The organism is Selenomonas sputigena, assembly GCF_026015965.1.
Classification (GTDB): domain Bacteria; phylum Bacillota; class Negativicutes; order Selenomonadales; family Selenomonadaceae; genus Selenomonas.
Map to the genome: position 1 here is coordinate 170,863 of NZ_CP110383.1, position 57,671 is coordinate 228,533.

The 57,671-nt window shown below is 55.3% G+C and carries 49 protein-coding genes (3 of these 49 cut by a window edge); 45 read left to right on the top strand and 4 right to left on the bottom strand.

Annotation, left to right across the window (positions count from 1 at the left end; genetic code table 11):
* Position 1 carries a 1-nt sliver of a UDP-3-O-(3-hydroxymyristoyl)glucosamine N-acyltransferase gene (lpxD, locus tag OL236_RS00825; protein WP_413777381.1) on the top strand. 1,028 nt of this gene lie to the left of the window's left edge, so only 1 of the gene's 1,029 nt is visible here; its start codon lies beyond the left edge, outside the window; its stop codon straddles the left edge of the window (only 1 of its three bases is visible, at position 1).
* On the top strand, positions 1-864 hold the 3' portion of the coding sequence (locus tag OL236_RS00830; protein WP_265070989.1) for a lysophospholipid acyltransferase family protein. Its footprint begins 3 nt before the window's first position; only the last 864 of its 867 coding nucleotides appear in the window; its start codon lies beyond the left edge, outside the window; the stop codon is at positions 862-864. The genes lpxD and OL236_RS00830 overlap by 4 nt, the downstream gene beginning before the upstream one ends.
* Before the next feature lie 83 nt (positions 865-947).
* Positions 948-1,400 (top strand): YaaR family protein, encoded by a 453-nt coding sequence (locus OL236_RS00835; protein WP_006191119.1) that lies wholly within the window; start codon positions 948-950, stop codon positions 1,398-1,400.
* Positions 1,400-2,410 (top strand): DNA polymerase III subunit delta', encoded by a 1,011-nt coding sequence (holB, locus tag OL236_RS00840; RefSeq protein WP_265071756.1) that lies wholly within the window; start codon positions 1,400-1,402, stop codon positions 2,408-2,410. Before OL236_RS00835 ends, holB begins: the two co-directional genes overlap by 1 nt.
* Positions 2,411-2,458: 48 nt before the next feature.
* Positions 2,459-3,283 carry a stage 0 sporulation family protein gene (locus OL236_RS00845; RefSeq protein ID WP_265070990.1) on the top strand — a complete coding sequence of 275 codons (825 nt, stop codon included), beginning with the start codon at positions 2,459-2,461 and terminating at the stop codon, positions 3,281-3,283.
* Between the two features lies 1 nt (position 3,284).
* Positions 3,285-4,169, top strand: coding sequence for a 16S rRNA (cytidine(1402)-2'-O)-methyltransferase (gene rsmI / locus OL236_RS00850; protein WP_265070991.1), 885 nt, complete (start codon positions 3,285-3,287; stop codon positions 4,167-4,169).
* A 57-nt stretch (positions 4,170-4,226) separates the two neighbouring features.
* Here rsmI and OL236_RS00855 read toward each other — a convergent pair whose 3' ends face one another.
* Entirely contained in the window at positions 4,227-4,481 is a 255-nt protein-coding gene (locus tag OL236_RS00855; protein WP_009645428.1) for an AbrB/MazE/SpoVT family DNA-binding domain-containing protein, read from the bottom strand.
* 577 nt (positions 4,482-5,058) lie between these two features.
* Here OL236_RS00855 and metG point away from each other — a divergent pair.
* From metG to OL236_RS00870, 3 genes are all read left to right on the top strand, one after another.
* Complete coding sequence (gene metG / locus OL236_RS00860) at positions 5,059-7,023, top strand: methionine--tRNA ligase (RefSeq protein WP_265070992.1); 1,965 nt, start codon at positions 5,059-5,061, stop codon at positions 7,021-7,023.
* Positions 7,023-7,793 (top strand): TatD family hydrolase, encoded by a 771-nt coding sequence (locus OL236_RS00865; protein ID WP_265070993.1) that lies wholly within the window; start codon positions 7,023-7,025, stop codon positions 7,791-7,793. Before metG ends, OL236_RS00865 begins: the two co-directional genes overlap by 1 nt.
* Positions 7,794-8,002: 209 nt before the next feature.
* A complete protein-coding gene (locus OL236_RS00870; protein ID WP_009645475.1) occupies positions 8,003-8,737 on the top strand; it encodes a G5 and 3D domain-containing protein in 735 nt (244 codons plus the stop codon).
* A 91-nt stretch (positions 8,738-8,828) separates the two neighbouring features.
* Here OL236_RS00870 and OL236_RS00875 read toward each other — a convergent pair whose 3' ends face one another.
* Complete coding sequence (locus tag OL236_RS00875; RefSeq protein ID WP_265070994.1) at positions 8,829-9,245, bottom strand: hypothetical protein; 417 nt, start codon at positions 9,243-9,245, stop codon at positions 8,829-8,831.
* A 224-nt stretch (positions 9,246-9,469) separates the two neighbouring features.
* Between OL236_RS00875 and OL236_RS00880 the strand changes: the two genes are divergently transcribed.
* The 3 genes from OL236_RS00880 to OL236_RS12450 all read left to right on the top strand — a co-directional run bounded on the left by OL236_RS00880 (position 9,470) and on the right by OL236_RS12450 (position 15,450).
* Positions 9,470-10,816 carry an amino acid permease gene (locus OL236_RS00880; protein WP_265070995.1) on the top strand — a complete coding sequence of 449 codons (1,347 nt, stop codon included), beginning with the start codon at positions 9,470-9,472 and terminating at the stop codon, positions 10,814-10,816.
* Between the two features lie 61 nt (positions 10,817-10,877).
* The gene (locus tag OL236_RS00885) at positions 10,878-13,478 is read left to right on the top strand and encodes a glycosyltransferase (RefSeq protein ID WP_265070996.1); all 2,601 of its coding nucleotides are present in this window, start codon (positions 10,878-10,880) and stop codon (positions 13,476-13,478) included.
* Positions 13,479-13,569: 91 nt separating this feature from the next.
* Positions 13,570-15,450 carry a glycosyltransferase gene (locus OL236_RS12450; RefSeq protein ID WP_320109802.1) on the top strand — a complete coding sequence of 627 codons (1,881 nt, stop codon included), beginning with the start codon at positions 13,570-13,572 and terminating at the stop codon, positions 15,448-15,450.
* A 138-nt stretch (positions 15,451-15,588) separates the two neighbouring features.
* Here OL236_RS12450 and OL236_RS00900 read toward each other — a convergent pair whose 3' ends face one another.
* Positions 15,589-16,800 (bottom strand): IS110 family transposase, encoded by a 1,212-nt coding sequence (locus OL236_RS00900; RefSeq protein WP_265070997.1) that lies wholly within the window; start codon positions 16,798-16,800, stop codon positions 15,589-15,591.
* 468 nt (positions 16,801-17,268) lie between these two features.
* Here OL236_RS00900 and OL236_RS00905 point away from each other — a divergent pair, with 468 nt between their 5' ends.
* The 21 genes from OL236_RS00905 (at position 17,269) to OL236_RS01005 (ending at position 47,534) form a co-directional block, all read left to right on the top strand.
* Positions 17,269-20,232: a glycosyltransferase gene (locus OL236_RS00905; protein WP_265070998.1), complete on the top strand. Its 2,964-nt coding sequence runs from the start codon at positions 17,269-17,271 to the stop codon at positions 20,230-20,232.
* A gap of 125 nt (positions 20,233-20,357) precedes the next feature.
* Positions 20,358-21,131, top strand: coding sequence for a glucose-1-phosphate cytidylyltransferase (gene rfbF / locus OL236_RS00910; protein WP_265070999.1), 774 nt, complete (start codon positions 20,358-20,360; stop codon positions 21,129-21,131).
* 35 nt (positions 21,132-21,166) lie between these two features.
* Positions 21,167-23,311 carry a glycosyltransferase gene (locus OL236_RS00915; RefSeq protein ID WP_265071000.1) on the top strand — a complete coding sequence of 715 codons (2,145 nt, stop codon included), beginning with the start codon at positions 21,167-21,169 and terminating at the stop codon, positions 23,309-23,311.
* A gap of 17 nt (positions 23,312-23,328) precedes the next feature.
* The gene (locus tag OL236_RS00920; protein ID WP_265071001.1) at positions 23,329-25,461 is read left to right on the top strand and encodes a glycosyltransferase; all 2,133 of its coding nucleotides are present in this window, start codon (positions 23,329-23,331) and stop codon (positions 25,459-25,461) included.
* Positions 25,462-25,645: 184 nt separating this feature from the next.
* Positions 25,646-28,624: a glycosyltransferase gene (locus tag OL236_RS00925; protein WP_265071002.1), complete on the top strand. Its 2,979-nt coding sequence runs from the start codon at positions 25,646-25,648 to the stop codon at positions 28,622-28,624.
* A 257-nt stretch (positions 28,625-28,881) separates the two neighbouring features.
* Entirely contained in the window at positions 28,882-29,841 is a 960-nt protein-coding gene (locus OL236_RS00930; RefSeq protein ID WP_265071003.1) for an FkbM family methyltransferase, read from the top strand.
* 98 nt (positions 29,842-29,939) lie between these two features.
* The gene (locus OL236_RS00935; protein WP_265071004.1) at positions 29,940-30,959 is read left to right on the top strand and encodes an FkbM family methyltransferase; all 1,020 of its coding nucleotides are present in this window, start codon (positions 29,940-29,942) and stop codon (positions 30,957-30,959) included.
* A gap of 113 nt (positions 30,960-31,072) precedes the next feature.
* Positions 31,073-32,689: an aldolase catalytic domain-containing protein gene (locus OL236_RS00940; RefSeq protein WP_265071005.1), complete on the top strand. Its 1,617-nt coding sequence runs from the start codon at positions 31,073-31,075 to the stop codon at positions 32,687-32,689.
* Positions 32,689-33,429 (top strand): SDR family NAD(P)-dependent oxidoreductase, encoded by a 741-nt coding sequence (locus OL236_RS00945; protein ID WP_265071758.1) that lies wholly within the window; start codon positions 32,689-32,691, stop codon positions 33,427-33,429. Before OL236_RS00940 ends, OL236_RS00945 begins: the two co-directional genes overlap by 1 nt.
* 12 nt (positions 33,430-33,441) lie before the next feature.
* Complete coding sequence (locus OL236_RS00950) at positions 33,442-35,256, top strand: thiamine pyrophosphate-binding protein (RefSeq protein WP_265071006.1); 1,815 nt, start codon at positions 33,442-33,444, stop codon at positions 35,254-35,256.
* Positions 35,253-35,729: a VOC family protein gene (locus OL236_RS00955; protein ID WP_265071007.1), complete on the top strand. Its 477-nt coding sequence runs from the start codon at positions 35,253-35,255 to the stop codon at positions 35,727-35,729. The genes OL236_RS00950 and OL236_RS00955 overlap by 4 nt, the downstream gene beginning before the upstream one ends.
* Positions 35,730-35,772: 43 nt before the next feature.
* Positions 35,773-36,846, top strand: a complete 1,074-nt coding sequence (locus OL236_RS00960; RefSeq protein ID WP_009645486.1) for an AroB-related putative sugar phosphate phospholyase (cyclizing) — start codon at positions 35,773-35,775, stop codon at positions 36,844-36,846.
* Entirely contained in the window at positions 36,836-37,921 is a 1,086-nt protein-coding gene (locus OL236_RS00965; RefSeq protein WP_265071008.1) for a radical SAM/SPASM domain-containing protein, read from the top strand. The genes OL236_RS00960 and OL236_RS00965 overlap by 11 nt, the downstream gene beginning before the upstream one ends.
* Positions 37,896-39,008 carry an NAD-dependent epimerase/dehydratase family protein gene (locus OL236_RS00970; protein WP_265071009.1) on the top strand — a complete coding sequence of 371 codons (1,113 nt, stop codon included), beginning with the start codon at positions 37,896-37,898 and terminating at the stop codon, positions 39,006-39,008. Before OL236_RS00965 ends, OL236_RS00970 begins: the two co-directional genes overlap by 26 nt.
* A 29-nt stretch (positions 39,009-39,037) precedes the next feature.
* Positions 39,038-39,187 (top strand): six-cysteine ranthipeptide SCIFF, encoded by a 150-nt coding sequence (gene scfA / locus OL236_RS00975; RefSeq protein ID WP_006193459.1) that lies wholly within the window; start codon positions 39,038-39,040, stop codon positions 39,185-39,187.
* Between the two features lie 263 nt (positions 39,188-39,450).
* Positions 39,451-40,854: a thioether cross-link-forming SCIFF peptide maturase gene (gene scfB, locus OL236_RS00980; RefSeq protein WP_265071010.1), complete on the top strand. Its 1,404-nt coding sequence runs from the start codon at positions 39,451-39,453 to the stop codon at positions 40,852-40,854.
* A 96-nt stretch (positions 40,855-40,950) separates the two neighbouring features.
* Entirely contained in the window at positions 40,951-42,780 is a 1,830-nt protein-coding gene (locus tag OL236_RS00985) for a glycosyltransferase family 2 protein (protein WP_265071011.1), read from the top strand.
* Between the two features lie 222 nt (positions 42,781-43,002).
* On the top strand, positions 43,003-43,767 hold the full coding sequence (locus tag OL236_RS00990) for a DeoR/GlpR family DNA-binding transcription regulator (RefSeq protein ID WP_009645501.1): 765 nt from the start codon (positions 43,003-43,005) through the stop codon (positions 43,765-43,767).
* 27 nt (positions 43,768-43,794) lie between these two features.
* A complete protein-coding gene (locus OL236_RS00995) occupies positions 43,795-45,072 on the top strand; it encodes a four-carbon acid sugar kinase family protein (RefSeq protein ID WP_265071012.1) in 1,278 nt (425 codons plus the stop codon).
* 31 nt (positions 45,073-45,103) lie between these two features.
* Complete coding sequence (gene pdxA, locus OL236_RS01000) at positions 45,104-46,117, top strand: 4-hydroxythreonine-4-phosphate dehydrogenase PdxA (protein WP_009645515.1); 1,014 nt, start codon at positions 45,104-45,106, stop codon at positions 46,115-46,117.
* Positions 46,118-46,169: 52 nt separating this feature from the next.
* Positions 46,170-47,534 (top strand): GntP family permease, encoded by a 1,365-nt coding sequence (locus OL236_RS01005; RefSeq protein WP_265071013.1) that lies wholly within the window; start codon positions 46,170-46,172, stop codon positions 47,532-47,534.
* Positions 47,535-47,976: 442 nt separating this feature from the next.
* On the opposite strand, the gene OL236_RS01010 is transcribed toward OL236_RS01005, so the two are convergent.
* On the bottom strand, positions 47,977-48,525 hold the full coding sequence (locus tag OL236_RS01010) for an NADH peroxidase (protein ID WP_006193450.1): 549 nt from the start codon (positions 48,523-48,525) through the stop codon (positions 47,977-47,979).
* Between the two features lie 305 nt (positions 48,526-48,830).
* On the opposite strand from OL236_RS01010, the gene tsaE reads away from it, so the two are divergent.
* The 12 genes from tsaE to OL236_RS01070 form a co-directional block, all read left to right on the top strand.
* The gene (gene tsaE, locus OL236_RS01015) at positions 48,831-49,433 is read left to right on the top strand and encodes a tRNA (adenosine(37)-N6)-threonylcarbamoyltransferase complex ATPase subunit type 1 TsaE (RefSeq protein ID WP_265071014.1); all 603 of its coding nucleotides are present in this window, start codon (positions 48,831-48,833) and stop codon (positions 49,431-49,433) included.
* On the top strand, positions 49,414-50,139 hold the full coding sequence (tsaB, locus tag OL236_RS01020; RefSeq protein WP_265071015.1) for a tRNA (adenosine(37)-N6)-threonylcarbamoyltransferase complex dimerization subunit type 1 TsaB: 726 nt from the start codon (positions 49,414-49,416) through the stop codon (positions 50,137-50,139). The genes tsaE and tsaB overlap by 20 nt, the downstream gene beginning before the upstream one ends.
* Complete coding sequence (gene rimI, locus OL236_RS01025; protein ID WP_265071016.1) at positions 50,133-50,630, top strand: ribosomal protein S18-alanine N-acetyltransferase; 498 nt, start codon at positions 50,133-50,135, stop codon at positions 50,628-50,630. The genes tsaB and rimI overlap by 7 nt, the downstream gene beginning before the upstream one ends.
* Positions 50,623-51,654, top strand: coding sequence for a tRNA (adenosine(37)-N6)-threonylcarbamoyltransferase complex transferase subunit TsaD (gene tsaD / locus OL236_RS01030; RefSeq protein WP_265071017.1), 1,032 nt, complete (start codon positions 50,623-50,625; stop codon positions 51,652-51,654). The genes rimI and tsaD overlap by 8 nt, the downstream gene beginning before the upstream one ends.
* A 231-nt stretch (positions 51,655-51,885) precedes the next feature.
* Positions 51,886-52,173, top strand: a complete 288-nt coding sequence (locus OL236_RS01035) for a zinc-ribbon domain containing protein (protein ID WP_264918494.1) — start codon at positions 51,886-51,888, stop codon at positions 52,171-52,173.
* Positions 52,174-52,330: 157 nt separating this feature from the next.
* The gene (locus tag OL236_RS01040) at positions 52,331-52,876 is read left to right on the top strand and encodes a flavodoxin family protein (RefSeq protein WP_265071018.1); all 546 of its coding nucleotides are present in this window, start codon (positions 52,331-52,333) and stop codon (positions 52,874-52,876) included.
* 97 nt (positions 52,877-52,973) lie between these two features.
* A complete protein-coding gene (locus OL236_RS01045) occupies positions 52,974-54,089 on the top strand; it encodes a 2-aminoethylphosphonate aminotransferase (protein WP_265071019.1) in 1,116 nt (371 codons plus the stop codon).
* A gap of 36 nt (positions 54,090-54,125) precedes the next feature.
* Positions 54,126-54,854 (top strand): class I SAM-dependent methyltransferase, encoded by a 729-nt coding sequence (locus OL236_RS01050; protein ID WP_265071020.1) that lies wholly within the window; start codon positions 54,126-54,128, stop codon positions 54,852-54,854.
* Between the two features lie 24 nt (positions 54,855-54,878).
* The gene (gene aepY, locus OL236_RS01055) at positions 54,879-55,997 is read left to right on the top strand and encodes a phosphonopyruvate decarboxylase (RefSeq protein ID WP_265071021.1); all 1,119 of its coding nucleotides are present in this window, start codon (positions 54,879-54,881) and stop codon (positions 55,995-55,997) included.
* Between the two features lie 148 nt (positions 55,998-56,145).
* Entirely contained in the window at positions 56,146-56,355 is a 210-nt protein-coding gene (locus OL236_RS01060; protein WP_037367891.1) for a 50S ribosomal protein L9, read from the top strand.
* A 113-nt stretch (positions 56,356-56,468) separates the two neighbouring features.
* Positions 56,469-56,993, top strand: a complete 525-nt coding sequence (locus OL236_RS01065) for an HMA2 domain-containing protein (protein WP_265071022.1) — start codon at positions 56,469-56,471, stop codon at positions 56,991-56,993.
* Between the two features lie 6 nt (positions 56,994-56,999).
* Positions 57,000-57,671, top strand: the 5' portion of a protein-coding gene (locus OL236_RS01070; RefSeq protein WP_009645437.1) for an HMA2 domain-containing protein. The gene runs 165 nt beyond the window's last position; only the first 672 of its 837 coding nucleotides appear in the window; its start codon is at positions 57,000-57,002; the stop codon falls past the right edge of the window.

A 57,671-nucleotide genomic window follows, 5' to 3' on the forward strand; every position in this document is an offset into this window, starting at 1 on the left:
ACGTACTACCTCGTGCGCTTTTTGAGCCGCGTCGCCTGTCTTCTGCCCGGGCGCTTCTGCGATCGTCTGGGACGCGCCCTGGCGCTCGCCCTCTGGCCTTTTCTGCCCGCGCGCAGAAAGAAGCTCGCGGCCTCGCAGGTCGCCATGTGCCTGGGGACGGATGAGCGGGAGTCAGAGCGCATCGCCAAGGAGAGCGCCGTGCGTTTCGGCCCCATGCTCTTCGAGGTTCTGCGCTTTCCCGTCATCGTGCGCCGCATGGCAGACTACGTCGAGATCGAGGGAAGAGAGCATCTCGAAGGAGTCCTCGCCCAGGGCAAGGGAGCGGTCATCGCCACGGGACATGCGGGCAACTGGGAACTTATGGGCGGAGCGCTGTCACAGGCGGGATTTCCACTCATCGGCGTCGCCATGCGCCAGAAGGATGCGGCGATGGATCGCTTCATCAACGAGTATCGGCGGCTCGTCGGTATGCACATCATCTACAAGAACGACGTGCGCGAGATGTTCCGCATGATGAAGGAAGGCTGGGTCGTCGGACTTCTTGCCGATCAGGATACGAACCGGCACGACGGCATCGTGCTCGATTTCTTCGGCAAGCCGACGAATTGTGTGCCCGGCCCCGCTGCGATGGCACGTTCGGCAGGGATCGGCGTCATCCCCGGATTCATCACGCGCAAGGCGGACGGCACGCATAAGATCATCCTTTACGCGCCCGTCGAGGTGCCTCGCACGAAGGACAAACGCGCCGACATCCGCACGGCCGAGCAGGCGGTCAACTGCGTCTTGGAGCAGCATATTCGCGAGCATCCCGAGGAGTGGTTCTGGCTGCACGATCGCTGGAAGTCGATGCGTGAGGAGTTTTAGGGCTTCTGCTTGCGCGAAAATGAAAAAACCTTTATAATTCAAGGAGAGTCAAAAATTGCAGGCGGAAGGTGGCTTGTGAATTTATGAAGATAGATGCCTTAAGCTCGCAGCGCTCTGCGCTGCAGACACTTGAGCGCGATGTAGCTGTGCAGGAACCCGTGCGCAGCGATGCGGACTTCGGAACGGAACTCGCCGATCAGCATGCGGCGTTTTCCGATCGCCAGCTGCAGGAAATCCTGAAGAAAATTGACGAGCAGGGCGCACGCCTTACGAATACGCCGACGTACGATGAGCTCAAGGCGTATCGCGATCTCGTCAAGGATTTCGTCGACGAGGCGGTCGGGCGCATGTATCAGCTTCATGTGCAGGCAGGTTGGGATCGCATGGGACGGCAGAAGGTCTACACGACGGTGCGCAAGATCGATCGGAAGCTCGAAGAGCTTGCGGAAAAGATTCGCACGGGTCAGACGGACGCCTTGGACATCGTGGCGAGTCACGATGCGATTCGCGGAATGCTCGTCGACCTCTATATGTGATGGAGGAGGCGCTTTCCTGGAAGGACGTCCTCGGGCACGAAGGGAATATCCATAGGCTGCGGACCATGCTGCGTGACGGTCGCCTGCCCCATGCGCTCCTCTTTTCGGGGATCTCCGGCGTGGGCAAGAAGAAGGTGGCGCGCCTCTTGGCCGCAGCTTTGCTGTGCGGCGGGGAGGATGCGCCTTGCGGCGTTTGTCCTTCGTGCCGCGCCTTCCTCGCAGGTACACATTCCGACTACGTTGAGGCGGCGCCCGAGAGCCGCGGCAAGGGCGTGCGCGTCCTGCGCATCGACGCTGTGCGCGAGATTGAGAAGAAGGCCGCGCGAAAGCCACTGCTCTCGGGACGCTTCGTCGTCCTTGTGGACGATGCCGACGCGATGAATGAGGCGGCGGCGAACAGCCTTTTGAAGACTTTGGAAGAGCCGCAGGGCGCAGTCTTCTTCCTGCTCGTGACGGCGAAGCGCACAGCGATTCTGCCGACGATCCTCTCGCGCGTGCGCGACATGCACTTCGGTGCGCTCTCTCCCGAGGGAATTGAAGAGGCACTCCTTGCGCGCGGCGTGGAAAGCCGGAAGGCACATTCTCTCGCCATGGCGGCGGACGGCAGTCTCGGTCACGCACTGCTCCTGTTCGAAAGGGGCGGGCTGCAGCTCATGGAGGATGCGGCGCAGACGCTCTTTTCACTTTCCGCGCTCAATATGTTCAGTCTTTGGGCGAAAGCGGAAGAGCTCGGCAAATTGCCGCGCGATCGTGCCGAGGAATGGCTGCTCGCGCTCTCTCGCCTTCTTCGTGACATGCTCGCGCTCCTTTCGGGGCGTGGTACGCTCTACCATGAGGAAAAGCGCGGGGCTTTGGCTCATGCTCTCGCGGATTTTCCCGAGACGCGCATCTTCGCCTGTCTCGCTCTCGTGCGCGAGACGCTCGGGAGGCTTCGGAGCAACGCAAGCGTTCAGCTCCTCTTTGAAGGGCTTCTGATGCGCCTGCGGGATGCACAGGAGTCGGAACGGTGACGCCGGGCGCGAAAAGCCGCGCTCTCAATAGATGAAGGAGGCAAGGGGTTGCAGACGATTGTGGGCGTCCGCTTCAAGAAAGCGGGCAAGATCTATTATTTCAGCCCGGGAAAATACGAACTCGTACTCGGCGACGATGTCATCGTTGAGACGGTGCGTGGCATGGAGTGCGGTCGCGTCGTCCTGGGGGTGCGAGAGGTGGAGGAAAACGGCTCTCAAGTCTTGAAGACCGTACAGCGCAAGGCGACGGAGCAGGATCTTCGCAAGGTCGAGGAAAACCATCGCAAGGAAAAAGAGGCGTTCAAGGTTTGTGAGAAGAAGATCAAGCTGCATGGTCTGCCGATGAAACTCGTCGATGTCGAGTGCACGTTCGACTTGAATAAGATCATCTTCTACTTCACGGCGGACGGGCGCATTGACTTTCGCGAGCTCGTCAAAGATCTGGCCTCCGTGTTCCGCACGCGCATCGAGCTGCGGCAGATCGGTGTGCGCGACGAGGCGAAGCTCATGGGCGGCATGGGCTGCTGCGGCAGGCCTTTGTGCTGCTCGATGTTCCTCGGCGACTTCGAGCCGGTGTCCATCCGCATGGCGAAGGAGCAGAACCTCTCTTTGAATCCGACGAAGATCTCGGGCATCTGCGGCAGGCTCATGTGCTGCCTCAAATATGAGTGCTCGGATTACAAAAAGAGCTGCCCCAAGCGCCGTCCGAAGCCGCCGAAGCAGGGAAGCCGCGTCGCGTCGGCGGAAGGAGAGGGAAAGGTCATCTCCATCAATGCGCAGCGACGCACGGCGACGATCCTGCTCGACTCGCACAAGACACTCGTGACAGCGTGGGAGGACGTCATTGCCGTAGAAAAGGGAGACAAGGCGTAAGATGGAGCGCACGGAAGGGGCGCAGGGATCGCCGCCAAAGGAAGCTCGGCATGCAAAGGGCACGCTCTACCTCGCGGCGACGCCCATCGGCAATCTTGAGGACATGACGCTGCGTGCCGTGCGGATTCTCAAGGAAGTGCCGTTGATTGCGGCCGAAGATACGCGCCACACGCGCAAGCTTCTCGCACGTTACGACATCCACACGCGCCTCCTTAGCTACCATGAGCACAACAAGTTTGAGAAGGGACCGCGCCTCGTGGAATTCCTGCTCGCAGGAAACGATCTCGTCTGTGTCAGTGATGCGGGACTTCCCGGCATCGCTGATCCCGGCAGCCACCTCGCTGCTCTGGCCATAGACGCAGGAGTCACCGTATCGCCCCTGCCCGGTGCGAACGCCGCACTCTCGGCACTCATCTGTTCGGGGCTAGACACGCGGCGCTTCACCTTTGTGGGCTTTTTGCCGCGCACGACGGCGAAGCGCGGCGATCTTCTCACCGAAGTCGCCGCGCGAAGGGAAACGCTCATCTTCTACGAAGCGCCACACCATCTGAAGGATACGCTCAAGGCGCTCGTTGCTGTTTTCGGCGGAGCGCGGCCTGCGGCAGCTGCGCGTGAGCTTACGAAGCGCTACGAAGAGTTTCGGCGCGGTACGCTCGCCGATTTGCTCGCGCACTACAGCGCAGAAGAGCCGCGCGGCGAGTTTGTCCTCATCGTCGCGGGTACGGCAGATGGAGAGGTACAGGAGGCGACACCGCAGGAGACGCCGCAGGAACTCGTCGCACGCTTTATGCGAGAGGGCAGGTCGAAAAAGGAAGCCATGCGCGAAGCAGCGAAGCGACTGAACTTAAGTCGTCGCGACGTTTATCAGACCTTGCTGGAAGAATGAAAAGCCCGCCCACTCCCTTTGCGGGAATGGGCGGGTTTCTGGATGTTTGCGCAAAATCTATACGGCTTCCTTCTGCAGATCTCTCGCGCACTTTTTGCAGACGTTGCGCCCCTTGAAGAGCGACACGTCGTCTACACTGCCGCAGAAGATGCACGTGCAGGTCGGTTCGTACTTTCGCAGCACGATGCGATCCTCATCGGTGTAGATCTCCAAGGCATCGCGCTCTGCGATGCCGAGCGTGCGGCGCAGCTCGATCGGTATGACGACACGACCGAGTTCGTCGACTTTTCTGACGATTCCTGTGGCTTTCATAGCTATCTCCTCCTTAGAAGCAGGCCAGCCAACTGCGGGGAAATAGTCATTCAACGTGCAAAAGCAGGGTTGAGTGATTATTACATGTTTACAAGAAGCCTCGAGAAGTCAAGCCGAAGGCGCAGACTGATCGGTTAGACTCCTGTAAAGCGTGAGAACATATGTACAACGTGCCTCTTTGATGATGCCATGCAGGAAACGGGAGAAAAAGCAATGCATGCCGCTTCGTGCGACGGCTGAATATATGTCCTGAAAGTTTACAACATTTACATGAAGAAACATTTTTTGACTAAAAATGTATACTTTTTCCTTTGCTTACAGTATAGCATTTCCAAGGAAATGTTTCAAGTGAAATAATTAAGAAGAAATAATAAATCTATACAAGAAGGACATTGTGCTTTTGATGAAGGACATAGCGAGAGAGAAAGTATTTTGCTGCCAAATCTTCAAGCAATGATTGAAATGATCGGCACTTTCTCGATGTGCGGAACTTGAAAATCTTGCATAGGAGGACAAATTTATTCTATAATAGTGAGGATATATAAATGCGGCATCATGCCGTTGAGGAGGCTTTTTGATGACAAGGAAATCATTCTACATAACGACGCCGATCTACTACCCGAGCGCGAAGCTGCATATTGGACACGCGTACTGCACGACGATTGCCGACGCTGTCGCACGTTTCAAGCGGCTGACCGATCACGATGTGTTCTTTCTCACGGGAAGCGACGAGCACGGGCAGAAGATCCAGCAGAAGGCAGAGGAGGAGGGCGTGACGCCCCTTGCCTACGTCGACAAGATCGTTGCGGGATTTCAGGGGCTTTGGCAGAAGCTCCACATCTCGAACGACGATTTCATCCGCACGACTGAGGAGCGCCACCAGCGCGTTGTGCAGGAGGTCTTCCGCCGCATCTACGAGAAGGGTGACATCTACAAGGGCAAGTACAAGGGGCTTTACTGCACGCCGTGCGAGAGCTATTGGACGGAGCGTCAGCTCATAGATGGCAAGTGCCCCGACTGCGGGCGCGAGGTGGCGGAGGTCGAAGAGGACGCCTACTTCTTCAAGATGTCGCACTATGCCGACCGCGTCCTCGCGTACATTGAGGAACATCCCGACTTCATACAGCCCGTCTCGAGGCGCAACGAGATGATCAACTTCATCAAGCAGGGGCTTGAAGATCTGTGCATCTCGCGCACGTCGTTCGACTGGGGCATCCCCGTGCCGATCGCACCCGATCATGTCATCTACGTCTGGTTCGACGCCCTGACGAATTACCTGACGCCGATCGGCTTCTTGGACGATCCCGAGAAATTTGAGAAGTATTGGCCGGCCGACATCCATCTCGTCGGCAAGGAGATCGTGCGCTTCCATTCGATCATCTGGCCGTGCATCCTCATGGCGCTCGATCTGCCGCTGCCGAAGATGGTCTACGGCCACGGCTGGCTGATCGTCGACGGGGACAAGATGTCGAAGTCGAAGGGCAACGTCATCGATCCCGTGCAGCTCATCGACGAGTTTGGCGCCGACGCCATCCGCTACTTCCTGCTGCGCGAGATCAACCTCGGACAGGACGGCAACTTCTCGCGCGACGCTCTCATTACGCGCATCAACGCTGACCTTGCGAATGACCTTGGCAACCTCCTGCACCGCACGCTGAACATGATCGGCAAGTTCCAGGACGGCGTCGTGGAAGAGGCGCAGGGAGAGAGCGAGATCGACCGCGCCTTCCTTGCGGACGCGGAAAGTGCAATCGCCGCCTACGAGCGCGAGATGGAAGAGATGAAGCTGCAGAGCGCCATCAAGACGACGTGGGCGTTCATCAGCCGTGCGAACAAGTACATCGACGAGACGATGCCGTGGGCGCTCGCCAAGGATGCGGCGAAGAAGCAGGAACTGACGAATACGCTTTACAATCTCGCCGAGAGTCTGCGCCGCATCAGCGTCCTCATCGAGCCGTTCATGCCGGAGACGGCGGCGAAGATCTGGCATCAGCTCGGCCTTGAGGGAGACTTCTCTCGCGTGCGCTTTGTTGACGTGCGCACGTGGGGCGGCTTCCTAGCGGGAACGCATGTGGGAAGCCCCGAGCAGCTTTTCCCGCGCATCGAGGTCGAGGCAGAGGAAAAGCCTACGATGCAGGGGAGGAAAGGCTCTGCCGCAAAGTCCCAGGAGGCGCAGAAAAAGCAGGGGAAAGCGGAAAAGACGAACGCTGCTGCGCCTGCGGACGACGTCATCACGATCGACGATTTCAATCGCGTCGATCTGCGCGTCGCCGAGATTCAAAAGGCGGAGCGCGTGCCCGATACGGCGAAGCTTATGCGCCTTACCGTGAGCCTCGGCACGGAGGAGCGCGAGGTCGTCTCGGGCATCGCTGAGTTCTACGCGGCAGACGAGCTTGTCGGCAGGAAGGTCGTCCTCGTCGCGAACTTGAAGCCCGCGAAGATTCGTGGTATTCGCTCGCACGGCATGATCCTGTGCACGGCGGACGAGAGCGGACTGCGCCTCGTCGAGCCTGCCGCATCCGCAGGGAGCAAGGTGAAGTGATGGAGCTGATCGATTCTCATGCGCATCTCGACGGCGAGAAGTTCGCGGACGACTGCGCCGCTGTCGTTGAGCGTGCACTGGCAGCCGGCGTCGTGAAGATCATCACGATGGGCGACAGCCTCGAGTCCTCGGCGCGGAGCGTCGCGCTCACGGAGGAGTTCGAGTCCGTCTATGCGGCAGTCGGCATCCATCCCGAGGAGGTGCAGCCGATGACGGCGGCGACGGACGACCAGCTTGCCGCCTGGGCGGCGCAGGAAAAGGTCGTCGCCATCGGCGAGATCGGGCTCGACTATTATTGGGAGAAGGACGAGGAAAAGCGTGCGCTGCAGCGTGCGATCTTCGTGCGCCAGCTCGATCTCGCGCGTCAGCTCAAGCTGCCCGTCTGCATCCACGACCGCGAGGCGCACGGCGACATGATGAAGATTCTCAAGACGGAGGGCAGAGGGCTTCGCGGCGTGCTGCACTGCTACTCGGGAAGCTGGGAGATGGCGGCGGAACTCTTGAAGGGCGACTGGTACTTCGGCATCGACGGGCCTTTGACGTACAAGAACGCCGCGAAGCTGCCCGAAATCGTGCAGCGCCTGCCGGCGGAGCGCATTCTCGTTGAGACAGATTCCCCCTACCTTTCTCCCATGCCGTTTCGCGGCAAACGCAACGAGCCTGCTCATGTACTCTACGTCGCCAAGAAGGCGGCGGAACTGCGCGGCGAGAGCCTTGAAGCCTTCGCACGGGCGACGCGCGAGAATACGCGCGATCTGTACGGGATTTGAGAGAAAATTTAATTTAATATGGCACAAAGAAAGAAGTGGTGAAAGCCTGTCGTAAAAGGGCTTTCACCACTTCTCTTTTCCCTAAATATGGTGGTTAATTCTGTCAAAGTGGGGCATATCTTGACAAAGGGGGAAAAAGGTGCTAGAATAAGCCTGTCGTTAGATTTCTAAGGGGGGATTGAATGACTTTAAGGAAACTAGCACTTTGCATGGTGTTGATCCTCGGAGTCGTATTCACGACAGGTTTTACGGACGCGATGCGCAATGTCAGCATCGACGTCGATGGCAAGACTTTGGAGGTAAGCACCCGATACTCGAGCCCGGAGCTGATCTTGCATCAGGCAGGCGTCGAGATTAGGCACAAGGATGAGTTTCAGTTAAAGAAATCGGACAAAGAAGAAAAAATTATTGTGCAACGTGCCGTGCCGGTCGTCATTGAGTTCGAGGGCGACAGGCAGAAGGTTTATACGACTCGCAGCAATGTGGGCGAGGTACTCAAGGACTACGGATACGTCGGCGACCGCTTCTCGGCGGAGCTGGACGGGGCAACACGACTTGAAAAAAATCTCAACATCAAGATACACGATTTGGTCGCAGAAAAAGAAAGAGAAGAAGAAGCAAGACGTGCCCAGTCTGTAGAAACATCGCGCGGCGCTATGCGCTATGTGCGTGAGTACGATATGGAAGCGACGGCTTACCTGCCGACCGACGGCGGCGGCAGTGGCATCACGGCTTCTGGTATGCTCGCAGAGCGGGGCGTCGTAGCTGTGGATACGGATGTGATTCCCTTGGGAACGCGCCTCTACATCCCGGGCTACGGTGTGGCCATCGCAGGGGATACGGGCGGCGCCATCAATGGCGAGCGCATCGACCTGTGTATGGAATCCTACGGTGAGGCGATGGAATTCGGCCGCCGTTGGGTCAAGGTTTATGTCTTGGAATAACGACATAAAAAGAGGACTGTACGCGAAAGCGGCAGTCCTCTTTTCGTATGTGCATTACTTGCGAAAACGTATGACGTGTGCCTTCGCGCGGTCAGATCTTTTCGATATACGGCTCTTCGTGGAAGGCTTCGGCATGCTGTATGAGGCCCTTGAGGCGTTCGATGTTCTTCTTGTGCAGCACGATGGCGAACTCGATGCGCGTCCTCTCCTCGTCCGTGAAGTCGCCCGTTTCGTGCGATTCCTCGATGCGCTTCAAACGTTCCTCGACGTCGGCAAGTTCGTCGGCGAGGAGCTTTCGGTCGTGCATGGCAAGTCCGTAGACGGAGCGCAGCCCCTGGCGCACCTCGTGCGCATAGCCCGCCTCGTGCGTGACGGCTTCCAGCTCCTTGGCAATCTCGTAGATGATGTCATAGGGACTGGCGGCGCTGTTGATCATGCCGAGCATCTTCATCTTGATGTTCTCAAAGAGCGTGTAGTCGATATTCTCGTGGTGGATTTCTTCTGCCATAGTTGCCTCTCCTTCCTCACTTCGGACTTCCCTAGTATAGCATCATTCCGTTTTTGTTTACAGAGTAGGATGCACAGTCTATAATAAAAAGAGTAATTTTCTATAAAAGTCCAAGAAGTCAAGCCGAAGGCGCAGACGGATTGGGTAACTTTTGTTGAGAGCGGCGCACTTTTGTCCACAAAGTGGACGTTTGTGCGTGTAATTTTTTGAGGTGATATGATACCATGCAGAAACAAAAAGAAATGCGGCGCGGTCTGCAGAATCGCCATTTGCAGATGATCGCGCTCGGCGGTGCCATCGGCACGGGGCTTTTCTATGGCTCGGCGTCGACCATTAAGCTCGCGGGACCTTCCGTCATGCTCGCCTATTTGACGGGCGGCGTCGTCATCTTTCTCATCATGCGCATGCTCGGCGAGATGGCGGTCGAAGAGCCGGTGTCCGGCTCCTTCAGTCACTACGCCGCGAAGTATTGGGGCGCTTTTCCGGGTTTCCTCTCGGGCTGGAACTACTGGTTCAACTACGTCATCGTCAGCATGGCGGAGCTTTCCGTCATTGGCATCTACATGAACTACTGGCTGCCCGACCTGCCGCAGTGGCTCTCGGCGCTCGTCACGCTCGTCGTCATCACGGCGCTGAACCTCGCGGCTGTCAAGGCTTACGGCGAGATGGAATTTTGGCTTGCCATCGTCAAGGTCGCCGCCATCGTCTCGATGATCGTCCTCGGGCTGTATCTCGTCTTTTCACGCCCCGAGGCGTTCCCGCTGAACTTCGCCAACCTCTGGGTGCATGACGGCTTCTTTCCGAATGGCGTTTGGGGCATGCTGCTCTCGATCACCGTCGTCATGTTTTCTTTCGGCGGCATCGAGCTGATCGGTATCACGGCGGGAGAAGCCGCCGACCCTGATCGTTCGATTCCGCGCGCCATCAATCAGGTCATCTGGCGCATCCTCATCTTTTACGTCGGCGCCATGGCGGTGCTCATGGCGCTTTGGCCGTGGGACGAGGTCGGCATGGAGGCAAGCCCCTTCGTGCAGATCTTCTCGAACGTCGGCATCCCTGCCGCCGCGCACATCCTGAACTTCGTCGTCCTGACCGCTGCGGTATCCGTCTACAACTCGGCGATCTACAGCAACTCGCGCATGCTCTACGGACTCGCTGCAGGCGGCGATGCGCCGAAAATTCTCGCGAGTCTGTCGCGTCAGGGCGTGCCCGTCGTCGGCATCCTCATCTCCTCGGGCGTGACGCTTCTCGCCGTACTCCTCAACTACCTGTTCCCCAGACAGGTATTCATGCTCTTTCTCTCCATCGCCATGGCGTCCGTCATCATCAGCTGGGGCACGATCGTCATCACGCATTTGAAATTCCGTCGCCTCTATGAGAGAGAAGGACGCAGGGCGAAGTTCCGTGCCCCCTTCTTTCCCGTTGTCAACTACATCTGCCTAGCGTTCCTCGTCATGATGTACGCTCTCATGACGCAGATACCCGACATGCAGTTCGCCGTCCTCGTCCTGCCCGTTTGGCTCTTTGTTCTGTGGCTCGGCTATCGCAGGAAGAAGCGCGGTATTTCCTAGAAAAAATTGGTTTTTATCGCGTGTTTATGATATGATGAGAAAAAGCGTTGGGGAGGAAGACATGCACCGTAAGACGAGCATCATCATCTTGAGCTGCAATACGTTGGAACTGCTGCAGCTTTGCATCGCGAGCATCCATGAGTACACGGAGGCGGGGACGTATGAGATCATCGTCGTCGATAATGCATCGGAGGATGGCTCTGCTGAGTGGTTGAAGGAGCAGAAGGATCTTCGCTGCATCTATAACGAAGAGAATCTAGGGTTTCCCAAGGGCTGCAATCAAGGCTTGGAGATCGCGACGGGAACGGAGCTTCTGCTTTTGAACAGTGATACCGTTGTCACAAAGAGCTGGCTCAAGAATCTCCGATGCGCTCTCTACAGCAGTCCGAAGGTTGGCGCCGTGAGCTGCGTGGCAAACTGCTGCCCGCACAATCAAATGATTGCTACGCACTATGAAAACCTTGAGGACATGCAGGATTTTGCTGCAGATTACAATAAGTCTAATCCTGAACTTTGGGAGAAGAGAACGACGCTGATTGGCTTTTGCCATCTTTTCAAGCGCGAGGTGCTTGAAAAGGTTGGATTTCTTGATGATCGGTTTAGTCCGGGCAATTACGAAGATGACGACTACTCGCTGCGTATCCTGCAGGCGGGATACGATCTGCTTCTTTGCCAGGATACGTTCATCCATCATTTCGGGAAGGCAGCATTCAAGAAGAATCTCAGTACGCAGGACGCCGATGAAATGGCTCAGCGTTACAATTCCCTTTTGGAGAGAAACGGAAAACTCTTTGAAGAAAAGTGGCATGTGTCGAGGGATTGCTGGAAGATGGCTCCCGAGGAACTGTTGCCTTACCTGCGACAGCAGGTGGTGGAGAAAGAAGAGGGAAGTTCTGGCGCAGGGCTTGTGGCGCAGAAGATTGCCGTCCTTGTGCGTAAGACGCAGGAGAAGCGTTACGGCCTCTGCGTGGAGTCTTTACGCGCATCAAGGCTGCCCGCAGGATATGCGTTGGAAATCTTCTCGTTGGCTGCGAACAAGCCCTATGCGGCACAGGTGAACGAGATACTTTCCCAAACGGATGCGAAGATTAAGATTTTCATCAATGATGAGATCTGCCTTGTCTCGCCGTTGGCAATTGAGCAGATGCTGGAAATCTTCCGCAAGGAAAATATTGGCATGGTCGGCTTCATGGGCAGTCGCTCGCTGCCCGTGAGTGGCAATTTCTTGGAGGCGCCCGATGTATGGGGCAGTGTCCATATGCCGATGAAGGGAAGCCTTGAGGAAATCCGCTTCGGCAAGGCAGCCACTCACGAATTCACGACGGGCGTGCGATTCCTCTGCCCGTCCTTTTTTGCGACGCAGGTTGATATTCCTTGGAATGAAGACTATGAGAAGCAGTATTATGCCGTCCTTGCGCATTGCCGTGCTATGGAGGAGGGCGGACAGAAGATGGTCGTGCCGCTGCCGCGCGAGATTTGGTGCGCCTATCAGATGGAAAATATATCGTTTGACTCTGCCGAGGGAGATCGTCGGCGCTACTTTGCAGCCTATCATTCCAGACTGGATGATGTGCTGTCATCTGGGGCGCGATTGGCTCTCTATGCGTGCGGCAAGGATGCACAAGTCGAAGGCTGGCAGAGTTTTTCTCATCCTGGGGGAATCGCCGTCGGCGCTCGGACGAGGATACATGAGACGGCGCTTTGCCGGCTGCTCTCGGACAACTTCGTGGGCGAGCCGCGCATCTCTGTCGGCGACGACTGTGCGATTGACGCTTACAGCACTCTGACGGCACACAATCGCATCGTTCTTGAAAACCTTGTGACTGTGGGTGCGAACGTTCAGATTAAGGACTACACTCGCGCAGAAGAGGATCTTGGCCTTGCCGCCGAGGATCGCGAGCTTCTCGGGCATGCATGCGGCATCCGGATTGGCTGTGCGGCAGAGATCGGAGCGAACGTCGTCATCGAGGGTGCTGTGCAGATCGGCTGCGGCGCCCGCGTTCGTGCGGGAAGCGTCGTGAAGTGCGACGTTCCCGCCTACTGCATCGCCGAGGGCAATCCCGCGCGTATCGTCAAGGCCTTTTCATCGCGTGAAGGGAAATGGCTTGCGACACCCGATGAAGAGGTGCTCATGGGCCTCTTGGAAGAGCGGGAGAAGACGAATCCGCTCCTTACCTATGCTTTCATTACATATAATCGCAGCCGGTATCTGAGGAAGTCGCTCAGGAGTGTGCTGCAGCAGGTCGGAAATGATCCGCTTGTCGAGGTTCTCGTCTCGGACAACGCCTCGACGGATGAGACGCGAAGCCTTGTAGAGGAACAACAAAAAAGGTTCAAGAACCTGCGCTATCACTGCAACGAGACGAATGTTGGTGCAGAGGGAAACATTCATTGCGCCATGCGGGCGAGCCGTGGTGAATATGTGATTGTAGCGGGTGACGATGACTACATCCTCGATGGCGTCCTGCGTTCTGTGCTTTCCGCCATCGTCAAGCACCGTGGCGTCGCGCTGTTTTGCTTGAAAAAGGAGGCCGTGCCACGCTGGGTACGGCGAGGCACGGGAATATTGGAATATATCTCGTATGTAGGCTTCTTGATGACATGGATCAGCGGCATCATTACGGTGAGGAGCCTTACTACGAAGAAGTCGTGGCGAAGATGAAGGGAATATTAGAGGAAGCGGGAGATGCAGGAGATCAAGCGGACGCAGAAAAGAAAGATGCGGTGAACCAAAAATGATAGAGAGACTCAGTATGACGGATTTCGCTCTTGCGGAGCAAAATATCTTCGAGGATGAGGAGAAGACGAAAAGGCTTGCTACATTGGGACGGCGTTCGTACCTGGTGGATGGCAGCATGGAATACGGCAACTACGACTGTCACATTTTGATCGGTAAATACTGTGCTTTGGGACATCGGATCGTTTTTGAGATGGGACTCAATCATGACTATCATTGTGTCACGACGTATCCTTTTGAAGATGTGCTGCAAATCGATGAGGACACTTTGAATCATGCCAAGGGAGTCAATCACAATCAGATCATCATCGGCAACGACGTTTGGATCGGCTGTGATGTGACGTTGATGGGCGGCGTGCGTATCGGTAACGGTGCTGTCATCGGGGCGAGAACTGTTGTGGCGAAGGATGTGCCTCCGTATGCCGTCGTTGTGGGGAATCCGGCGCGCGTCATCAAGTATCGATTTCCAAAAGAAATCATTGAAAAGCTGCAGAAGATCAAGTGGTGGAACTGGCCCGAAGAAAAAATTCTGTCCTTATTGTCGGAACTGAAGGATGTGCGGCGCTTTGTCGATACATTTAGCGAAGACGTGAAAGAAGATGACGAGGATGCGGAACTGACAGCTTCGATGAAGGAACTGCAGTCGCAAGGCTATACGATCTGCTATTGCATCGCCGACTTTGATGTGCAGGATCGGGTCTGGCAAAGGGTGTTTGAAAATTATCTGAAAGCGTATTGTTCGGCAGACAAGACGGCTTTGTTGTTTGGTATACGGCAAGAACCGGAAACGGCAGCTGCTTTATCGTACATGGAGGAGCGATTGGAAGCGATGGGAGAGGCGGCGCCGCTTGTCTTGACGCATCCTATGGGGACGAGGCTTTCCGTTCCCGTGCTGCGACAGGTGGATTGTCTCATTACGACGAAGTCGGATATTTCTTCCGAGGCCGTCGATTATGCGAGTGACGCAGGGCTTCGAATCGTCTATGGTTTGGATGAGAGGGATAAGGTCTTTCCGCCCAAAATTCGTTTGACGATCGCCTTCATCACCTACAACCGCAGACAGTACCTTGCGGAGTCCCTGCCACGCGTATTGGCGCAGGTCGGAGATGATGCGGCGGTCGATGTCCTCATCTCGGACAACGCTTCGACCGATGATACGCGCGTCTTCGTCGAAGAGTGGCAGGCGCGTTACAAGAATCTTCGCTATCATTGCAATGAGGAGAATGTCGGTGCGGAAGGAAACATCCATCGAGCCATGCAGGCGAGTCGCGGCGAATATGTTCTCATCGCGGGCGATGATGATTATTTCTGCGACGGAGTGCTTCATATTCTGCTCGATACGATCGAAAAAAATCGTGGAGACGCCCTCTTCTATATGGCGCAAAATCCTGCGCCGATGCATGTGTATCGCGGAGCGGGCGCCCTCGACTACATCGCGAAACTCGGTCATACCATGACGTGGCTGACGGCCATTACCATGAGGCGAGACCTCTACCTTGGCATAAAAGAGCCGCAAAAGTATGATGATACGCATATGCCGCAGGTCTACCTCCAACTGGAAATACTCAAACAGAAGGCAGATTTCACGATTATCGAGGGGCCTTTTTTTGCCGATGGAACGGGAAATCATGATCCTGCCGGCTACAACTTCGCCGAGGTTTTTATCAAAAACTATCTCGATATCCTGACGGCATGCGTCGAGATTCCACCGGAGCAGATGACGATGGAAAAGAAGCGGCTGATGGAGCAGATGATTTTTCCTTGGTGCGAGAAGATCAAGAGGGAAAAACTCGATCTTTCCCTGGAAGGAATCTTCGACATCGTGCGTGATTATTACGGGAATGAATCATACTATGCACAGGTCGTTTCGATACTCAGAGACAATATATTGAAATGATCCGAACATGTGATTTAAGCCTGCAAATAAAAAGTCAAGCCCTTAGATGAAAAAAGATGAGGAGTTGTGGCAAGTGGAATTTGAGCAACACAAATAGGTCGCCGCAGGAGCGCCGACCAAAGGGACGGTAGTGAAATGCTATTCTTGTTCTTTGGAAAGGCTTGCCAAATACTCATTTACGCGCCCGTAGTAGATGCGCAGGAACTTATTCGCTCCTGCCGTCATATAGACGTAGTAAGGCTTTCCCTCGGAGCGTTTCTTGTCCATGAAGTTGTAGACTGCATCATCGGGAGAACGCATCAAGAGTCCTGAAACAATCTGAAACAGTGCCTTTCGAAGATGCGGAGAACCTGCCTTGGATGTCTTGTTGCTCTTTAACTGCATTGTCCCTGACTGTTTTGCCCCGGGATCAACGCCCGCGAAAGCAGTCAACGAGCCGCGCCGAGGAAAACGGGTGATGTCGCCGATCTCTGCGATCAGCTGGCTTGCAAGTGTCGGACCGACACCGTTCATGTCAATCACAACGGGGTATTCCGGCAGCTGCTCGGCAAGAGCGACCATCTGCGTGCGCAAGGCTTCTACTGTCTTAGACAGTACATTGAGCTGGGCGATGGAGGTCTGCACCAACATCTTCGTCGTCTTGTCCATCGGGAGCATCGCAATGAGATCCTTTGCCTTTTCCATGAGCAGCCTCGGTTTGTCCGGCTGGAAGTTGTAGCCGTGGCGATGACACCATTTGCGGTAACGCTCTGTAAAGGTACTGAGGCTCATAGAGCAGACATAATCGACGTGCCAAAACGCACGTACATAATCCACCCATTTCTGCGAGCCATCCGCTCTGGCAGGGCTTTCAAAATAGGTGTTGGCACCGGGATAGACCTGATCGATGAGCGCGATGAGATTGTTCTTGCAGGCAGTCTTCTGCTTCATGCAGAAGGCAAACTGTCGATTCAAGGTTTTGAGTTGTGTACGTGTGGTATCCATGCCTGTATGCTGACGCAAATCGCACCAATTGTCAAGGGCATACCGCGCAATCTTCTTGGCATCGGCTTTATCCGTCTTGACCTTGCGCAGCGTGTTATTCCCAAAGTCCTTGATGAGCTTAGGATTGACGGCGGTGACGAAAAGATCGGAGGCGGCAAGCCGTTGGAGCAGCGGCTCGTAGTAACGTCCTGTGTGCTCCATGACGATGCGCGTATCTCCACCAAGAGTGTGGGCAAAGGAGATGAGTTCCTTAATGCCGCTCTTGGTGTGGAGCACCTCGAAGGGGCGAGCAAGGAGCTTTCCACCGGGCTGGAGTGCAGCGACCATGCTTTTGCCCTTGGAGACATCAATACCGACAGCGTTCATGTGAATCCCTCCAAAACAATAGATTTGTAGCAATGGTAAACCAAACTCCTCATTGCCGATTCGATCTATTGAGGGTTGACACGAACGTGCAGAAGCGCAGTTCTACCTGCATAAAACGAACTGCTGGGAATGGGAGGATGGATGACGGACTTAATTGCGGACGTAACGTTCCAGGAATCGCGCGTCAGACCAATGCACTCTCATTCTACAGCTTAGGTAATGAGGTAGACAAGGGGCGGTCGCGTACCGCTTCCCTGGTCTATAAATCTATTGTAATAGGAATCGAATACTCCCCGTACATCCTTTTTCGGCAGCGTATGGATGCGTTGCGCGGGATTTCCTGCCTGGGAAAGCGCGGCAGAAGGAAAAGGCGTTGCAGAAGAATCTTCGGATCAATGCGCTGTCGCCGCAGTAGTCATTTGGATGACGGCATGGAATCAGTGAGAGATTTGTTTAGGAGAGAGAAGAATGAGCCATAAGACGAGCATCATTATTCTGAGTTACAACACATTGGACCTTCTGCAGCTCTGCATCAAAAGCATACGCGAATATACTGAGGAAGGAACGTACGAAATCGTTGTCATCGAGAATGGCTCGAAGGACGGATCGGCCGAGTGGCTCAAGGAACAGGATGATATTAAAGGCGTTTACAACGAGGAGAATCAAGGTTTCCCCAAGGGGTGCAATCAAGGGCTTGAGATTGCGACGGGAACGGATTTGCTGCTTCTTAAGAGCGATACCGTAGTCACGAAGAACTGGTTGAAGAATTTGCGCTGCGCCCTTTACAGCAGCCCAAAGGTCGGTGCTGTGAGCTGCGTTACGAACTGCTGCTCCAACGGCCAACAGATTGAGACAAGCTATAAAAGCATAGAGGATATGCAGGCGTTCGCCGCAGACTACAATAAGTCGAATCCCATGCTTTGGGAGAAAAAAACAACGCTTGTGGGCTTTTGCTATCTCTTCAAGAGAGAAATTTTCCATAAGATAGGCTTCCTCGATGAACAGTTCAGCCCCGGTAACTTCGAGGATGATGATTACTCTTTGCGTATCTTGCAGCAGGGCTATGATCTGCTCGTCTGCCGCGATACTTTCATCCATCATTTTGGTCATGCGAGTTTCTCCCAAGGATACGACGATCAAGATGAGGCAGAAAAAGCCAAACGCTTTCAAGCTTTGAATGAACGAAACGCAGCCTTGTTTTTAAAAAAATGGCATGTATCTGAGATGTATAAGGTTATGGATGTGGAAGAACTTCGCCGCTGCCTGCAGAATCAAGAAGGTGCAGGGAAACCGGTTTATGAGCACTATCCCTCAAAAGAAAAAAAGATCGCCGTAATCATCCGCAAAAGTCACGCGGGACGCTATGAAGTTTGCATGGAAACCCTAAAAAATGTGAAGTGGCCGCAAGGATATGATGTGCAGGCGTTCACTCTGGATGCGGCAAAGCCTTATGCAGCGCAGGTCAACGAAATTTTGACGGAAACGGATGCCAAGTACAAAGTCTACATCAATGACGAGATGTGCGTCGTTCATCCGCAAGTGATCGAGGAGATGCTGGCGATTTTTCAAGATGAAAGCATCGGCATGGTTGGCATTCTCGGCAGTCAATCATTGCCCGTGAGCGGCAATCTCATGGATTCACCGTATAAGCGTGGCACCGTCTATGTACCGTCGGAAGACGACTTCTCCGAGCTGCGTTTTGGAGATGCGACAGGAGAAGCTGCGGACGTTCGCGGCCTCCTGCCGTCGTTCTTTGCGACGCAGCGGGACGTTCCTTGGGACGAAGCCTACGAAAAGCAGTATTACGCCGTGCTGGATCATTGCTGCGCGATGGAGGACGTTGGTGTGCGCGTCGTCGTTCCCTTGCCCGAAAACATCTGGTGTGCCTGCCAGATGAAAAGCATTTCCTTTGATGCTGATGAAGTTGATCGGAAAAAGTTTTTGGGAAAATACCATGCATACCTCGACGGCACAGAGCCGAAGGAAATCAGCATGCTCTATGCATGTGGCGAAGGAAGCGAGGTCTGCTCCTGGCAGGATTTTTCCCATCCAGAAGGAATTGCCGTCGGCAAGGAGACGCATATCCACAAGACGGCTTTGTGCCGTCTTGCCATATCCAACTTCGCGGGAAAGCCGCGCATCATCGTCGGTGATTGTTGTGAGATCGGAGATTGCAGCACGCTCGCGGCGGCGCAGTGCATCGAGATTGAAAACGCTGTGAGCGTGGCGGAGAATGTCCATATCAAGGATTTTGCGTACGATGACAGCGGCATCGGACTATCGCTCAAAGACTGCGAGATCATCGCAAAAGAGAGAGGCGTCCATATTGAGCGCGGCGTGTGCATTGAGGAGAACGTGTTGATCAAGGGCGCTGTGCGCATCGGGCGCGGCAGCGTCGTGCGCGCGGGAAGCTGTGTGCAGCAGGATATCCCTGCTTACTGTATTGCCGAAGGGAGCCCCGCGCGCGTCACTTTCGCTTTTTCGCCGAAATCAGGCAAGTGGTTGCCGACAGCGGGGACGAAGATGCTGAAGAGGCTGCTCGCAGAAAGAGAAAAGACGCCGCCGCTTCTCACCGTTTCCTTCATCACCTACAATCGCAGCAAATACTTGAGGCGGTCGCTGCCATGCGTATTGAACCAGCTCGGCAACGACCCGCTGGCGGAAATCCTCGTCTCGGACAATGCCTCGACGGATGATACGCATCTCTTTGTCGAAGAGATGCAGAAGACGTACAGGAATCTTCGCTACCACTGCAACGAGAAGAATATCGGCACAGAGGCGAACCTTCATCGGGCGATTTTGGAAAGCAAGGGCGAGTACGTGCTCGTCGCAGGGGATGACGATTACTTTGTCGACGGTTCTTTGCTGATGCTCCTGAGTAGCATCGTCCGCTATCGTGAGAGCGCTCTCTTTTATCTGGGACAAGGCGATGGCCCTCTGCACATATATAAGGATGCGGGGTGCTTGGCCTATATCGCAAGGGTGAGCTATCAGATGACATGGGACACTGCGATCGTCATGCGCCGCGAGCTGTACGCACGGATTCCGGAGCCGCACAAGTATGATGCCACACGTCTGCCGCAAGTCTATCTGCAGTTGGAAATGCTGAAGCAAAAGCCGGAATTCACCATACTTCATGGGAATTTCTTCCTGGAGGAAACAGGGAACTGCCAGCCGGACGGCTACGATTTCGCTGAGATATTCATCAAGAATTATTTCGACATCCTGCAGGATGTTGTCGATCTGCCGCCCGATCGGCTTTCCAATGATAAGAAATGGGTCATGGAGCGGCTGATCATCCCCCGTTGCAGGAAGATCAGAGAAAAGCATATAAATTTGTCCTTGGAGGGTATTCTTCCGCTCATCCGAGAGTACTACGGCAAAGAGCCGTACTACGCGCAGCTCGTCGAATTGTTCAAGAGCATGTTGTAGGAACAGAAGCGTTGAGCGATAATCGTGCATTGACGATAAATATACGGCGGAGTATGCTACTAGATGTCAGCGGCAGGTAGTAATGAGATTTTCGGCGATATGCGATCAACAAAGGAGATGAAGATTTGAAAACAGTGCTTTTGGCGGGCGGATTCGGTACGCGAATCACCGAGGAGTCGGAAAGACGACCCAAGCCCATGGTGGAGATCGGCGGCATGCCGATCCTCTGGCACATCATGAAGGGATACAGCTATTTTGGCTTCAACGATTTCATTATATGCGCGGGCTACAAACAGCATATGATCAAGGAATGGTTCGCTGACTACTTCCTGCATACGTCCGACATCACGTTCGATTTCACGCAGGAAAACCGCATGATCGTGCACAACCAGCATACGGAGCCGTGGAAGGTTACGATCGTCGATACGGGACTCGATACCTTGACGGGCGGGCGCATCCGCCGCATTCGCAAGTATGTGGGGGATGAGACGTTCATGATGACATACGGCGACGGCGTGGCGGATGTCGATATCGGTGAACTTGTGCGCTTTCACAAGGCGCACGGCAAGGCAGCGACCTTGACGGCGATCATGCAAAAACAGCAGAAGGGCATCCTGGACATCGGCTTTGATAATTCCGTGCATGCTTTTCGTGAGAAGGCTATGGAGGACAGCGCGCCGATCAACGCGGGCTACATGGTGCTTGAGCCTTCCGTTTTTGAATTGATCGAGGATGATTCTACGGTGTTCGAACAGAGGCCGTTGGAGGAGTTGGCGAAGAAAAGCGAGCTCAAGTGCTATCTGCACAGCGGTTTCTGGCAGTGCATGGATACGCTGCGCGAAAAGATTTTGCTCGAGCGCTTGTGGCAAAGCGGCAAAGCGCCTTGGAAGCTCTGGTGACTTTCAGTGATGGATGTTTGCAGGAAGGGAATGATATGAAAAAAGAAAAGAAAGTTGCATTTTTCGTACGTAAGTCGAATGAGGCGCTTTACCGCACCTGTTTGGAATCGCTGCAGGCGCTTCATCTGCCTGCGGGATATGAGGCGGAACTTTTTACGTTGACAGCGGGAAAGCCGTATGCTGTGCAGGCGAACAAAGCATTGGCTCTTTCCGATGCCAAATACAAGATCTATATCAATGATGATATGTGTCTTGTTCAGCCCCGGTTCTTTGGAGAATTGCTGGCAATCTTCAAGAACGCCGCCGTCGGTATGATTGGAGCATGGGGCAGTCAGTCCTTGCCTGTGGACGGCAATGTGCTGTCTTCTGTCTATAAGCGCGGCGCTGTCTATGTGCCGGCGGAAGATGGCTTCTCCGAGCTGCGCTTTGGAGAAGCGACGGGAAAGGCCGCAGACGTTCGCTGCATTCTGCCGTCCTTCTTTGCGACACAATGGGACATCTCTTGGGATGAATCTTATGAAAAGCAGTATTACGCTGTGCTGGCACATTGCCGCGCCTTTGAGGAAGAGGGGGGCAGGATTGTCGTTCCTCTGACTAAGAATATCTGGTGCGCCTATCAAGTGAAGGACATCTCCTTCGATGGATCTGAAGCTGATCGGAAAAAGTTTTTTACGAGGTATCATTCCTATATCGACGGCACGGAGCCGAAGGGAATCAGCACACTCTATGCGTGCGGCGAGGGAAGCGAGATTCCTTCATGGAAGGAATTTTCCCATCCCGAGGGGATCGCCGTCGGCAGGGAGACGCACATCCACAAGACGGCTATGTGCCGCTTTGTCATGCCCAATTTCACGGGAAAGCCCCGCATCATCGTTGGCGATCGGTGTGAAATTGGAGCTTGCAGTACCCTTGCGGCGGTGAACCGCATCGTGCTGGAAAACACTGTGCGTGTAGCGGAGAATGTCCATATCAAGGATTATGTGCATGATGACAGAGACATAGGACTTTCATTCAAAGATCGTGCAATCATCGCGGCAGAGAGCGGCATCCAGATCGAGCGCGGCGTGCGCATCGAAGAGAACGTGCTGATCAGGGGTGCTGTGCACATCGGCCGCGGCAGCATCGTGCGAGCGGGAAGTACCGTAGAATCGGACATTCCTGCCTATTGTATCGCCGAAGGGAGCCCTGCGCGCGTTGTCGCAGCCTTTTCTCCGAAGGCTGGGAAGTGGCTGCCTACAGCGGGGGAAAAGGCTCTGGAAAGGGTACGCGCAGAACGGGAGAAGACGCCGCCGCTTCTTACCGTTGCCTTCATTACCTATAACCGCAGTGAATATTTGAAGAAGTCCCTGCGATGTGTTCTGCAGCAGCTTGGAAACGACGAGCTGGTGGAAGTCCTCGTTTCGGACAATGTCTCGACGGATGACACAAAGGCGTTTGTCCAAAAGATGCAGAAAACGTACAAAAATTTGCGCTACCACTGTAACGAGGAGAATATCGGTGCGGAGGGGAATATCCATCGAGCGATTCAAGAAAGCAGGGGCGAGTATGTACTCGTTGCGGGCGATGATGATTACTTTGCCGACGGCGCACTGCTTTTCCTGCTCAGCAACATTGTCCGATATAGGGGATCGGCGCTCTTCTTTTTGGGAAACAACTTCGATTCCTACGAAGTGCAGCGAGGTTCGGGCTGCGCGGAATATATCGCAAGTGTGGGCTTCTTCGTGACGTGGATCAGCGGTATCGTCCTGCAGCGCACATTGTACGATCTCATAGAGAATCCGCAAAAATACGATGATACGCATATACCGCAGGTATATCTGCAAATAGAGATATTGAAGCGAAATCCGAAGTTTGTTGTATTGTATGGAACTTTCATCCTTAAAGCGTCGGGGGATAGAGCGCCGGCCGGCGTGAACTTCGCCGAGGTGTTCATCAAGCATTACCTTGATATGCTGCAGTTTGAGGCAAAAATCCCGCAGGAATTGCTGTCTGCGGAAAAAAAGCGCTTGATGGAGAACCATGTGTATCTGTGGCTCGCTAGAATAAGGGGAGAGCACATAGATGTCTCCCTCGACGGATTTTTTGATATTGTTGAGACGTATTATAAGGATGAGCCATACTATGAAGATGTTCTTGCGACATTAAATGGAATCGTGCAAATCACCGGCAGTGAAATGTAATTTTGGGGGCAGACCATATGAGGGAAAAGAAACTTGCGTTCTTCGTACGCAAGTCGGATGAAGTGTGCTATAGCGCCTGCTTGGAATCGCTGCAGGCGCTTCATCTGCCCGCAGGATATGAGGCGGAACTTTTCACGTTGGCAGCGGAAAGTCCGTATGCTGCGCAGGCGAACAAAGCGTTGACGCTTTCGGATGCCAAGTACAAGATCTATATCAACGATGATGTGCGTCTTGTCCGATCGCAGTTGATCGAGGAATTGCTGACAGTTTTCAAGGATGCCTCCATCGGTATGGTCGGAGTGTTGGGAAGTCAGTCCCTGCCTCGCGATGGCAATGTGCTGGAATCGGACTACAAGCGGGGCGTTGTCTATGTGCCGACGGGACGAGAACTATCCGAGATGCGATTCGGAGAAGTTTCGGAAGAAGAGACAGCGGATGTCCGCTTCGTTCTGCCCTCATTCTTTGCGACGCAGATGGATTTGCCGTGGGATGAAGAGTATGAAACACAATATTATGCCTTGCTGGCACAGTGCCGAAGCTTTGAGGAAATCGGAAGTCGGATTGTGACGTCCTTGGCAAAGGAGGCTTGGTGCGCCTATCAGTCACGAGATATCTCCTTCGATGCCGAAGAAGCGGATCACGCGAAATTTTTTGCAAGATATCATCCTTATCTGGATCTTGCGGAGACGGAGGGAACGCAGGCTGTTTTGTATGCGTGCGGCGAGGGAACGACGCTTCCATCTTGGCGAGATTTTTCCCATCCTGAGGGCATTGTTGTCGGACGCGATACACATGTGCATCGGACGGCGAGCTGCGGCTTTGCCCTGTCGAATTTTGCCGGTCGCCCCAAGCTCCTTCTTGGTGATCATTGTACAATTGGTGCCGGCAGCACGATCACGGCGCTCTATGGCATCCGATTGGAAAACAATGTGACAGTGGCGGAGAATGTCCACATCAAGGACTATGCTTACGATGAGACGGTGATTGGCCTTTCCCTCGAAGCGCAGATGGATTCGAGCGAGGGAGGCGGCATTCGGATTGAAAGCGGCGTGCGGATCGAGGAAGGGGTTCGGATCAAGGGCGCCGTGCAGATCGGACGCGGCAGTTTCATACGGGCGGGCAGCACCGTGTGTGGGAATATCCCTGCTTATTGCATAGTAGCGGGGAGTCCTGCACGCGTCGTCAAAGCATTTTCCTTGAAAGAACGGAAATGGCTTCCTGTGGCGAATGAACAAGTATTGGCACGACTGCTCGCAGAACGTAAGGTAGCAGCGCCGCTTCTGACGTTTGCCATTATTACGTACAACCGCTGTGAATACTTGCGGAAATCTCTGGACTGTGTTTTACGACAGTTGGGAAACGATGATCTGGTGGAAATCCTTGTTTCGGACAATGCATCGACAGATGATACGAAAGATTTTGTCGAAGAGATGCAAAAGACGTACAGGAATCTGCGTTACCATCGCAACGAAATGAATGTCGGTGCGGAAGCAAATATTCACGTGGCTATCAGAAAGAGCCGCGGCGAGTATGTGCTTGTTGCAGGAGATGACGATTATTTCACCGATGGGTCTTTGCTTGCCGTGCTCGGAAGGCTTCTCCAACACCGAGGGAGAGCGATCTTTCATCTGAGAAGGGCGCATGAGCCGTATCGCGTGCATACAGGAAGCGGAATCACGGAGTACGTTCATATGGTTGGCTATCATATGACGTGGATTACGAGCACCATCATGCGGCGAGACATTTATGCGCGGATCAAAGAGCCGCAGAAGTATGATGCTACGCGCATCCCTCAGGTATACTTGCAAATGGAGATGCTGAAGCAGGAGCCGGACTTCGCTGTCATTGCGGCGCCTTTCATGCGTTTGGGGTCGGGTGAGCATACGACGTCGGGGTTCAACTTTGTCGAAGTGTTCATCAAGAATTATTTTGATCTGCTCAAAACGGCGGGGGAGATTCCGCCGACGGTTCTGTCAGAAGAAAAAAAGAGGCTGATGGAAGAATGCATATATTTTCAATGCGAAAGAATCAAGGCGCAGCAGCTGCAGATTTCCTTGGATGGACTTTTTGATATCGTTCGAGAGTATTATGGCAGCGAATCGTTCTATCCGCAAGTTGCTGCAAATCTCAGACGTATCCTGCAGAAATAAAAGGTCTGTTTTATATGGAGTTATGTGCTGCCGCTGCAACAGCCTTGCAGATAGGGTGTGTTTTTAGAACAAGAAACAGATGCAGAGCGAACGACGGCCTTGAGGGGAATCGCTGCAGGGCTGCAGGAATGTACCTTGGGCATCGGCATGTGTTTGGAAGAAGATTCGGCGGGGAGGAGAAAACATGTGTCATAAGACGAGCATCATTATTTTGAGTTACAATACGTTGGAGATGCTGCAGCTTTGCATCGCGAGTATACGTGAGTATACGGAAGCCGGAACATATGAGATCATTGTCGTCGAAAATGCCTCAAAGGACGGCTCGGCCGAGTGGCTCAAAGAGCAGGGGGATCTTCGATGCATCTACAACGAGGAAAATCAGGGCTTCCCCAGGGGCTGCAATCAAGGCTTGAAAATTGCGGAAGGAACGGAGATCCTGCTCCTCAATAGCGACACCATCGTCACGAAGGATTGGCTGTCGAATCTGCGCCGTGCGCTTTACAGTGATCCTGTGGTCGGCGCTGTGAGCTGTGTCACGAATTATTGCTCCAATAATCAGCAGATTGAGGTTTCTTACCGGGGCATGGAGGAAATGCAGGCATTTGCTGCGGACTACAACAAATCGAATCCTGCATCTTGGGAGAAGAAGACGACACTTGTGGGATTTTGCTATCTCTTCAAGCGGGAAGTGTTCGACAAGGTAGGGTTTCTTGATGAACAGTTCAGCCCCGGCAACTTCGAGGATGACGACTACTCTCTGCGCATCTTGCAGCAGGGATGGGATCTTCTCCTCTGCCATGACACATTTATTCATCATTTCGGGCATGCAAGTTTCTCGAAAGGATATGGCGACCAAAAGGCGGCGGAAAAAGCTCGGCGCTCCAATGCATTGATTGAACGAAATGCGGCTTTGTTCCTGAAAAAATGGCATGTGCCTGAGAGGTATAAGTTCATGGCGGCGGAGGAGGTTCGCCGTTTGCTGCAGAGCCGTGCAGGGGCAGACGAGGCGGTGCATGAGCGTCACCTGCCGAGTGAAAAGAAGATCGCGGTGCTCCTGCGGGACAGCCATACAGGGCAGCACGAAGTTTGCCTCGAAGCTCTCAAGAATGTGAAGTGGCCCGACGGCTATGAAGTGGAAGTATTTACAATCGATGCTCAAAAGCCCTATGCGGCACAGGTCAACGAAGTCTTGGCGGACACCGATGCCAAGGTTAAAATCTATATCAATGACGATCTTTTCCTCGTCCATGCGCAGGCGATCGAAGAGCTGCTGAAGATTTTCCAAGACGAGAGCATTGGCATGGTCAGTTTCCTTGGCAGTGCGTCGCTCCCCGTGAGCGGCAGTCTTATGGATTCTCCCTATAAATACGGCGCTGTCTATGTGCCGACAGAAGAAGATTTTTCCGAGATGCGCTTCGGCACGGCAGTGCAAGCAGCGGCTGATGTCCGTTATATCCTGCCGTCCTTCTTTGCGACACAATGGGATATCCCTTGGGATGAATCTTATGAAAAGCAGTATTATGCCGTGCTGGCATATTGTCGAGCATTTGAGGAAGAAGGGCACAGGATTGTCGTTCCCTTGCCTGAGAACATTTGGTGCGCCTATCAGGTGAAAAATATTTCCTTTGATGCATCGGAAGCTGATCAGAAAAAGTTTTTCACCCGTTACTATACATATCTCCACGGTACGGAGTCGAAGGAAAGCAGCACGCTTTATGCGTGCGGCGAAGGGAGCAAAATTCCTTCATGGCAGGAATTTTCTTTTCCAGAAGGAATCGCTGTCGGCAGAGAGACGCACATCTGCAAGACGGCGCTCTGCCGACTCGTCCGGCCCAATTTCGCAGGAAAGCCGCGCATCATCGTCGGCGATTATTGTGAGATCGGTATCGGCAGCACGCTTGCGGCGGTAAATTGCATCGAATTGGAAAATGCCGTAAGTGTGGCGGAGAATGTACATATCAAAGATTACGTCCTCGATGAAAGCGGTGTCGGAATATCCACTGCTGATCGTGAGCTCCTCACGGAGAAAGGCGGCATTCATGTCGAGCGCGGCGTGCGCATCGAGGAGAACGTTCTCATCAGGGGGGCCGTGCGCATAGGCCGCGGCAGTATCGTGCGTGCAGGAAGCTGCGTGCAGCAGGATATTCCCGCTTACTGCATCGCTGAGGGAAGCCCTGCGCACATCGTCAAAGCCTTTTCACCGCGAGCGGGGAAGTGGCTGCCCGTCACAGGTGACAAGGCACTGAGAAAGCTGCTATCGGAAAGGGAAAAAACGCCGCCCCTGCTGACATACGCTTTCATCACCTATAATCGCAGTCGGTATTTGAAAAGGTCGCTTCGATGCGTGCTGCAGCAACTTGGCAACGACGAACTCGTGGAAATTCTTGTTTCAGACAATGCTTCGACGGATGATACACGGGCATTTGTCCAAGAGATGCAAAAGACGTACGGGAATCTGCGCTACCGCTGCAACGAGAAAAATATCGGTACGGAAGCGAATATTCATACTGCCATACAGGAGAGTCGAGGCGAATATGTGCTCGTCGCGGGTGATGACGATTATTTTGTCGACGGTGCTTTGCTCGTCCTGCTCACGAAGCTCGTACAGCATCGCGGAGCGGCGTTGTTTTATCTGAGACAAGGAGAAGATGCCCTTCGCGTATATGAAGGGCATGGTCCATTGGAATATCTCAGACAAGTGAGCTTCTTCATGACATGGATCACCGCCGTTGTTATGCGTCGCGATCTGTATGCTCGTATATCGGATCCACAGAAATATGATTATACACATATTCCTCAGGTATATGTGCAAATGGAGATATTGAAGCGAAGAGGGGATTTTGTCGTACTTCATGGAAACTTCTTTGCTGAAGGAACGGGAAACTGCCCGTTGGGTGGAACCAATCTTGGTGAGGTCTTTATTAAGAACTATTTTGATGTCTTGCAAGAGGTCGTGGATGTTCCCGCCGCCCAGCTTTCGCAGGAGAAAAAATGGGTCATGGATCGATTGATCATTCCCCGGTGCAGAAAGGTCAAAGAAGAGCAGATCCATCTGTCGTTGGACAGGCTGCTTGATATCGTTCGCGACTATTATGGCGAGGAGCCGTACTATGAAGAGATCTGCAAGAGACTTGAAGATGTCCTGAAGGAACGGCAGAGTTGAGTGCGGAAGCGGCGATGCTGCAGGTGATGCCGGCTGAGAAATGGCGTTTGATGAGAGAAGAGATTCTTCCTGCATATGAAAAAATCTGATTGAAGGATCAAGCTTTATCTTTCCGAAAAAAATTCGATATCATTGAGGAGTATTATACGAAAGAGCTGTATGATCCACAGATTGTCGAGAGGCTTTGGAAAATATCACAGGATGTCTTCGAATGAGACTGTCGGTGCGCATTTCAAGAAAGAAGGATGACGGATACGATGAAACTGGAAAAGCTCTATGATTTATACGAAGCGGGGAAGGTGTCAAAGCGCCTGTATTGGGAATTGGCGCGCGAGCGACTCGTGCCTTTGCTTGAGGTGCAGAAGATTATCAAGAAGAATCCTTATTGCAAAAGTGTCGAGATCCGAGAGGACGGCATCGTACTCAAGACACAGGACATCGAACTCTTCTTTGATATGGAACAGAATATTTGCCGGGCGGAAACCATTTTGATCGGCACGGAAGGCGAGGAGATTTCCCTTATGAGCCGCTTCGTTCCGGCGGGTGCGACGATCTTCGATATCGGCGCGAATGTTGGGCGCGTGAGTCTTGGCTTGGCGAAGGCGCATGAGGACTCGACGATTTACGCTTTCGAACCTGTGGAAGATACCTTCCATGGCTTGGAGAAGAATCTTCGACTGAATGGCGAAGAGACGCATATCAAGGCGTACCACATGGGGTTCTACAGCGAGAGCGGCGACCTGAAATTCTTTGTACCTGCGGCGAACGAGGCGGCATCTCTGCGTCCTGTTACCGATACGTACTATTTCAAAGACGGTGATCAGGGCCAGGGTGAGCGCAAGGAACGTCTGGATGAGATCATCTGCCCCGTCGATACGCTCGATCACTTCGTGGCAGCGAACGGTATTGCGCGTCTCGATTTCATCAAGTGCGATACCGAGGGCGCGGAGAAGATGGTCTTTGCAGGCGGCGCGCGTGTGTTCAGTGAACTGCAACCTGTTGTCTATACAGAGATGCTCAGAAAGCATGCGGCGCGTTTTGATTATCACCCGAACGAGATCATCGAGATGTTCAAAGGCTGGGGGTATAACTGCTATATGTCTGATGGCGAACGGCTGCTTCCTTTCGAGAATATGGATGAATCGACGCAGGAGACGAACTTTTTCTTCCTGCACGAGGAGAAGCATCGGGAGCTTTTGAAGCAGTATGGCAGCTGAAGATTTTTGTTCAAAGGCGTGCTTCATTTGCCGGCGCAGACCGCAGGGAAAATTTTTGCATGGTTCAGGCGCATCCTTGATGACTTGAGGTGAAGTTTATGATGGAGTACGTGATCTATGCCGACGTGCCGGAGAGAAACCAGCATGTCAGAGATTTTATTTCTCGTTCCGGTGGAGAGTATCTTGGCTGCGTTGATCGAAACCCGGCAAAATGGGATTCGGACAAGAAGATGTATGCCCCTTCTTTTATCGCAAAGCATCCGCGGGCGAAAATTGTTATCACAAGTTTTGATATCGAACGGATTGCTCAATATATCCGTCAGCAAGGCTGGATGAATGAGATTCTTGTCTATCCGTATTGGCGGACGCCGTTTTTTGTTGATGCAGAGCACGAGCCGAGATGTTGGGGCGAGGCGAATCGAGAGCGGCTGCTGAAGATTTATGACAAAAGGGATTCCTGCAATTTGGCCTATATCGAGGAACTTGTTCGGCAGCGAGTTGAAGAGTTTGCGCCGATTCGTTTGCAGGATGTATGGGATTACCTTCCGTACGAGCGTTATTTTGTGGATGATGCTCTGATCTCCCGGGAAGACGATGTGACTTTTGTGGATTGCGGTGCTTATGACGGCGATACGATTGCTGATTTTCAATGGAATTTTGGCAAGCGTTTGAAAAAAGTATATGCTTTTGAGCCGAATCCTCAAACGTACAGCTCCTTGCAGCAAAATCTGAGACGCATGGGATTGTGCGAGCTGTCGGAGACTTTCTGCTGCGGGGTTTCTGATCAGTCGGGAAGTGTACGGTTCACGCAGAATAAGACGATGAGCTTCATCGACCCGAACGGGACGATAGAGATCGCCATTCGCACTCTTGATGATTGTGTAGGAGAAGTGACGGGGAGTCTTTATATCAAGATGGATATCGAAGGCTTTGAGATTCCGGCGCTTCGGGGAGCGGCGCGCCTTATTGAAAAATATCATCCGTACATGGCGATTTGTACCTATCATAAATGGGATGATTATATAGAAATCCCTGAAACCATAAAGGAAATCCGTGATGACTATGAATTTTATCTTCGCGGAGGAATGCATTCCATATGCCATGCTGTGCCTAGATGAGGGCAGGTGATATTTACAGAGGCGCGGCGTCTTGGAGTATGCGAATATATGTCGCGATGAAAGATGCGTTGATTTGAGGACTCTGCTTCACTGAAAGGATGGGAGGGATTGTTTTGGGAGAGCGGCTGCTGCTTGATTGTACGTTGCGTGACGGCGGCTATGTAAACAATTGGGAGTTTGGCTACGATCAGATTGTAGAAATCTTTGAGCGTCTCGTAAGTTCGGGCGTGGAGTTCATTGAGGTGGGCTTCCTCGATGAAAAGAGCAGCTTCGACCGCGGGCGTACGGTCTTGCCCGACACGGCTTCCGTCAGCCGCATGTTCGAAGGAGTTTCCAAGGGGAACTCGCTCGTTCTCGGCATGATCGACTACGGTGCCTGCAGTATTGAGCGTTTGGAGCCGTGCGAAGAGACGTTCCTCGACGGCATCCGCGTGATCTTCAAGGAATCTAAGATGGAAGCTGCCTTGAAGTTCTGCGCTGAGGTCAAGAAGCTCGGCTACAAGGTCTTTGCACAGATGGTTTCCGTCACGACGTATACGGATGAGAAGCTCGCCGAGTATGCGAAGCTTGTCAACGAGGTCATGCCCTATGCGACGTCGATGGTCGACACCTACGGACTGCTCGACGAGGAGCATTTGTGCCATATATATGGCATCCTGGACGCGAATCTCGACCCGCAGATTCGTGTCGGTTACCACGCGCACAACAATTTCCAGCTCGGCTATGCGAATGCGAAGCACTTTCTCTCGCTCGATTCGAAGCGCGGTCTCTTGGCGGACGGAACGCTCTATGGCATGGGAAAGAGCGCGGGCAATGCGCCGCTGGAACTTCTGCTGATGTTCCGTAACGACAAGCAGGGGGCAGGCTACCATGTGACGCAGGCGCTTGAAGCCATCGACAACGTCATCATGGAGATCTATCAGAGGCAGTATTGGGGCTACAATCTCTTCTACTACATCGCGTCCTCGATGCACTGTCATCCGAACTATGTGAGTCGTCTCATGAACAAGCGCACGCTGTCGGTCAAGCAGATCCGCGACATTTTGAAAACCCTTGAGCCAGCGAAGAGCCTGCTCTACGACGAGGCGTACATCGAAAGGCTCTATCGCGAGTATCAGAGCATTGAGTGCGACGATCAGGAGACTCTTCGCATCCTGAAAGAGAAGCTAGGGCGGCGTCCGCTGTTGCTCCTTGGTCCTGCGCGCAGCATGATGAAGGAACGTGTGAAGGTGAAGCGGTTTATCGAGGAGAAAAAGCCGCGCGTCATCGCCGTGAACTACGCGCCGCCGACCATCGAGGTCGATGCCATCTTCATGGCGAAATCGAAGCGCTACATGCAGCTTTTTAGCGATCTGCAGCACAACGTCAATCGAGCGAAGCCGATCGTCGCGACATCGAACATGACGAAGTCGGAGGGATCTTTCCCCTATGTGCTCAACTACGGTTCGCTCATTGACAGGGATGCTGAAATCATCGATAATGCTCTCGTCATGATCTTGAAGGCGGTTCTTCGCATGGGCGTTCCTGCGGTGACGCTCGCAGGATTCGACGGCTACTCGAAGCGCAGCCGCAATTACTTCGATGAGAATAAGGAGTACCGCGTCGACGGCAGCCGCGCCGAATATCTGAACAAGTACATCGGCGGCTTCCTGCGCAGCATCAGCGACAAGATTGAGCTGGACTTCATCACGAAGACGCGCTACAAATGGCAGGGAAAGGACGGTGAGTGATGGGGCGGCTCGCGAGAAAGATCGCGCTCATCACGGGCGCGACCTCGGGCATCGGCCATGCGTCGGCGCGGCTCTTTGCCTCTGAGGGAGCGCACGTCATCGCTGTGGGCAGAGATGCGGAGCGCGGCGAGACGCTTGCCGCTGAGGTTGAGAAGAAACATGCGGGGCGCGTACGCTTCGTCCGTGCAGATGTGACGGATGCCGACGATGTGGCGCGGCTTCTTGCTGTTGTGCAGGAAGAGCTCGGACGGCTCGACGTCCTCTTCAACAATGCGGGCATCTTCGTGACGCGGGCGATCGACGAGATCGACGATGTGGCGTGGGAGCGTGTCTTTCGTACGAATACGAAGGCGGCGATGGATATGACGGCGGCGTTTTTGCCGCTCCTGCAAAGGGCAAAGGGCGCGATCCTGAACACGGCCTCGATCGGCGGTCTTCCCTATCATATCGCGGGCAGCAAGACGTACCTCTACGCTTCGTCGAAGGCGGCGCTGATCCAGTTCACGAAGCTCTGTGCGCTGAACTTCGCGCCTGACGTGCGCGTGAACTGCCTCGCTCCCGGCATCACGGACACGCCGATCTATACGAATCGCGACTTCTCGCGCTTTTCGGGCATACCGATGGGGCGCGTTGCCGACGCTCTCGAAGTGGCGCGCGCGGCGCTCTTCCTCGTCTCGGATGAGGCTTCTTACATCACAGGCGCGGTGCTGCCCGTGGACGGCGGTGCGTCGCTGAAGTAGCGGAGGTGCTTCATGAAGGTCAAAGTATCGGACTATATCGCGGATTTTCTTGTCAAAAAAGGCATCACGCACGTATTCACCGTCGTTGGCGGCGGCGCCATGCACCTCAACGATTCTCTCGGGCACCACGAGAAGATTACGTCGATATATTGCCATCATGAGCAGGCGGCGGCAATGGCGGCGGAAGCCTATGCGCGTGTCCATGGGCGCATGGCGGCGCTCTGCGTGACGAGCGGGCCGGGCGCGATCAATGCCCTGAACGGCGTTGCGGGCGCTTATCAGGATTCGATTCCGCTGCTCGTGCTCTCGGGGCAGATGAAATCCTCTCTGACGGTGCGGGCGAGCGGTCTGCCGCTTCGCACACTGGGCGGACAGGAGTTCGACATCGTGTCAGCGCTTGATAATATGACGAAGTACGCGGAGATGATCACCGAGCCGCAGAAGATTCCCTTCGCGCTCGGAAAAGCGTATCACTTGGCGAAGAGCGGCCGCCCCGGCCCTTCCTGGCTCGATTTGCCGCTTGACATACAGGGGGGCTTCATTGACGACGATCTGCCGGGCTTCAAGACTCATGCGCAGGAGGAATATGCAGACGTCGAGAAGGCTGCGCATCATGTGCTGGAAAAGCTCAAGAGCGCCGAGCGTCCCGTGCTCTACGCGGGCAACGGCATCCGCCTCGCGGGTGCGGCGCCGCTCGTCGAGGAACTGGCGCAGCGCCTGTCAATGCCTGTCGTCACATGTTGGGACAGCATCGACCTCATCGCGACCGAGCATCCATACTACTGCGGCAGGGGCGGTACGATGGGGGACCGCGCGGGCAACTTCGCCGTGCAGAACAGCGACCTTCTGCTCTCGATCGGTAGCCGACTGAGCATCTATCAGGTCGGCTACGACGTGCGTCTCTGGGCGCGTGCGGCATATACGATCGTCAACGACATCGACCCCGCTGAACTGAAAAAGCCGACGATCCGCGTCGATTATCCCGTTTGCGCCGATGCGGCGGACTTCATGCGCGCGCTTCTCTCGGCGGCGAAAGCTGAGCCGCCGAAGGAAAACGGGACATGGCTCGCGCAGTGCCGCAGGTGGAAGGGCGAGTACCCTGTCGTGCGGCCCGAGCAGAAGGAAGCGGCGGGCAAGACGAATGTCTATGCTTTCATGGATGCTTTGAGCCGCGCTCTGCCCGAGGGCAGCATCACGGTCGTCACCAACGGATCTGCGAGCGTCGTCGGCAGCCAGTCGTACTTCATCAAGGAGGGCAGCCGATTCCTCATGAACTGCGGCATCTCGTCGATGGGCTACGGCCTGCCCGCTGCCGTCGGCGCAGCCGTCGCGAGCGGCGAGAGCGTCGTCTGCCTTGAGGGCGACGGCAGCATCATGATGAACCTGCAGGAATTGCAGACCGTCGTCACGAATCGGCTGCCCGTCAAACTCTTCGTCATCAACAACAACGGCTATCATCAGATTCGCCAGACGCAGAAGAACGTCTTCGGCAATGCGCTCATCGGCGTCGGCCCCGAGAGCGGCGATCTCGGTTTCCCGTCGTTTGATCGAATCGCGCAGGCGTTCGAGATGCCCTACATCAAGATTTCTTCCAATGCGGAGCTGCACGAAAAGATCGCGCAGGCGCTCAGAGAACCGGGCTATGTGCTCACGGAAGTATTCGTGACGGAAGAGCAGAAATTCGAGCCGAAGTCCGCGACGAAGCGACTGCCCGACGGGCGGCTTACGAGTCCCCCGCTGGAAGATCTCGCACCGTTTTTGCCGCGCGAGGAGCTGGCACGCAATATGTATATCCCGCTCATCGAGCCGGACGGAGGAAAAGCATGATCAACCTGCGACATACAGGAATCTACGTCAGGGACTTGGCGCGCATGGCATCGTTTTACCGCGAGGTCTTCTACATGCACGCGATATGCGAAAACGTCGAGCAGGGGGACGCGCTGCTTGCCGACCTCTTTGGGGCGGCGGGGGCGAAGGTTCGGATCACGAAGCTCATCACGGAGCAGGGAAAGGCGAGCGGCGTCGGCGATATGCTGGAGCTTCTGGAAGTCATCGTACCCGAAGGACGGGAAAAGAAGACGAACTTGCCGATCGAGGCGGGGCTGCACATCGCCTTCGGCGTGCGCGATATGGAAGCGACTCGCATGGCGATTACCGCGCATGGCGGCGCATGCGCGACGCGCGTGCACGATATGGGAAACGGCAACCTTTGCTGCTTCTGCCTCGATCCCGAGGGGAATTGGCTGGAGCTGATCGCGCGGCGAGATGCGCAGGAGGATGGCTTGAGTCCTGGCAGATGAGGGGGATTCGTCTGCAGCGAGACATGGGAAAGGAGAAGGCGGCATGAAGATCAAGTCGGCGTTCAAGGAATACAGCGTGGATTTTTGCAGGGATTTGTCCCTGCTGCAGGATTTGGCGGCGGCGAAGGACACGTTTTTTGTGCTTGACCGTACGGTTTACGAGATTTATAAAGACCGCCTGCCGGATTTTCCGAAGGAGCGATTCTTCCTGCTTGAAGCTGTCGAGGAGAAGAAGGATATGGCGGCAATGCTCGCAATCTGTGAGCGCATGACGGAGATGAGCGCCAAGCGCAATTCGCATCTCGTGTCCTTGGGCGGCGGCATCACGCAGGACGTCACGGGCTTTGTCGCCACGGCGCTCTATCGCGGCATTCGCTGGACGTTCTTCCCGACGACGCTCCTCGCTGCCTGCGACAGCTGCATCGGCGGCAAGTCGTCACTGAACTACAAGGGCTTCAAGAACCTTCTCGGCTCCTTCTATCCGCCCGACGAGATCTTCATCTATCCCGAGTTTTTCCGGAGTCTCAGCCCGCGGGACTATTGCAGCGGCTTAGGCGAAGTCGTGAAGTTCAACGTCATTGCGGGCGCGTCGGGCATCGACGGCATGGAGCGTGATATGGAGGCGATTCTTGCGCACGATTACGAGAAGCTGCTGCAGTATGTGAGGACGTCGCTCGACTTCAAGCGCGGCTTCATCGAGGAGGACGAGTTTGATCGCGGCAAGAGGGTTCTGCTCAATTACGCGCACACCTTCGGACATGCCTTCGAGAGTGTCAGCTCCTATGAGATTCCGCACGGATCTGCCGTTGCGCTCGGTATGATTACGGCGAATGCGGTATCGGTCAAGCGCGGCTTCATCGAAGAAGCGTATGCGGCGCGCATCGCGGCGCTCTGTATGAAGATCCTCGCGCACATTCCCTGGCGCGAGGAGTGGTTCGCGCCTGCGGGCATCATCGCCGCCATTCACAAGGATAAGAAGCAGACGAGCGAGAGAATCACGGCAGTGCTTTTGAACGAAGCGCATGAGCTCAGTGTCTATCGCGATGTTGAGGAAGAAGAAATCCGGCAGGCGCTTGCGTGTCTGCTGCAATATTGGAGGAATCATCGTGGAAAATGAAGTTGTGCCTTTTTCCGAGGCGTATCAGAAGAATCGCCTGACACTGCGCGAGGTCGTGCCGCTCGCGGTACCTCTGTGCGTGTGCATCGAGCCGACGAACATCTGCAACTTCAAGTGCCTGATGTGCTGGCAGAGCACACAGGAATACACGAATCACGGCGGTCCTTTCGGCAATATGACAGACGAGCTTTTTGACAAGCTCCTGCAGGATATGAAGGGCTTCTGCCGCCATCAGGGCAAGAAGATCAAACTCATCAAGCTTTACTCGACAGGCGAGCCGCTTCTTCACAAGGGCGTCTGCCGTATGGTGAAGAAGGTCAAGGAAGCCGATGTCTGTCACGAGATGGAGATCACGACGAATGCGTCTCTTCTGACGAAGGAAGTGGCGGAGGAACTCGTCGATCTTGGACTCGACTACCTGCGCGCTTCCATCTACTCCGTGCGCACGGATGGGCAGGCGCGCATCACGCAGTCGCGCGTCACGCCGCACGAGATTCGCGAGAACATCGCCTACTTGAAGAAGTACCGCGACGAGAAGGGAGCGAAGAAGCCCTTCATCTGTGCGAAGATCATGGACACGCACGGCGAGGAAAACGACGAGTTTTATCGCATGTACGAGGATGTGTCCGACGAGCAGCTGATTGACACACCGTGGATTTTGCCGAAGCTTGAGGAAAATGCCCTCGACCGACTCTACGGCAGCGAGGAAAAGGGCGAGGAAGCGCAGGCGGCGTACTTGGAGCAGGCGCTTTACAAGGAGCGCAAGGTCTGCCGCTACCCGTTCACGCACATGACGGTGCGCAGCAACGGTGACGTCGTCGTCTGCTGTACGGACTGGTCGCGCGACACCTTGGTCGGCAGCATCTGTGACAATACGCTGGAAGAAATCTGGAACTCGAAGAAGCTCTATGATTTTCGCTGTATGCAGCTGAAGACGAAGGGGGCGCACCACGCGCTCTGCGCAACGTGCGAAATTCCGCTGAAAGATACGAGCGAGGACAATCTCGACGATTTCCCTGTGGAGAAGCTCCATTATTGGGGGGAAGGCGATGGAAAGAAGAGCGTTTCTAAATAGTCCGATCATCGAAGAGGACATGCAGGACATCTACGCGCGCGGGCTGGATTGGCAAAAGCTCAAGGGCAAGACCGTACTGCTCACGGGTGCGACGGGAATGCTCGCGTCCTACGTCGCGTTCTTCCTCTTCTACTTGAACGAGGAACACGCGATGGGGATGCGGTTGCTGCTCCATGTGCGAAGCGAGGAAAAGGCGCGCGCACGCTTCGGCGAGTACGCAGAGAAGTCCTATGTCTCGTTCGTGCAGCACGACCTCAGAGAGCCATGGCAGATTGAAGGGGCAGTCGACTTCATCATCCATGCCGCAAGCCTCGCGAATCCTGCCTACTACAAGACAACGCCCGTCGAGGTTGCCGAGCCGAACGTGCTTGGCACATACCATCTGCTGCGCTTGGCAAGGGAGAAGGGGACGCAGTCCTTCCTCTTTTTCAGCAGCGGTGACGTCTACGGCAAGATGCAAGAGGGCGCGAGCGAGATCCACGAGGCAGACGTCGGCGCGGCAGATCCGCTCGATCTTTTAAGCTGCTACGGCGGCAGCAAGCGCATGGGCGAGACGTGGTGCCGGCTCTTCTCCGTCGAATATGGCGTGAACGCGAAGATCGCACGCATCGCGCACACCTACGCGCCAACGATGGATATTGAGAGAGATCCGCGCGTCTTCTCCTCCTTCATGAAGTGCGTTTCGGCGGGCACGGACATCGTCATGCACAGCGACGGCAGCGCCTGCCGCCCCTTCTGCTACATCGCCGATGCTGTTTCGGCGTTCTTCCTCATCCTCTTTGAGGGCGCGTCGGGTGAGGCGTACAACGTGTCGAACGACAGGGTGTTCTTGAGCATCCGCGAGCTTGCGGAAATCCTCGTGAAATTGCGTCCCGAACTGAGTTTGAAGGTCATCTTGAAGGAGCGGCCGAAGGGCGCGGCGTATCTGGAAAACAATTTCAACAAGGCGAACCGCCCCAGTGCCGACAAACTTCGCGAACTCGGCTGGCAATGCCGCTTCGACGCGGCGGCGGGATTCGCACGCGTCTGGCGATACCTGCGCGATGTGCAAACATCTTGCCAAGCGAGCGGAAAAAGGGTAGAATAAGGGAAAGACGGCAAGAAGGGGGTCATACGATGAAACACATCAAGACGGTCAACAAGCCGACGATGCAGAAGACGCTGAAGACGGGCGGCTGCGGCGAATGCCAGGCGTCGTGCCAGTCGGCATGCAAGACGTCCTGCACGGTGGGCAATCAGGTCTGTGAGAGCAGGAAGCAAGCGTGAGATTCTGGAAAGGGCGATTCTGCTGAAGCCGATGTTTCGGTGGTGACGCACTGCCCAACACGAACACGGAATCTCGCAAGCTAAAGCCCGTCCATTCCCCTAACAACCGACCAAAATTCAAACGCGCTTCGCTTGAACGAGAATTTTGGTCGAGGGGGAATGGGCGGGCTTCTTCACGCTTGCTCAAAACGGTTCGCTTATGGGCAGTGCATCACCCCATCCTTGAAGCATGACCTTTCTGCCGCAGCATATATGGAGGAATTATGAAAGAGAGAATACATAAGTTCAAGCAGGCGGACAGCTTCATCCTGCTTGACGTCAATAGCGGCGCCGTCCATGTCGTCGACGAGATGATCTACGACATCATGGACGTCTTCGACGGCACGAACGATCGGGCGGTCGTCGATGCGCTCGGGGCGAAGTACCCGAGGGCGGAACTTTCCGAAGCGCTTGAAGAGCTGCACGAACTCATGGCGCTTGGCGAGCTTTTCGCGCCCGACATCGACGTGCCGCCGACGTTTTCCCAGAAGGGACTCGTGAAGTCGCTGTGCCTGATGGTCGCGCAGGACTGCAACCTGCGCTGCAAATACTGCTTCGGCGACGGCGGCAACTACGGCATGGAGCGTGCCGTCATGTCGCCCGAGGTCGGATGTCGCGCCGTCGATTTCCTCATCGAGGGTTCAGGGCCGCGCAAACACTGCGAGATTGACTTCTTCGGCGGTGAGCCGCTCCTCAACATGAAGACGATCAAGAAGGTGACGGAGCATATAAGGAAGCGCGAGAAGGAGACGGGCAAGATCTTCAAGCTCACGCTGACGACGAACGGCATGCTCTTGAACGATGCGAACATCGCGTGGCTCAACGCGAACGATTTCTCGCTCGTCCTGTCGCTCGACGGGCGCAGGGAGACGAACGACGCCATGCGCCCCGACGTCGGAGGGCACGGCACTTATGACCGCATCGTGGAAAACTTCCGAAGGTGTCTTGCGAGCCGCGCGGGCGGCGACTGGGACTATCGCGGCGTCTATACCTATCTTCGCGGCACTTACACGAAGCGCAATCTCGACTTCACCGAGGACGTGCTCTCGATGCACGATGCGGGATTCAATATCCTCTCGGTCGAGCCCGTCGTCTTGAAGGACAGCCCGCTCGCCCTCATGGAAGAAGATTTGCCGCGCATCCGCGAGGAGTACGACCGCCTCGCCGCCGCTTACATGGAGCGGCATCGCGCGGGCAGGGGATTCTTCTTCTTCCACTTCAACATGGACTTGTCGAACGGCCCTTGCGTCGCCAAGCGCCTCTCGGGCTGCGGCGCGGGTCACGAATACTTCGCCGTCGCGGAAAACGGCGACCTCTACCCGTGTCATCAATTCGTCGGCAGAAAGCGCTACAAGCTCGGCAGCATCTACGACGGAGTGACGGACGAAGAACTGCCGCCGTACTTTCGCGAGTCGCACGTCCTCAACAAGGAAAAATGCGCCGACTGCTGGGCACGCTTCTTCTGCAGCGGCGGCTGTCATGCCAACGCCGACCTATTCCACGGCGACATAAGGAAGCCTTACGAGGTCGGCTGCGAGATCCAGAAAAAACGCCTCGAATGTGCGCTCTACGTGCAGGCGCTGCTGGCGTTGGAGAAGGAAGAGCAGGTGCACACGGCTGCTCTGTAGGATGATTTCACTGACAGATGGGGGAATCTGTCTGCACAAGCGCCCGCGCTGCACATGTTTGTGTTGCTCGTACATGAAAATGGAGGTGAGATGACTTTGAATCGAATTGTCGTTGTGTCCATGGTGCGCAATGAAGAGGACATCATTGAGAGTTTCGTGCGCTGGCATTGTGCGATTGCAGATGCTGTGATCGTGCTCGATCATAGAAGTACGGATCGTACAAAGGAAATCTTGTGCGCACTGCGCGATGAGGGTCTGCCTCTTATCCTTACAGAGGCGGAGGATATGGCGTATAGGCAGTGGGAATATACGACGGAGCTTGTGGTTCGTGCGTTCCGCGAGTTTTCCGCGGATGTCGTATGCCCGCTAGATGCGGATGAGTTTTTACTGGCTGATACCGAGGATGTCTTTCAGAGTCGCCGCATTCTGCAAAATTTGGAGCTTGGAGTTTATTATCACTTGGCATGGATTGATCATTTCCTTACGCGCCCCGAGGAAGATCGGGACATGTTCCTTCTCGCACGCGACCATGTGCGAGAACGGAGTCCCAGAATGGAAAGCAAGGTTTTGTTGACTCGCAGAGACGAGGATATTCCCCTTTGGCTGGAGGGAAGGATGTCCATTGCGCAGGGAAATCATTTCGTGGCGATTCGTGAAAACGGCAGGTCAGTATCTTGTCCGATGCGCGAAGTAGCAGGACTATACCTTGCACATTTCCCAGAACGCAGCATAGAGCAGATCCTATCCAAAAACATTGTTGGCTGGCTCACGAATGTAGCAAAGTTTTCCGGCGGAACTGTTATGGCAATCCATTGGCGTCTTATTTTTCAAGCATACCTCGCGCATGAACGGTTCGAAATGTCAACGGCAAGCGATCCCTTACCGAGTCGGCAGAACGCTTTTCGAGGACGTTTCCCGCTTCGTTTCACACGGGAGGAAGTTCCCGAGCATAAGCTGCTGCGCAACATCATGCTGACGGCGGAAGGCATTGCGGAGGCCAATGCGCAGAAGGAAGCCGTTCTCCGCATAGTGGAAAGAGATGGTCGAAAGTGTGTAGAACCGCCCGTGGTCAGTGTGCTTATTCCTTTTTATGCCGACATACAGGCGCTTCGCCTTTCTCTTAGCGATCTTGCTTTGCAAAAATATCCTTTTTATGAATGCATCCTCCTGTGCTTTTCTCCCGTGGAAAAGGAGCGCCTCCGCGTCCTTGCCGAAGAGGCGGGGATATCGCATCCTATTATTCTGACAGAGGCTGAGGTTCAGCATGTGCCGCAGCATGTCCGTGGCACCTATGTGCAGTATTTCCTGCCGGACGTTTCCCACAATAGCGCCTGCTTGCAGCAGATGGTGACCTCGCTTGCACTGAACGATGATATTTCTTTTGTGATGGCGGATGCTGAAGTATCGGAGGGAGATGTTCCTGAGCCGCCCGTTTATTTGGAGTTTGCCACGTATGGACTGCCGTTTTATGTTTTTGAAAGTGACGACCTGCGAAAGACAATTCTCAAACAGGGGAAATTTCCTAAAGGCGGCATGTCCGAAGCGCTCTTTCGACGTGAGACGATGGAATCTTGCAATTATCTTCTAAGAGAACTGCAAGATATGAGTCTGCAAAGGCTTTCTCTATGGCTCTCAATCTTTGAGAAAACAAGCCGCGTCGGCTTCTTTAAGAAAGCGCTCGTTCAGGTTCGGCGAAGGCTCAGTTCAGAGGAAAAACTCCTTTGCCACATGGAATGGCTATTGTTGCTTGAGCAGGAGATTCAAACGAGAAAACGGGGGATTTCTTCAGAAGAACTGAAAGTTGCCGTTACGCTTGCCATAGATGGCAACCGCGATGGAATCCTCGCCGTCCGGTCTGGCGTAAGTTCTGGACTTTATGAAGCGTGCAGCAGACTTCGGTCAGAACTGGCGCAGCAGGTATGCTGATTGAGGCACTTCCGATGCTTGGAGAAAGAGAGCGGACGATGCTTTGGATATGCATTTTGTTGCAATGGGTGCATGAAGTTGATAGACTTCATGCACCCGTTTTTTTTTGCAGCATAAAGACAATGCGTTTATTTTCTATATTGACAGAAGAAAACGACAGCTTTATAATAAGATAACAAAAGATAACAAAATATAAACTAAATTAACATCAAGGGGGCGCATATGATTTCGATCGACAGGAAGAAATTTATTCTTGACTACCTGCAGCAGAATGAAACGGTCACGAGCAGCGTCCTGGTGCAGGCGCTCAATGTCACGGCCATGACGATTAGCCGTGATCTCAAACAGTTGGAAGAGAAGGGGCTGCTCGTGCGCACGCACGGCGGAGCCATGCTGCCAAACTACATCGTGGAAGAGACTTCGTATGCGAAGAAGAAGGTGCGCGATATCGAAGTTAAGCGGCGCATCGCGGAGGCGGCGCTGCGGCAGATCCGTGCGGGTATGACGGTCTTCTTCGATGCAGGCACGACGACGTTCGAGATTGCTGACCGTTTGAAGAAATCAGCGCCCGCTAATATCACGGTTGTGACGAACGATTTGCACATAGGTGCGCATCTGTATTCTCAAACAGAGATTCGTACCATCCTCTTGGGCGGTGTCGTCTTGCCGGAGACAGGGGCTGTTGCGGGTGCTATGGCGACGGAGCAGCTTGTGCGTTACGGCATTGATCTCGCCTTTGTCGGCACGTCTGCCGTCACGGAGGACTTCTTTCTTGTCGTACCGACGGAGAGCAAGTGCGTGTTCAAGCGGAAACTCCTTGAGATAAGCGAGGTTTCGATACTTGTCGCTGATCGATCGAAGTTCCGCAAGAAAAAGCTCTATAAGGCGGCTCATATGAGCGAACTGGATCGCGTCATCACGGATTATCCGTTTACGAAGACAGAGGTGAAGAAGGCGATGCCGCGTGGAGAAATTATCGCGATTTGATCGGCTTGCCGGGAAGGAGAAGATACGATGAAAGGCGTGATTGTTGCTGACGATCTGACAGGGGCGAATGCATCGGGCGTGCTCCTCAAGAAAATTGGACTTAGTGTGAGCAGTCTCTTTCGCCTGACTGGAGCGACAGAGCACAAGGCGGATGTGCTGGCCTACTCGACGGCGAGCCGCGGATTATCCTCCGAGGAGGCTTTCCGACGTGTCAGAGAAGCCTTTTTGCAGTTGAAGTCGGGTGGTGAATTTTTCAACAAGCGCATTGATTCGACGCTGCGCGGCAATATCGGAGCGGAGATTGACGGGGCACTTTCCGCCTTGGGCGACGACTTTACGGCGATTGTCGTACCCGCTTATCCCGACTCGGGACGCATCGTCGCAAATCGAACGATGCTCGTGAACGGCATGCTTCTGACAGAGTCGGATGCGGGGCGCGATCCGAAGATGCCCGTTGCATCGGATGATGTTGTAGATCTTGTCGCGCAGCAAACGCGCCACGAGGTGCGATACTTTTCGTTGAAAGATTTGGCGCAGGACGTGGACTCGTTTGCCGCTGCCGTCAGAGAAGCGGCGAAGGAGGTGCGCGTTCTCGTCTTTGATGCGGTGCGCAATGAAGATGTGCAGAAGATCGCCAAAGCGGTGCTGCAGAGCGGCTGCCGCGTGCTGACGGTCGATCCCGGGCCCTTGACCATGCAGTTTGTGTACGAGATGCAGGTGAAGGAAAAGCGCGAACAGAAGGTTTTGCTCGTCATCGGCAGCGTGACGGCGACGACGAAGCGGCAGATTGCCGATTTGCTGCAAAAGAGGCGCGTATTCTTTGTCGACATGCGCGTGAAGGAGTTTTTCGAGAAGGAGCGGCGTGAGGCGGAAATTCGGCGGGTCGTCAATAAGATCTGTGATGCCGTAGACGCTGAAGACGTTCTCTTGCTGACGACGACGCCGCTTTCTGATGAGGGACATCTCGATCTCAAGGCGACTGCGAAGGCACTCGGTGTCACTCCGGAGGATGTGTCACGCATCCTTTCCGGCACATTGACCGAGGCTGCGGGCGAGATCTTGGAGAAGAGCGGCAAACTCGAGGGTATTTATTGTTCGGGTGGTGACATCACGATTGCTCTCTTGGAGAAGTTGGACGCCGACGGCATTGAGGTGCGTGACGAGGTTCTGCCGCTTGCTGTCTACGGGCGCATTCTTGGCGGTCGCCTGCCGAAGCTGCGCATTGTGACGAAGGGGGGGATGATCGGCGGCGATGATGCGATCGGGCTTTGCTTGGAAAAAATCGCCAAGGATATTGCCCTTTGATGATTCTTGAAAGATAAAAGGAGTTGTGCGTATGGAAAAGAATGTGATGGAAAAACCTCTGATCGGTGTGCCTATGGGCGATCCTGCCGGAGTCGGTGCGGAGATCACCGTCAAATCTTTGCTCGACAAGAAGGTGACGGATGTTGCGAGGGTCATCGTCGTCGGCGATAAGGGCACGATGGAGCAAGCAATCGGTGTCTGCGGTGTAAAAGCGCGCATCCATACGGTGGAGGATCCTGCGGCTGCCGTCGATGAGGCGGGCGTCATCAATCTTATTGATCTCAAAAATGTCGATATGGCGAAGCTGAAGATGGGCGAAGTCCAAGCGATGTGCGGACAGGCGGCATTTGATTACATCAAGAAGTGCGTGGAGCTGGCGATGGCGCACAAGATTGATGCGATTGCCACGACGCCGATCAATAAGGAGTCTCTGCGTGCGGCGAAGATTAACTACATCGGACATACGGAGATTCTTGGCGGACTGTCGAACTCGCGTGATCCGCTGACGATGTTCGAGGTTGACGAGATGCGCGTATTCTTCCTCACGCGTCACATGTCACTGCGCGATGCCTGTGATGCCATTACGAAGGAGCGCGTGCTTGAGTATATCCGCCGCTGCACGAAAGCATTGAAGCAGCTCGGCGTTGAGGGAAAGATGGCCGTCGCGGGACTCAATCCGCACTCGGGTGAGCATGGGCTCTTCGGTTGGGAAGAAGTCAAGGAAATTGCGCCTGCTGTGGAAGAGGCGCAGAAGGAAGGCTATGATGTCGTGGGCCCGATCGGTCCAGACTCCGTCTTTCATCAGGCGTTGCAGGGACGCTATCAGGCGGTTCTTTCCCTCTATCACGATCAAGGTCATATCGCGACGAAGACGTATGACTTCGAGCGTACGATCGCCGTCACACTCGATATGCCGTTCCTGCGCACGTCGGTCGATCACGGCACGGCTTTCGACATCGCCGGAAAGGGCATCGTGAGTGCCGTGAGCATGGTGGAGGCGATCCGCCTCGCAGCAAAATATGCCCCGAATTTCAAGCAGGGATGAACGGGGCAGTTCCGCAGAAGTAATGATTTCATGAACAAGGAGATGAATCCTCATGGCTGCAGAAACGCAAATACTCATAGGTCTTGGCTTTGGTATTGCCTGCTTGATTTTCATGATCATGAAGACCAAGATTCATACATTCTTGGCGCTGATCTTGGCAACCGTCCTCGTCGGTGTGATCGGCGGCATCGAGTTCAAGCAGATTGTCGCGAGCATCACGAAGGGTTTCGGCGGTACGCTTGGGAGCATTGGCATCATCATCGGCTTCGGCGTCATGATGGGCCAGCTCTTCGAGGTATCGGGTGCGGCGAAGCGCATGGCTCTGTGCTTTCTCAAGCTTTTCGGCAAGGGACGTGAAGAAATCGCTATGGCGTTGACGGGCTTCCTCGTCTCCATCCCGATTTTCTGTGATTCGGGTTTTGTCATCTTGACGCCTCTGGCTAAGGCGATTTCTACAGAAGCGCGCAAGTCGATCGTATCCATCGGCATCGCTCTCGCCACCGGTCTCGTTATCACGCATACGATGGTGCCGCCGACCCCGGGACCTGTGGGAGTCGCAGGTATCTTTGAAGTGAGCGTCGGATCCTTGATTCTTTGGGGACTCGTGCTCTCCGTGCCGATGCTCATCGGGCCTTTGCTCTTTGCGAAGTGGGCGGGCGAAAGGATTTGGCAGATTCCGACAGCGGATGGCGGTTGGACGCGTGACAGATCGTATACGGCATCGAACCAGGGAAGCAGCATCTACGATGACGCGCATCTGCCTTCGGCCTTCATTTCGTTTGCGCCGATCGTCGTTCCGATCCTTTTGATTCTTATTGGTACAGTGGCGGCTGCCATGGGGATGAAAGGGCAGATTGCCGATGCCATTCAGTTCTTCGGTACACCGGTTATTGCCGTCGGCATCGGGCTTCTCCTGACGATCTATGGTCTGACGGGAAGTCTCGACAGGAAACGCGTGTTGGAAGAAATGGAGACAGGCATCAAGTCGGCGGGCATCATCATCCTCATCACAGGCGGCGGCGGTGCTTTCGGCATGTTGATCCGCGACAGCGGCGTCGGCACGGTTTTGGCCGAAGCCATGCTGCAGACGAGCATTCCTGCCATCTTGCTGCCGTTCTTCATCGCGACGATCGTGCGCTTCATCCAAGGCAGCGGCACGGTGGCGATGATTACGGCGGCCTCGATCACGGCGCCGATTATCGCGAATCTCTCCGTGAACCCCGTCTTCGCGGCTCTCGCCGCCTGTGTGGGATCGCTCTTCTATTCGTACTTTAACGACAGCTTCTTCTGGGTCGTCAACCGCTCCATCGGTATCACTGAAGGTAAGGAGCAGCTGCGCCTCTACTCTGTCGCCAGCACGATTGCTTGGGCTACCGGTATCATCGTGCTCCTGATTCTCAACGCGATGTTCGGTTGATATTTCTGTAGTTTTCATCGAAGTCTCCATGCTGCAGTTGATGTGGCATGGAGACCTTTATTTTAGCGTGAAATCCCAAGAGATCAAGCCGAAGCGCAGATCGATTGACTAGGTTTCTGTAACGGCGTACAATGTCCGCAAAGTAGACTTTTGTGCGTGTAGTTTACTGATCATGTGTGTGGTAGTTGCAGGAGGGCGAAGAAGCTGATGCAGCAGCCATGAAACAGCCCATAGAAAAAGCGACCCTTGGGGAAAGGGTCGCTTTTTGGGAGTGGTCGGGGATTGGGGAAATCCCCTCTGGATAGTGGTTATGGGGTTTGAGAAGGTTTTAGAAAGCACGGATGAATCGAGAGCGCCGATGGGACGGACTCATCGTTATCCGTGATTTCTTTATGGGGAAGTTCTCGGGGCGGTTCAAGATCCCCGCCCCGAGGGAAAGTCATTACTTATTGCCGAAGTAGCGGTCAAAGAGCCCCTTGAAGCCGCGGCCGTGACGCGCCTCGTCCTTGCACATCTCGTGCACGGTGTCGTGGATGGCGTCGAGGTTCAGCTGCTTCGCGAGCGTAGCGAGCTCCTTCTTGCCTGCGCAGGCGCCGTGCTCGGCGTCGACGCGCATCTTGAGGTTCTCCTTCGTGCTGTTCGTCAGAACCTCGCCGAGAAGCTCCGCGAACTTCGCTGCATGCTCGGCTTCCTCGAAAGCGTAGCGCTTGAAGGCCTCGGCGATCTCGGGATAGCCTTCGCGGTCTGCCTGGCGGCTCATCGCGAGGTACATGCCGACCTCGGAACACTCGCCCGTGAAGTTCATGCGCAGGCCTTCGATGACCTTTTCATCTGCGCCCTTGGCGGCGCCGACATGATGCTCGTCCGCATACTGCATGTCGCCCGTCTGCTCGACGAACTTGGAAGCGGGAGCATGACAGATCGGACACTCTGCCGGAGCCTGGTCGCCCTCGTGAACATAACCGCAAACCGTGCAAACAAACTTTTTCATTTTACATTACCTCCCAAAATATCGTGGATGTTTTTCTTTTTCTTGGTAGTGGCTCGCGATTCACCGTGCGGGGGTGTTCCCCCATGTGCTTGTCGCTTGCTGTGCCCTTATTATAGGCGAAGCGTCCCAAGAAGGAAATATCGAAAAAATGCTAAATAACAAAGATATAGGCATATATCGTGAAATATCTCCGTATATCTCGTGTTTTTATACTTTTTCAAAATAAATACTATTGGATAATTATTATTGATAAGAAGTATCGCTATACTTGCGCGAAGCGTTTCAAAAAACGGCGGGCTTGTGGTATGATAGGCAGAGAAACGACGGAGGGCTTCGGCAAAAAGTTCGGCGCGATGGCTGAGGGACGCGGCGCTCTCCTATGGAAAGGTGTTGCAGCAATGTTTACGGTGCAAACGGCTTCCCCCGAGGAGACGGCGGCGCTCGCCGAGCGCATCGGGGCGCTTTGCCCGGCGGGAACGGTCTTCGCGCTCGCGGGCGATCTCGGCGCGGGAAAGACGCTCTTCGTGCAGGGATTGGCGCGCGGTTTGGGTTTTTCGGGCGAGGTCACGAGTCCGACGTTCAACTTGATGAACGTATATGAAGGGAAGATGCGCCTTACGCATTTCGACGTCTATCGCTTGGAGCGTGCCGAGGAGCTTTATGACATCGGCTTCTATGAGTATGCAGACGATTCCGAGGGCGTCGTCGTCGTCGAATGGTTCGACAAGTTCAGCGAGGAGATGCCCGCAGACTATGTGCGCGTGACGATCGAGCGCGTGGCGTCTTCGTCGGGGGAGGTCGATTCAGAGGAGGCGGCGGATCGCCGCCGGCTGTGTTTTTCGCTTGTGGGAGTGCAGCTCAAGGAATTTTTTGAGGAGATGAGGGACGTTGTCGATTCTGGCGATTGATACGGCAAGCTCGGTGTCGAGCGTCGCCGTGGCGAGCGAGGGGAAACTGCAGGCGGAAGTGACGGTTGAGGCGGGGCGCACGCATTCGGAGACGCTTCTTTCGCATATCGAGGGGGCGCTCTCCTTCGCGGGCGTCGAGCGCTCGGCTCTTACGGGCGTCGCCGTGGGCATCGGTCCCGGCTCTTTCACGGGGCTTCGCATCGGCTTGGCGACAGCGAAGGCTATCGCTTACGGTCTGGGCATCCCGCTCGTCGGCGTCTCGACCTTGGCGGCGCTCGCACTCGCCTTCCCCGTGCCGGACGTTCATACGCTCGCCCTGATGGACGCGCAGAAGGGAAACGCCTATGCAGGTCTCTACGAGTGGCGTGACGGGAGTTTGCACGAGGTGCGTCCCGTGCGCGTCGCGCCGCTTGCCGAGGCGATCGCCGAGGCGGCGGACAGGGGAAAGCCTGTATTGCTGACGGGCGAACTCGCCGTGAAGAAGCGGGCGCGTCTCGGAAATTTGCCCGACAATGTCACGCTCGCGCCCGCGCATCTTCTGACGGCGCGCGCCTCGCACGTTGCATGGCTCGGTATCGCGCGGCTTGCGGCGGGCGAGTGCGATGATCCCATGACGCTGGAGCCGTTCTACATTCGGCGCTCGGAGGCGGAGGTGCTTTGGGAAAAGCGTCATGGCAAAGAGAAGACGGAGGGGGCGTCATGCTGACCTTTCGCAAGATGCTGCCCACGGACGCCGCTGCCGTCGAGAAGGTGGAGCTGGCGTGCTTTTCCATGCCGTGGTCGCGCGAGTCTTTCTGGGAGGAGGCCGCGCAGGAAGCGGCTTACTACTTGTTGGCGCTCGACGACGGAGAAGTCATCGGCTACGTCGGCGTCTGGCTGCTCGGCGAGGAGGGCCACATCACGAACGTCGCCGTTGCGCCCGAGATGCGCCGGCGCGGCGTCGGCGCAGCGCTGCTCGCAGAACTCATGCGGATTGTTTTGGAGCGCAGCGTGCGCAGCATGACGCTTGAAGTGCGTCCGTCGAACGAGGCGGCGCTCGCGCTCTACAAGAAGTTCGGCTTTCGGAGCGTCGGCAGGCGGCCGCACTACTATACGGATAATGCGGAGGATGCGGAAATCCTCTGGAACACGGACATTGAAGCGACGCTCGCCACACTCGGCGGGACGGACGGAAAAGGAGATGAGGCGCATGGATAAGGACATCTTGACGCTCGCCATCGAGACGAGCTGCGACGAGACGTCCGCCGCCGTGCTGCGCGGCGGGCGCGAAATCTTGTCGAACATCATTGCGACGCAGATCCCCGTGCATCAAAAGTACGGCGGCGTCGTGCCCGAGATCGCGTCGCGCTGTCATATTGTGAACATCGTGCCCGTCATCGACGAGGCGCTCAAGGAGGCGGGCGTCGCCAAGGAGGAGGTCGGTCAAGTTGCCGTCACCTACGGACCGGGGCTTGTCGGCGCGCTGCTCGTCGGCGTCGCCGCCGCCAAGGGGCTTTCCTTCTCGCTCGGCGTGCCGCTCATCGGCGTCAATCATCTCGAAGGCCATATCTTTGCGAATTTCTTGAGTTCGCCGGAGCTTGCGCCGCCGTTTGTGGCGCTCGTCGCTTCGGGAGGGCACACGGCGCTCGTCCACGTCAAGGATTACAACCATTTCACCTTGCTCGGGCAGACGCGCGACGATGCGGCGGGCGAGGCGTTTGACAAGGTGGCTCGCGTGCTCGGGCTGCCGTATCCGGGCGGCCCCGAGATCGACCGCCTCGCGAAAGAAGGCGATGCCGCGGCCATTGACTTTCCGCGCGCCTTGGAAGAAGAGGGCAACTACGAGTTCAGTTTCAGCGGTCTGAAATCTGCCGTCTTAAACTATCTGAACTCGATGAAGCTCAAGAAGATCGAGGTCAATGCCGCCGACGTCGCAGCGTCGTTTCAGAACGCCGTCATCGAGACGCTCGTCGAGAAGTCGCTCGCGGCTCTGCGTGAGACGGGGCTGAGGACGCTGGTTTTGGCGGGCGGCGTCGCGGCGAACAGCTCGCTCGAAGGGCGGCTTCGCCAGGCGGCAGCGGAGAGTGGCGTCGAGTTCCATTATCCGGGGCTTCGGCTCTGCACGGACAATGCGGCGATGATCGGCTGCCGCGCCTACTATCAGGCTCTGGCGGGCGGCTTCTCAGACTCTCATCTGAATGCCGTGCCGGGGCTTTCGCTGCGCGATGTGGGCGGGGCGTGAAGCATGTTTCCGATGCTCGCTGCACGATGGACGAAAGACGAGGCAAGAGCGATGATTCCTAGCATTTCGCTTGGTCATCCTCCAAGAAATGGCAAAATAATTTCAGTTGCGCTTTTTGTTTGAATCTGCTAGAATGGGTAGGCAAGCGCAGGTTTGGACATGCCAAACCGTCGGTGCGTGCAGCGTCCGAGAGGGACGTTTTCACATAATTATCAGCAAGGGAGATATTTCATGGAGTTCCAGGACAGGACATTGGTTTGCAAGGATTGTGGCAAGGAGTTCACGTTCACCGCAGGTGAGCAGGAGTTCTACAAGGAGAAGGGGTTTGAGAATGATCCGGTTCGCTGCCGCGACTGCCGCGGAAAGAGACGCCGCAGCCATGATGGCGACAGCGGTGAGCGCACGATGTTCCAGGTGACATGCGCTGCCTGCGGCAAGGAGACGGAAGTTCCGTTCGAGCCGAAGGATGACCGCCCGGTCTACTGCCGCGATTGCTTCGCTGCCAGAAGGGGCAGGTAAGCCGAAGCTTTGCACGCCTTTGTCCGATGGAAGCCTGCGGGATGGTTTCCTTATCTCGGATAAGACGCAAACTTTCGTAGCATAAGGTACAGTCTCCTCTTGTTTTATATGCTAAGATGGTAAGGATGGCATATAAGATGAGAGGAGACTGTTTTTTATGAAAGAATGGTGCGTGATTTATTCGTCGCTTACGGGAAATACGAAGCTCGTCGCCGAAGCGATGGCGGAGGAAGCAGACGCCGACATCTTCTCTGTGGCAGAAGCGCCGGAAGACCTCTCGGGCTACGAGGCCGTGGCGCTCGGCTACTGGCTGCGGCTCGGTGCGCCCGATCCGAAGATGCTCGCGCTCCTGCCAAAGATCGAGGGAAAGGACGTCGTGTTTTTCCAGACGCACGGCACAGATCCAGGCAGTGAGCATGCCGTCACGGCGTTCGCGCGTGCAGGATATGCGCTCGGCGCGGACTGCTATATCGCGGGCACATTCTCTTGCCAGGGCAAGATCAATCCGAAGATCGTCGAAAAGCGCAAGAAGGAAGCTGCCGCAGAGGATGACCCGCACGCGGGAAAGAAGGCGCAGGCGCGTTGGCAGAGAGCCGCGAGCCACCCCGACGCAGAGGATCTGCAAAGGGCGCACGATTTCATGCGCGTGATGCTGGAAAAGCGGTTGAAGCGAAAGGCGCGGCTCGAAGCAGGCAAGATGTAATACGGATGGAATGCAGGGGGAGTGTACATGGACGCTTCCCCTTTTCATGTTCTTGTGCTATACTTTCCTTAATGATTTCTTATGGAGGCGGTGGCTGATGGAGAGGAAGATCCTCTTGAATCCGGGTCCGGCGACGACGACGGATACGGTGAAGATGGCACAGGTCGTGCCCGATATTTGTCCGCGCGAAGAAGAGTTCGGCGATGTCATGCGCGAGGTGGCGCAGGGGCTTTTGAAGATCGTTCATGCCGATGCGAAGGAGTTTTCGTGCGTGCTCTTCTGCGGCTCGGGCACGCTCAACATGGACGTGTGCCTGAACTCGCTTCTGCCTGCGCGAAAGAAGGTGCTCGTCGTCAACAACGGCGCGTATTCTGCGCGTGCCGTTGCTATCTGCCGCGCATACGGACTTCCCCATATCGACCTTCGCTCGTCGGTCGAAGACGTGCCCAATCTTGCGGCGATCGAGCGTGCGCTCGCGGACGATCCCGACATCGCTCTCGTCTATACGACGCACCACGAGACGGGCACGGGCGTCCTAAACCCCGTCCGCGAGATCGGTGCGCTCGCGCATGCGCACGGCGCGGCGTTCGTCGTCGATACGACTTCGACCTATGCGATGCTGCCCTTTTCGATGGAAGAGGCGAACATCGACTTCTGCATGGCGTCGGCGCAGAAGGGACTGCAGGCGATGACGGGGCTTTCCTTTGTCATCGGCCGCACCTCGCTCATCGAGGAGTCGAAGGATTATCCCGTGCGCTCGTATTACTGCAATCTCTACCAGCAGTATGCGTACTTTGAAAAGACGGGTCAGATGCAGTTCACACCGCCCGTGCAGACGATCTATGCGGCGAAGCAGGCGCTCGCCGAATACTTCGCCGAGGGCGAGGCGGCGAAGGCGGCGCGCCATGCGCGGGTGGCGCAGGCGATTCATCGCGGGCTTGCGGCTCTGGGGCTGAAGGAGGCGATCCGCCCGGAGATTCAGTCGGGACTCGTCGTCTCCGTGCTTTATCCTGCGGATGAGCACTGGGATTTTGACCGCGTGCACGACTACTGCTATGCGCATGGCTTCACGATCTATCCGGGCAAGATGCAGGAGAAGGGGACGTTTCGCCTGTGCGCGCTCGGCGCGATCGACGAGGCGGATATTGAGAAGTTTTTCCGCGTGCTGAGAGAAGCTCTTGCGGAATTGGGTATGGTTTTGCCGAAGGAATGAAACGGCAATGAATGGGACAGGAGAGACAGAAGAGAGATGAATCGCTGGCAGGAAATCTGGAATAAGAGAAGTGCACAGCTTGCAGGCATTGATCGCTCGGACAAGCGGGCGATGCTCTTGGAACTCAAGCGCATCAATGGCTTTGATGTGACGGGTGGCGGCATACCGTATGAATCACTTCTAAAGCAGTATGAGGAAACGAAGGCGGCGCTTCGTTTGCCCGCAGGTGGCAGCATATTCGAGGTCGGCTGCGGTGCAGGAGCAAATCTTTGGCTTTTTCGACTCGATGGGTTCGCTGTCGGCGGTCTCGATTATTCGGAGAAGCTTATTTCTATCATGAGGGACGTATTTGCTGAAGGAACTCTGCGGGAAAGCCTTTGTGATGAAGCGAAAAATCTGCCCACGAAAGAAAAATATGACGGCGTGCTGGCGAATAGTGTCTTCTCCTATTTTCCCGATGAATCCTATGCGGAAACTGTGCTGGAAAAAATGCTCGAAAAGACATGCGGCAGCATCGTCCTCCTCGATGTGCATGACGTCGAGAAGAGAGCGGATTTTCTGAGTGCGCGCCGTATGATCGATCCGGACTACGACGAGCGGTATAAGAACCTTGACAAGTTCTTTTACCGGAGGTCGTTCTTTGATGAATTTGCCAAAAAGCATGATCTTTCCATTGTCTTTGCAGATTCGACAATCGAAGGTTATTGGAACAATCCGTTCATCTATCATGTATATTTCCATCGCAAGGAAGAGTCAGAGAGATGATCTGCGGGAGAAGGGGGAGGTATTATGCAGGCGACGGAGTTTTTGGACATCTTGGGCGCGGACTTTTTCGTCGGCGTGCCCGACTCGCAGCTGCGCGCTCTTTGCGACGCTTTGATGGAGCGATACGGCAATCATGCGCCGCACATCATCGCGGCGAACGAGGGGACGGCGGCGGGAATCGCGGCGGGGCATTATCTCGCGACGGGGCGCTCGCCGCTCGTCTATTTGCAGAACAGCGGTGAGGGCAACATCGTCAATGCACTCGCGTCGCTGCTGCACGAGAAGGCGTACGCGATCCCGCTGATCTTCGTCATCGGCTGGCGCGGCGAGCCGGGCGTGAAGGACGAGCCGCAGCACGCCTATCAGGGCGAGGTGACGCTTCCGCTGCTCGAACTTCTGCAGGTCGAGCATTTCGTGCTCGCGAAGGAGACGGGAGGAGAAGACGTGCGCGCTGCCATGGAACGTTTCCGCTCGTCTTTGGAGGCAGGGCGTTCGGTGGCCTTTGTCGTTCGAAAGGGCGCGCTCACGCACGACACGAAGGTTTCCTACAAAAACGGCTATGCGCTGCGCCGTGAGGAGGCGATTCGCACGATCCTCGACGCCGCAGACGAGAGCGATGTCTTCGTCTCGACGACAGGCAAGGCGAGCCGCGAGCTTTTCGAGCTTCGCGAGGAGCGCGGCGAGGGGCACGAGCGCGATTTTTTGACGATCGGCTCGATGGGGCACAGCTCGTCCATCGCGCTCGGCATTGCGCTCGAAAGGAAGGGGCGGCGCACGTGGTGCCTCGACGGCGACGGCGCCTTCCTCATGCACATGGGCGCGGCCGCTGTCATCGCTGCCGCAAAGCCATCGAACTTTTGCCACGTCGTCTTGAACAACGAGGCGCACGAGAGCGTCGGCGGCATGCCGACGGCGGCTTCCTACATCGACTTTCCGGCGCTCGCGCGTGCGCTTGGCTACGCCGCCGCACAGCGTGCGAAAGATGGCGAGGAGCTTGCCGCCGCCTTGGAGGAGATGAAAGGGCAGGCAGGATCGTGCTTTTTGGAGGTGCGATGCGCCGTCGGCTCGCGTGCCGACCTCGGCCGGCCGACGATCCCTCCAAAGGCCAACAAGCTAGCAATGATGCGTTTTCTCAGCCTTTAATTGATAGCAGATACTGTCCGGTATACCCTTGACAAATGGTAGGATAATCGGTATGATAGGAAAAGACGTTGACGCGAAGAAAGTGCCGAAGAAGCGGTCTTTCGAGTCGACACTTTTGAATTTTAGGAGGATGAATATTATGGGTACGATTTTCTCTAAGAGCGATTTCTGGATTGGTCTTGCTGTCGGCGCTGTCGCAGGCGTTTTTGGCTATCGCTTCATGCAGGAGCGCGAGCAGCAGATGATGGCGATTCAGCAGGGTGCTCCTGCAGCGCAGGTGCCGCTTGCTGAGCTTCAGCGCCAGAAGGAAGAGCTTGAGGACCTCATCGCTGCGCAGGAAGCCGGCGCGAACCAGTAAGGGAAACATAAGAGGGGCTGCGACAGGCAAATGCTCGTATCGTCATGGCATATTGCGTGCGCAGCCCCTTTCCTGTTTTGCTGTTGATAACGAATTGCATGAAGGAGGACGCTATGGCAAAGATTTCTTTAGGCTTGCCGCTGGCAGCGGCTGCCGCAGGCACGGTCGTGACGCTCTTTGTTCCGGCGAAGCGTCTGCATATCGTCTGTGGCACGGCGTGGGCGGCACTCTCGCTCGTTCACGCTTGGCAGTATCGCAAAAAGCTCGCGAAAGATCTTGCGATGCCGTTCGGCGCAAGTCTCAAGCAAAATGTGATGAAGAAGATTGACGAGGGGCTTCAGAAGCTGCCGCTGCCGCCGACGAAGCTCGGCGCACTCATCGGCTCGATGCGCCCTGCCGCCTATACGCCGGGCAGGATGCGCCTCTACAGCCGTTCACTCATGGGAAACGAGAAGCTTAGAGAGCAGATTCTTGCGTACTTCGCCGACTGTCCCGAGGTGGACAAGGTCGAGTGCAGTACGCTCACCGGCTCCGTGCTCATCACCTATGAGCCGGAATTTTTTGCTGAGAACGAAGAGCTTTCACAGATTGAAACGTATGTGAAGCATCATGTGCAGATGGCACAGGGGAGGAGTTAAATCTTTATGTCTTATATGTCTGGTTTGATGATCGGCACGGCCCTTGTCCAAGGCCTCGGCAGCATGCTTTCGGGCGGCGCTTCTGCAGGCATGGGCGGCGGCATGGGCATGGGCAGGAGCGCGGGCATGAGCGGTCTTTTCGGCATGGCGTCCGGCATGGGGCGGGGCGGCATGGGCAGAAGTTCCGGCATGAGCGGACTCTTTAACATGATGCCGACGGGCATGGGCAGCGGCATGAGCAGCATGTTCGGTCAAGGCAGGGGACGCGGCAAGGGCATGGCGCAGGACGCGTCCGGCTCTGCAGCCGTGTCTGCACCGGCAATGCCAGCTTTCGCGCTGAAGAGTGCCGTGCCCGGGCGCAGGCGCTACTATGCGGCGGCCCTGCAGGGGAACGAGGAGCTGGCAAAGCTTCTGGAGAAGAACCTTGGCCGCATCGCCTTCATCGATTCCGTCAAGGCGTCGAGTGTCACGGGCAGTCTGCTCGTCTGCTATACGGGCGATGAGGGAGCTGTCGATCGCCTGATGGCGGATCTTGGCAAGCGCGTCTTTGGTGCTACGGAGCATGCGGGTTTTAATCTGCCGCAGGGGCTTTCCGATTTGCTCCCTGCGGCAGGCGTCACTCAGCCGCTCGCTGAACTCGGTGCAAGCATCCGCCGCGCAGCAGGCGCGGCGAACGTA

Coding starts and splice junctions, on each gene's coding strand:
- OL236_RS00990 (WP_009645501.1), top strand. CDS start 43,003: ATGATTTCGATCGACAGGAAGAAATTTATTCTTGACTACCTGCAGCAG.
- OL236_RS00855 (WP_009645428.1), bottom strand. CDS start 4,481: ATGAAAGCCACAGGAATCGTCAGAAAAGTCGACGAACTCGGTCGTGTC.
- rsmI (WP_265070991.1), top strand. CDS start 3,285: ATGGAGCGCACGGAAGGGGCGCAGGGATCGCCGCCAAAGGAAGCTCGG.
- OL236_RS00900 (WP_265070997.1), bottom strand. CDS start 16,800: ATGAACGCTGTCGGTATTGATGTCTCCAAGGGCAAAAGCATGGTCGCT.
- OL236_RS00935 (WP_265071004.1), top strand. CDS start 29,940: ATGATGGAGTACGTGATCTATGCCGACGTGCCGGAGAGAAACCAGCAT.
- OL236_RS01040 (WP_265071018.1), top strand. CDS start 52,331: ATGAAAGAATGGTGCGTGATTTATTCGTCGCTTACGGGAAATACGAAG.
- OL236_RS00875 (WP_265070994.1), bottom strand. CDS start 9,245: ATGGCAGAAGAAATCCACCACGAGAATATCGACTACACGCTCTTTGAG.
- OL236_RS00950 (WP_265071006.1), top strand. CDS start 33,442: ATGAAGGTCAAAGTATCGGACTATATCGCGGATTTTCTTGTCAAAAAA.
- OL236_RS00865 (WP_265070993.1), top strand. CDS start 7,023: ATGGAGCTGATCGATTCTCATGCGCATCTCGACGGCGAGAAGTTCGCG.
- OL236_RS00905 (WP_265070998.1), top strand. CDS start 17,269: ATGAGCCATAAGACGAGCATCATTATTCTGAGTTACAACACATTGGAC.
- OL236_RS01010 (WP_006193450.1), bottom strand. CDS start 48,525: ATGAAAAAGTTTGTTTGCACGGTTTGCGGTTATGTTCACGAGGGCGAC.
- OL236_RS00945 (WP_265071758.1), top strand. CDS start 32,689: ATGGGGCGGCTCGCGAGAAAGATCGCGCTCATCACGGGCGCGACCTCG.
- OL236_RS01045 (WP_265071019.1), top strand. CDS start 52,974: ATGGAGAGGAAGATCCTCTTGAATCCGGGTCCGGCGACGACGACGGAT.
- rimI (WP_265071016.1), top strand. CDS start 50,133: ATGCTGACCTTTCGCAAGATGCTGCCCACGGACGCCGCTGCCGTCGAG.
- aepY (WP_265071021.1), top strand. CDS start 54,879: ATGCAGGCGACGGAGTTTTTGGACATCTTGGGCGCGGACTTTTTCGTC.
- OL236_RS00955 (WP_265071007.1), top strand. CDS start 35,253: ATGATCAACCTGCGACATACAGGAATCTACGTCAGGGACTTGGCGCGC.
- tsaE (WP_265071014.1), top strand. CDS start 48,831: ATGATAGGCAGAGAAACGACGGAGGGCTTCGGCAAAAAGTTCGGCGCG.
- OL236_RS00915 (WP_265071000.1), top strand. CDS start 21,167: ATGAAAAAAGAAAAGAAAGTTGCATTTTTCGTACGTAAGTCGAATGAG.
- OL236_RS00925 (WP_265071002.1), top strand. CDS start 25,646: ATGTGTCATAAGACGAGCATCATTATTTTGAGTTACAATACGTTGGAG.
- OL236_RS01065 (WP_265071022.1), top strand. CDS start 56,469: ATGGCAAAGATTTCTTTAGGCTTGCCGCTGGCAGCGGCTGCCGCAGGC.
- OL236_RS01035 (WP_264918494.1), top strand. CDS start 51,886: ATGGAGTTCCAGGACAGGACATTGGTTTGCAAGGATTGTGGCAAGGAG.
- OL236_RS01005 (WP_265071013.1), top strand. CDS start 46,170: ATGGCTGCAGAAACGCAAATACTCATAGGTCTTGGCTTTGGTATTGCC.
- metG (WP_265070992.1), top strand. CDS start 5,059: ATGACAAGGAAATCATTCTACATAACGACGCCGATCTACTACCCGAGC.
- OL236_RS00870 (WP_009645475.1), top strand. CDS start 8,003: ATGGTGTTGATCCTCGGAGTCGTATTCACGACAGGTTTTACGGACGCG.
- OL236_RS00995 (WP_265071012.1), top strand. CDS start 43,795: ATGAAAGGCGTGATTGTTGCTGACGATCTGACAGGGGCGAATGCATCG.
- scfA (WP_006193459.1), top strand. CDS start 39,038: ATGAAACACATCAAGACGGTCAACAAGCCGACGATGCAGAAGACGCTG.
- OL236_RS00885 (WP_265070996.1), top strand. CDS start 10,878: ATGCACCGTAAGACGAGCATCATCATCTTGAGCTGCAATACGTTGGAA.
- OL236_RS00920 (WP_265071001.1), top strand. CDS start 23,329: ATGAGGGAAAAGAAACTTGCGTTCTTCGTACGCAAGTCGGATGAAGTG.
- OL236_RS00835 (WP_006191119.1), top strand. CDS start 948: ATGAAGATAGATGCCTTAAGCTCGCAGCGCTCTGCGCTGCAGACACTT.
- holB (WP_265071756.1), top strand. CDS start 1,400: ATGGAGGAGGCGCTTTCCTGGAAGGACGTCCTCGGGCACGAAGGGAAT.
- OL236_RS00880 (WP_265070995.1), top strand. CDS start 9,470: ATGCAGAAACAAAAAGAAATGCGGCGCGGTCTGCAGAATCGCCATTTG.
- OL236_RS12450 (WP_320109802.1), top strand. CDS start 13,570: ATGACGGATTTCGCTCTTGCGGAGCAAAATATCTTCGAGGATGAGGAG.
- OL236_RS01050 (WP_265071020.1), top strand. CDS start 54,126: ATGAATCGCTGGCAGGAAATCTGGAATAAGAGAAGTGCACAGCTTGCA.
- pdxA (WP_009645515.1), top strand. CDS start 45,104: ATGGAAAAGAATGTGATGGAAAAACCTCTGATCGGTGTGCCTATGGGC.
- tsaD (WP_265071017.1), top strand. CDS start 50,623: ATGGATAAGGACATCTTGACGCTCGCCATCGAGACGAGCTGCGACGAG.
- scfB (WP_265071010.1), top strand. CDS start 39,451: ATGAAAGAGAGAATACATAAGTTCAAGCAGGCGGACAGCTTCATCCTG.
- OL236_RS00970 (WP_265071009.1), top strand. CDS start 37,896: ATGGAAAGAAGAGCGTTTCTAAATAGTCCGATCATCGAAGAGGACATG.
- OL236_RS00960 (WP_009645486.1), top strand. CDS start 35,773: ATGAAGATCAAGTCGGCGTTCAAGGAATACAGCGTGGATTTTTGCAGG.
- OL236_RS00930 (WP_265071003.1), top strand. CDS start 28,882: ATGAAACTGGAAAAGCTCTATGATTTATACGAAGCGGGGAAGGTGTCA.